The sequence below is a fragment of the Streptomyces sp. NPDC002490 genome, from assembly GCF_040296045.1.
Taxonomy (GTDB): Bacteria; Actinomycetota; Actinomycetes; order Streptomycetales; family Streptomycetaceae; genus Streptomyces.
In genome coordinates, this window is record NZ_JBEOWM010000052.1 from 1 (window position 1) to 40,935 (window position 40,935).

The window sequence follows — 40,935 nt, forward strand, 5'->3', positions numbered from 1 at the left end:
CCACCGTCCCGCGCCCCACCACCCGCCGCCCGGGCCCGTCGCCCCCGCCCGCCGCCGGCGACGGCAGGGAACCGGCCGTCGCCGGCGGCGCCCGCCGGGCTGTGGGGCGGGCCACACGGCCCCACCCCACCGGGTCGGCCGGGGCGCGATAGCCTGACCGCGGATCTCTCTTGACGCCAAGAGATCGATCATCCGAACCGATGATCGATCACCCGGCCGCTCGCACGGGGTCCCGCATCCGGGGCAGGGACGCCCCACCGCCAGCTGTCATACGGAGAACGCCATGACCCGCACTCCCGTGAACGTCACCGTCACCGGCGCGGCCGGCCAGATCGGTTACGCCCTGCTCTTCCGTATCGCCTCCGGCCAGCTCCTCGGCGCGGACGTGCCGGTCCGGCTGCGGCTCCTGGAGATCACCCCGGCGCTCAAGGCCGCCGAGGGCACCGCGATGGAACTCGACGACTGCGCCTTCCCGCTGCTCCAGGGCATCGACATCAGCGACGACCCGGGCGTCGCCTTCGACGGCGCCAACGTGGCCCTGCTGGTCGGCGCCCGCCCCCGCACCAAGGGCATGGAGCGCGGCGACCTGCTGGAGGCCAACGGCGGCATCTTCAAGCCGCAGGGCAAGGCCATCAACGACCACGCCGCCGACGACATCAAGGTCCTCGTGGTGGGCAACCCGGCCAACACCAACGCCCTGATCGCCCAGGCCGCCGCCCCGGACGTGCCGGCCGAGCGCTTCACCGCGATGACCCGCCTCGACCACAACCGCGCGCTCACCCAGCTCGCCAAGAAGACCGGCACCACGGTCGCCGACATCAAGCGCCTCACCATCTGGGGCAACCACTCGGCCACCCAGTACCCGGACGTCTTCCACGCCACCGTCGGCGGCAAGAACGCCGCCGAGGTCGTGGGCGACGAGAAGTGGCTGGCCGAGGAGTTCATCCCGACCGTCGCCAAGCGCGGCGCCGCGATCATCGAGGCCCGTGGCGCGTCCTCCGCCGCCTCCGCCGCGAACGCCGCCATCGACCACGTCCACACCTGGGTCAACGGCACCGCCGAGGGCGACTGGACCTCCATGGGCATCCCCTCGGACGGCTCCTACGGAGTCCCCGAGGGCCTCATCTCGTCCTTCCCGGTCACCACCAAGGACGGCGTCTACGAGATCGTCCAGGGCCTGGACGTCAACGAGTTCTCCCGCGCCCGCATCGACGCCTCGGTCCAGGAACTGGCCGAGGAGCGCGAGGCGGTCCGCGCCCTGGGCCTCATCTGACGCCCGCCCCGCAGCACCCCACCCGCTGCCCCCGGCCGCCCGGCCGGGGGCAGCGGCGTTCCCGGGGCTCACCCCAGGGCGTCCAACTCCGCCCGGATCAGCCCCCGTGCCTCCTCGCCGTAGACCGCGGACCGCCGGAGCCAGTCGAACGCCTTGACGTACACCGCGATCTCGGCCGGCTCAGTGACGTCGAGGGCGGAGGCGACGGTCTCCACCGAGACGAGGTCTTCGTCGTAGATGTTGAAGCCGTGCTCGGGGAGCGCAACCAGTTCCGCCCGCGAGGGAATGACCCCCAGCCGCAGACCGTCCCGCTCGGTCGCGTCCAGGAGATGCGCCAACTGCTCCCTCATCACCTCCACGCCCCCGAAACGTCGGCGGAGCGCTTGCTCGCCGAGCAGCGTGTGGTAGGTACGCCCACCCTGCCCGATGAGCGCGGCTCGGGCGGTGCGCGCCGCGACGCCCGCCTCGATGTCGTCGGGCACCTCGTGGAACTCCACGACCCGTCGTAGCACGGCTCGGGCGTAGTCGGGCGTCTGGAGATTTCCCCAGATCAGCTCGGGGCAGTAGCTCCGGGAGTCGCGGGTGCGGTGCACCAGGTCGAGTACCTCGCCCTGAACGGGGCCGGTTCCGTCTTGCAGAACTGCGGACCACGGCTCGGAGGCAGGCGTTGCAGAGGTCGTCATGCGTGAAGTCTGCCCCGACGACGTTGACTTGCGAACACCGAGCGGTCCCCGACCAGGATATGAGCACTTTTTATGACCGGCGTCAGCGTTGATGAGCAAGTCCGCCGTGCAACCGTCGCTTCACTCGCAATCACGCGCAACTGATCGGACCTGACGTGGGACTTGTCGCACTCTGGTGACCCGGCCATCGAGAAGGGAAAAACGATGACACTCAAGTTCCTCGGCACCACCTCGGATGAAGGGGATTGCCCAACCTTGTATGAAGTGGTGGGGGAGGGGACGATCGTCGTGCAGGGTGAACGCTTGCTGGACCCCGAACACCTTGCCCAGCTCCGTGACGTCAAGGAGTCCGAGACCTTCGTAGTGGTTCCCCGGGAGCTGCTGGTCAAGTTCAGTCCGAAGGAGTGACGGTGAGGGATCTGACGCCCTTCGCCTCGGTTGCCGGTCTCTTCGAGGAATTCGAACACTCGGCATGGAGGCTGGAGACGCGCAGAGGCTATGCGTCCGACCGCGGCAGTGACAAGTGGATCCGCTGGCGGAGAGGGGAGGACATCGGTAGCGATCCGGACAACTCGTGGCGTCGCAACATTCGTGCACAGGTGGCGAAGGGCAAGCGGGTCGAGCGGGTGCGCCTCGTGGACGACCCCCCTACGGAGGGTCAGAGGTTCTTGCTCGCTAGCGCGACCAGCAACGTGCGGGCGGGAGAGGACATTCGCAACATGTACCGCGGGGAGGCCGAGCGTCTGGGGCTGCCCGAGTCCGACTTCTGGTTGTTCGATTCGCGCATCCTGGTCAGGTTCCACTTCGACCAGGAGGACACCACGCTCGGGGTTGAGGTAACCGAAGAGCCGCAGCAAGTCTTGACGGCTTGTCAAATCAGGGAAGCGGCTTGGCACCATGCCGTCGCCACCGATGAGTTCGCCCGCCGGATACCTTCCAGTGCGTGAGCACTGATTATCAGAGGGCGAGGACCGTGCTCGGTGCGCGGCTCCGTGAGTTGCGCACCGAGGCGGGGTTCGATGGCAAGGGAGTGGCCGAACGTCTGGGCTGGCAGCGTTCGAAGGTCAGTCGACTGGAGAACGGCAAACAGACTCCCTCAGCGGCCGACCTGGCCGCGTGGGCCGGCGCCGTGGGGCAGCCTGGACTGGCGGATGAGCTGATCGCTCAGCTCAGGGGTCTGGAAACCCGTTACCGCTCCTGGCGGAGGCAACTGGGAGGCGGGCATCGGCCCCGCCAAGAGCTGGGCATTCTTGAGACTCAGGTCACAAGGAACACTCGTGCCATGGAAGTGGTCCGCATTCCGGGGTTGTTGCAGACAGCGGGGTACGCGCACAACGTGTTCAGTGTGGCCGCCGAGTTCCGAGAATCCCCCAAGGACACCGAAGAGGCCGTGCGCGCCAGGTTGCGCAGGCAACAGGCGCTCTACGAGCCTGGTCGAACCTTTCATTTCCTCCTGTGGGAGGGCGCGCTTCACGCTCGCACCTGCCCACCTGAAGTGATGGCCAGCCAGCTGGACAGGCTGATGAGCGTGATCGGACTGGACACGGTCACGCTCGGCATCATCCCCACGGCTGCCACGCTGAAGCGCGCGCCCTCCCACGGCTTCTGGATCTACGACCGCCGAGTGGTAGTGGTGGAGACGATTGCTGCCGAACTCTGGCTGGACGACATCGAGACCATCCGTGTGTACGAGAAGGCATGGGATTGGTTGATGGAGTCAGCAGTGCACGGAGCACAAGCCCAGAGGTTGATCACGCGGGCCAGAAGCTTGCTCGCATCGGGTTGAGCAACCCTCACCACATCCGGGCGCGGTGTGAGCAACCGCGCTCAATCGGGCAGTGGTGCTCGGCCCGTCCTCCCTAGGGTCCCAGTTGCCCCCGCCCGGCCGACGTACCCGCCAAGGACTCCGGCCGGACGCGGGGTCGCACCCGCAAGGCGGCGCGGGGACCCGCCCCGCGTCGCGTACGCGCGCTGGAGGTCACCATGCGGCACCCGTTCCGCCCGGTCAAGGCCGACCCCGAGGACGACGACGGCAAGGGCGGCAACGACGACGGCGGTTGCGGCGACGGCGACGGCTGCGGCCGTCGCTGACCGAACCGTGGTCCGGGCACGGACTCCCGGCGCGCACCGCGCGCACCGCGTACGTGCGGTCGGGAGCCGCGCCCGGACCACCCGCAGAGAGGCGAGCGTCGGCGTGCAACGACACCACCACGGCTACACCTGGCTGGGCAGCGGCTTCGAACTCCACCGGGACGGTCCCCGCAGGGACACGCACCCGACGTTCTCCGGCAATCCGCTGCCGCCCCTGGAGGTGGCCCACTGGCTGCTGAAGCCGGCCGCGCAGGTGCGCGGCACCTGGTTCGAGCCCGGGGCCGCCCTGGAGTGGTACGCAGGGCAAGTCCTGCCGCACCAGGGGGCGTTCGTCTCGGAGTGGGAGCGGGTGACCGCCCCCGTCCTGATCGGTGCGGCCCGGGAGCGGCTGCTCGCCGGGGACGACGTGGTGGGCGGCTGGTGGCTGGCCGGACAGCGGTTCCTCTCGGTGAGCCTGGTGGCCTGCTCGCCGCACCGGGCCCGTCCGGAGTTCCGCTGCCCCGCCCCGGCCGGCTGACCGGCGGCCCCGTCAGTCGGTGCCGCGCTCCGCGGCGCTGCGCTCCACGCACAGCTCGTTGCCCTCCGGGTCGGCGAGGGTGACCCAGCCCGAGCCGTCGGGGCGACGGTGGTCGCCGGTGACGGTCGCGCCGAGGGCGACCAGCCGGTCGACCTCCTGGTCCCGGGTGCGGTCCTGGGGCTGGAGGTCGAGGTGGACCCGGTTCTTGACGGTCTTGCCCTCGGGGACGCGGATGAACAGGAGCCCGACGCCGGCCGAGACGACCTGTGCCTCGGGGTCACCGGGGTGGTCGTCGTCGGCGAGGCGTCCGTCCAGCACCCGGGCCCAGAAGGAGGCGAGGGCGTGGGGGTCGGCACAGTCGAAGGTCACGTGACGCACGAGGGAAGCCATGCCGGAACCCTAGAAGGGGCGTCGGGTTCCGGCACCGGGTTTTCGGCGTGGCGTCAGTCGAGGATGCCGTCGGCGATCCGGCGGGCCCGCAGTTCGCGGATCGCCGCGCGCCGCGCGAGGCGGTGGGTGCGCCGGATCTGGGCCTCCTGGTAGCGCCGCCGGTCCCGCTCGGTCTCCGGCTCCACCGGGGGCACGATCCGCGGTTTCCCGTCCGCGTCGACGGCGGTGAAGACGAGGTACGCCGAACCGACCTGGGTGGCGGTCGTCGACTCGTTCCAGCGTTCGGCGAGCACCCGGACCCCGACCTCCATGGAGGTCCGTCCGGTCCAGTTGACCTGCGCCTTCACATGGACGAGGTCACCGACCCGGACCGGCTCCAGGAACACCATCTCGTCCATGGAGGCGGTGACGGCGGGGCCGCCGGAGTGCCGTCCGGCCACCGCGCCCGCGGCGTCGTCCACCAGTTTCATGATCACACCACCGTGCACCGTCCCCAGGAGGTTGGTGTCGTTGTGGGTCATGATGTGGCTCAGCGTCGTGCGGGAGGCCGAGGTGGGCTTGCCGGGGATGCCGGGTGCGCCGGGGCCGGGGGAGCCGCCTTCGGCGCGGGTGGCGCCGGTCGCGGTGGGGGAGCCGTGGTCGCCGGGGTCGCCGGACTCCACGACGGGGGGTTGCGCTGTCATGCCCTCCACTGTATGGCGTGCGCCGGCGTCCGGTTTCCCGCCTCTCGCGCCCCTGCGCGCCCTCTGGCGTCCCGCACGGCGCACGGCCACGCGTACGGGCGCCGGAACCCCGCCGAACGCCCCGGGCGCCGTTGAACGGCCGCAGGCGGTGCACAATGCATCAGCTCTGCAACAGGGGTGCTCCGAGACTCCCCCCGCCCTGTCAGCGGCCGGCTGTGAGCCGGCACACTTGTGCACATGAGCGAATGGCCCGAGGGGCGCAGCGGTCGAGGCCGCGGCGGTGAAGGATATGGTCGCGGCAGCGCCAACGAGCAGCCCGAGCGTGCCCGCGTGATGAGGCACGTCCAGCGAGGCCAGGGCGGTCAGGGCATTCAGTGGGGGCAAGAGGGGCAACAGGGGCAGCAAGGCCAGCGGGGCGGCCGCCCCGCACGCCCCCCGGCACCGCCGCAGGGCGTGCCCCCGCAGCACGGGTACGGGCACGACGGCCGCCAGGGCGGCGGGCCGCAGGGCTACGACAGCGGCTACAACACCGGCCAGGTCTACGGCTCGCCCCAGGGCGGCGGCGGAGCCGGCCGCGGGGGCGGCGGGGACGACGGCCACTTCCGCCCCGGCGGCGCCCCCCGTCCGGCGCCCGACTGGAAGCGGCGCATCAAGGTCGGTTCGCTGACCCTGCTCGTCGTGCTCCTCGTGGTGTCCGTCGGCACGTACTTCTGGGCCGATTCCAAGCTCAACCGCGAGGTCGACCTCTCCAAGGTCATCGAGCGCCCCGGGGGCGGCGACGGCACCACCTACCTGATCGTCGGCTCCGACAGCCGCGAGGGCATGTCCGACGAGGAGAAGGAGAAGCTGCACACCGGCTCCGCCGCCGGCAAGCGCACCGACTCCATGATGATCCTGCACGTCGGCGGCAACGGGAACACGATGATCTCGCTGCCCCGCGACTCGGACGTCGAGATCCCCTCCTTCGTGGGCTCCGACTCCGGCAAGCGCTTCGAGGGCACCGGCCGCCGGGTCAAGCTGAACGCCGCCTACGCGATGGACGGCCCCGAGCTCCTCGTCCGCACCGTCGAGCACAACACCGGACTGCGGATCGACCACTACGCGGAGATCGGCTTCGGCGGCTTCGCCAAGATCGTGGACGCGGTCGGCGGCGTCGAGATGAACATCGAGAAAGGCTTCAAGGACAAGCGGTCCGGCGCCGACTTCGAAGCCGGCAAGCAGACCCTGGACGGCCAGCAGGCGCTCGCCTTCGTCCGCACCCGCTACGCCTTCGCCGGCAGCGACCTGGACCGCACCAAGAACCAGCAGAAGTTCCTGTCCGCGCTGGCCAGCCAGACGGCGACGCCCTCCACCGTCCTCAACCCCTTCAAGCTCTACCCGACGATGGGCGCCGGCCTGGACACCCTGATCGTCGACGAGGACATGGGCCTCTTCGACCTCACCGAGATGTTCTGGGGCATGAAGGGCGTCACCGGCGGCGAGGGCGTGTCGATGAACATCCCCCTCTCCGGTTCCCGGGGCGGCAACCTGGTCTGGGACCAGGCGAAGGTCAAGACGCTGGTCCAGCAGTTGAAGAACGGCGACGAGGTCACCGTCCGCGGCAACTGACCGCGCACACCACCGCACGCGGAGGCGGGCGCCCGACCCGGGTGCCCGCCTCCGCGGCGTCGTGCCCCGGTCAGGCGCAGGTCACCTCGGAGCCGGGGACCGCCCCGAACTCGCCGGCGTCCGCCGCCCTCGCCACCCGGACCCGGGTGACGCCCTCGTGCCCGGCGCCCACCACCACCCGCATCACCGGCCCGCGCCCGGCCTCCTCCCGCAGCTCCGCGCCTGGCAGCGCCGCCGCCAGCGAGGCCGCGGAGCGGTCCCACCGGGGGTCGTAGTGGATGACGGTGCGCTCGGCGGTGCGGTCCGCGGCGTCCGCGGCCAGCCCCGTCGTCCGGAAGCCGGTGGACCGCAACTCCGCGTCGACCTCGGCGCCGAGGCCCGCCGTGCCGGTGCCGTTCTCGACCTGCACCCGGATCTGGTCCGGGGCCACCTCCACCTTCACCGCCTTGGACCGCGCGCGCACCGCGAGCGGCCGGTCGTCGCGCAACGCCCGGAAGAGCCGCTCGGCCTTCGCCCCGTCCCACTTCACGGTGGAGCCGATGCCCTTGACCGGGAACGCCACGTCGTCGATGGGCACGGTCGTGAACTCCGACGAGGAGGGCGAGAAGCCCCGCATGGCCCGCCCCAGGGTCAGCATCTCGTCGGTGCCGAAGCCCTCGGAGGCCCGCAGCGAACCCAGCGAGGCCCGGGCGAGCTCGCGGAACCGCACCGGGTTGAGCAGCACCCCCGACGAGGTGGCCTTGGCGATCAGCGCGGCCACGAACGCCTGTTGCCGCTGCATCCGCCCCAGGTCGGCGGCGCCGTCGACGTGCCGGGACCGCACGTACTGGAGCGCCTGGCCGCCGTTCAGCTCGTGCGGTCCGGCGGCCAGGTCCAGCCCGGTCGCCCGGTCCTTCAGCGGCTTCGCGGCGCAGATGCGCACCCCGCCGACCACGTCCACGGTCCGCATGAAGCTGACGAAGTCGACCTCCAGGTAGTGGTCGATCTTCACCCCGGTCACGTGCTCCACGGTGCGCACCGTCAGCGGCGGTCCGCCCTCGGCGTAGGCCGCGTTCAGCCGCACCGGGTGCGCGGCGTGCTGCTTCCCGGTCGTCCGGTCGAGGTGCTCGGGGACCTCCGCGTACGAGTCGCGGGGCAGGCTCACCACGCTGGCCCGCTCCAGGTCCTCCGACAGGTGCACGATCATGATGGTGTCGGTGCAGTGGCACGGGGCCCCGCCCAGCCGGTACTTCTCCTTCTCCTCCGGGGTGATCCGGTCGCGGCCGTCGGTGCCGACGAGCAGGAAGTTGGTGCCGTGACCGGCCCGCGGCCGGTTCTTCATGTCCTTGAACGCGTCCACCCGTTGGATCTCCGCGTCGATGCCCGTCATCAGGGCGTGCCCGATGCCCCCCGCGGCCAGCACCGTCACCGACAGGGCCGTGACCGTGCGCCGCACCCAACGGTGCCGTCCGCGCCGTCCGCGCGGGCGTGCCGCTGCGGCGGCGGGGCCGCGGCCTCCTCCCCGGGGCGCGGGGCGGACGGGACGGCGGGGCGGCTGCGGCACGGGGACGACACCTCTGCGGACGGCACGGTTCGGTGGGCGTGACCGTCGGGCCGGGGCCTCGCGGACCGGCCGGGGCCGTGCGGCCAAGGGCGACGGTACGTCCATAGGAAATGCTGCCCGCCTGATCGGGCCGGACGGCGCGCGACCGTGTCCCCCGTTCGCGGTAACGTGAAGGACGATGAACGCCACGCCCGCCCCTCAGCACCCTCCCGTCTCCGTGATCATGCCGGTCCTCAACGAGGAGCGGCACCTGCGCGGAGCCGTCCACGCGATCCTCGCCCAGCAGTACGAGGGCGAGATGGAGGTCGTGATCGCTCTCGGGCCGTCCACCGACCGCACCGACGAGATCGCCGCCGAACTCGTCCGCGAGGACCCCCGGGTGCACACCGTGCCCAACCCCACCGGCCGCACCCCCGCCGCGCTGAACGCCGCGATCAAGGCGTCCCGGCACCCGGTCGTCGTCCGCGTCGACGGGCACGGGATGCTCTCCCCGGACTACATCGCCACCGCCGTGCGGCTGCTGGACGAGACCGGCGCCCAGAACGTCGGCGGCATCATGCACGCCGAGGGCGAGAACGACTGGGAACGGGCCGTCGCCGCGGCGATGACCTCCCGGATCGGGGTCGGCAACGCGGCCTTCCACACCGGCGGGCAGGCCGGCCCCGCGGAGACCGTGTACCTCGGGGTGTTCCGTCGCGAGGCCCTGGAACAACAGGGCGGCTACAACGTGGAGTTCATCCGCGCCCAGGACTGGGAGCTGAACTTCCGCATCCGCGGGGCCGGGGGGCTGATCTGGTTCTCGCCCGAGCTGCGGGTCTCCTACCGCCCGCGGCCCAGCGTGCGGGCCCTCGCCAAGCAGTACAAGGACTACGGGCGTTGGCGGCACGTGGTCGCCCGCTACCACTCGGGCTCGATCAACCTGCGCTACCTGGCGCCGCCCGCCGCGGTCTGCGCGATCGCCGCGGGCACGGTGGCCGGGGCCCTGGTGACCCCGTTCGCCTTCGCCGTCCCGGCGGGCTACCTCGCCGCGATCGCCGCCGGCTCGGTGCCCGCCGGCCGCGGCCTGCCGCTCGCCGCACGGCTACGGATTCCGGTGGCCCTCGCCACCATGCACATGTCCTGGGGCTGGGGCTTCCTCACCAGCCCCAAGTCCCTCGCCAAGCGGGTCATCGCGTCCCGCCGCTGAGGCCCTGCGCGGGGTGCGCCGCGCGGTTGCCCGCGGGGGCCGAGCGCGGGCGGGCCCCGGAGCGGAGCAGCGCCCCCGGAGGCCACCCGGGCGAGGGGCACGGGAACCGCGGGGGGTTCCGCCGCCTCAGTAGGTGAAGGCCGGGTTGACCTCCATGCAGGTGTCCTCGTCGGCGCCGTTCAGCAGGTCCGCGGACTTCGGTGCGGCATCGTCCTCGGCCCGCTCGGGGAAGGCGTTCCCCTCGCGCCAGTCGGCGCCGACCGTCAGCGTCACCCCGGTGACGTCCGTGGACCGCTGCACCGACGACAGCGGGATGCCCATCACCTTGGCGACGCGCTGTGCGTCGCCCTCCAGCTCCGCGCTCGGGTACCTGATCACCGTGCGGTCCTCGACGACGGCCCGCTGGGTGTCGGCGGCGGACCGGGTGAAGCCCTCGGCGACCAGGAGCTGGGCCACCGTCGAGGCACGGCCCGCCGCGGGGGCGAGCGCGTCGGTGCGGGTGCCGTTGACCACGTGGACGGCGATCTCGGAGTCCACGGCGGCCGGGTCGTCGGACGCCTTCGGCTTCTTCCGCTTCTTGCCCTTGCCGTCCAGCGGGACGTCCTCCCGGACCAGCCGGAACAACTGCTCGGCCTCGCCCGGCTTGGGCACCACCCGCGGGCCGAGGTAGTCGAAGGGCATCGTGGTCATGGTGATCCGCTCCGGCGGCACCTTGCGCAGCTCGTCGCCCAGGTCGTACAGCTTCATCACGGTGTCCAGCCCGCGGTCCACGGTGAGCGACCGGGTGGCGGTCTCGGCGAGCGCCCGCAGCTTGCCGGGGTTGCTGAGCGTCGCGTTCTCCCGCAGTTCCCGGACCATGGAGCTCATGTACATGTGCTGGGCCTTGGCCCGGCCTATGTCGCTGCCGTCCCCGAACCCGTAGCGGGTGCGCAGCCACTGGAGGGCCTGCTCGCCCTGGACGGAGTGGGTGCCCTCGGGGAGCTTGAGGCCCGAGCCCTTGTCGTCGGCGGTGTGGGAGTAGATGTTCTTGTCGACGCAGACGGGGACCCCGCCGATGGCGTCGGCCATGTCGACGACGCCGGCGAAGTCGACCTGGATGAAGTGGTTGATGTGGATGTCGGTGAGCTTCTCCCAGGTGGCGACCGTGCAGCCGGCGCCGCCGCGACCCAGCGACTGGTTGGTCATCACCCGTCCCCGGCTGGCCTCGTGGACCTCGCCCTCGGGGTCGGTGCAGGTGGGGATCTCGACGAGGGTGTCCCGGGGCATGCTGATCACGGACATGTTGGAGCGGTCCGCGGAGACGTGCACCAGCATCTGGACGTCGGCGAGCGGGGCCGCGCCGACGCTGTCCCGGCCGCCGCCGAGGCGCAGGTTCTCCTCGGAGTTCCGGCTGTCGGAACCGATGAGGAGGATGTTCAGGGGGGTCTGGCCGGCGGCGTTGGGCGTGGGGGTGGGCGCCTTGTGCTCGCCGATGTTCAGCTCGCCCTTGCGGATGTTGCCGTTGAGGTGGCGGTAGTAGAGGTAACCGGCGCCGGAGGTGCCGAGTATGAGGACCGCGAGGACCATCGCCGACCAGCGGAGCAGGCGCCGCCGCCGGCGGCGGGCCGGTCGGCCGCCGCGGCCGGTGCGCCGGCCGTCGCCGGGGCCCTTGGGACCGGGGCGGGAGCCGGCGCCCCCGGCGGGCCGGGACGGGTCCCGCGGTTCGCGCGGGGCGAGCGCGGCGACGCTCTCGCCGCCGGCGCCCTCCCCGGCGTCCGGTCCGTCCGGCGCGGGGTCGCCCTCCGCGGGGTCGTCCACGAGTTCCGTCCCGCTCCGGGCGGACGCGCCGGCACGGCGGACGCGTGGACGGGATCCCTCCCCACGCATGCCACTTCGCCCCATTCGCAACCCCTCCCAGCGCGTTGCCGAAGTCGTTCGGGTCGTTCTGTGAGACGCCCGAGAGCCCCGAAGGGTTACTTCGCGCAGACCGCCTTGTCCGCCTCGATCTTCTGGACGCCCTCCGGCACCTGCTTCGGAGAACTGATCGGCACTCCCGCGCCCTTGTAGTCCGGACCGAGCGTCAGCACGATCGCGGGGAGTCCCTGCGCGTTCTGCTCGCTCTCGCCCGGCTTCATGGCGGCGGCCGGCAGACCCATGATGCTGGCCAACCGCCGGGCCTGGTCGGCCTGGTCGGGTGCGTAGGCGAGCTGGGTCCTGGGGACGTCGGCCGGTGCGTTGCCGAGCTGGCTGGATTTGAGCACGCCCTCAGTGTTCTGCAAGTAGGTGAGAGTTTCCTGAGCGGAGCCGGCCCGGGCGCCGCCGTTGTAGATGCTGACCCGGACCTCGGCGGGGTCCGCCATCGGGCCCTTCAGCAGCTTGGCCTGACTGGCCTTCTCCTCCTTCGCCTTCGCCTTCTTCTCCCGTTCGACCTCGGTCAGCGACACGTCGTCCCGGATCATCGCGAACAGCGGCAGGGCCTTGGGGGTGTCGACGACGACGGTGGCCTTGACCCGCTCGGCCGGGTTGTCGAGGACGGGCAGGGTGGCGAAGGTGATGTTCTTCGGGTCGACCTTCGACAGTTCCAGGCCCACGTCCTTCAGCTTGTTGATGCTGCCGATCCCGGTGTCCACCTCCAGGGCCTTGGTGGCGGCCTCGGCGAGGTCCATCATCCGGGTGGGACTGGTCAGCGTGTCGTTCGACTTCAGCTTGCGCATCAGCGAGCCGAGGAACTGCTGCTGCACCTGGATGCGGTCGAGGTCGCCCTTGTTGCCGAAGCTGCCCCGGGTCCGGACGAACGCGAGGGCCTGCTCGCCCTCGATGGTGTGCTTGCCCGCCTCCAGCTTGAGGTGGGACTTGGGGTCGTCGACGTCCTTGGCCACGCACACCTCCACCCCGCCCACGGCGGTGGTGAGGGTCTTCACCGCGTTGAAGTCGGCGAGCATGAAGTGGTCGACGGGGACGCCGGTCAACTCCTCGACGGTGCGCATCGCGCAGCCGGCGTCGCGCCCCCCCTGGCCGAGGCTGGTGTTGAAGCGGACGCCGCTCTCCCCGGGAACCACCTTCTCGGTGCCGTCCGGCTGCTTGGTCGGGCAGTCGGGGATGTCGGTGAGGAGGTCGCGGGGGATGCTGAGCGCCGTCGCGTTGGTGCGGTCCTTGGACACGTGCAGCAGCACGGTGGTGTCCGCGTGGCCGGGGCTGCCGGAGTCGCCGTAGCCGGCGTTCCCCTTGCCGGTGCGCTTGTCGGTGCCGATCAGCAGGATGTTGACGGCCTTGTCCTTGCTGAAGCCGCCGGCACCGGCGCTGCCCACGTCGGTGGTGGTGATGTTGCCGTTGAGGTGCTCGATGTAGAGGTAGGTGGCGGTGCCCGCCCCTATGAGGACCAGGGCGAGGACCCCGCCCGTCCAGGCCAGGGCCTTCTTCCCGCGGGACTTCTTCTTCCCGGACCGGCCCGCCGCCTTCCCGGCGCCCCGGCCGCGGCGACGACCGGCCGGCTCCGGGGGCGCACCGCGCCGCTTGCGCTGGCCGGGAACCTCGCCGCCGGTGCGTCGGGGCGCGCCGGCGCGCTCGGCGTTCCGTTCGGCGGGCGGTCGGCGCCGGGGCGGCGCGCCGTCCACGTCCTGCGCGGGGGTGCGGGGGCCCGGAGGACGCCGTCTGCGTCCTTCGGTGCTGCGCGGCGGGGGGACCGCCGACTGGTCGACGGAGGTGTCCAACCGAAGCTCGTACTCCCCGGTCTGCGGGTTGAGTACCCACTGGTCAGCGGGGTCGACCTCGTCCCCCGCCCCACGGCCTTGCGCATCCACGCTGTCTACGTCCTCCGTCAGGCCCCACGCGGCGCCACCCCCTCGAAGGCGCGCGGTAGCTCGGTCACTCAGTGCTCGGTGCACGCCGACCGTCGGCACCGGGATCGCTCACACTATCCGCCCAATTGGGCGTAGAGCGACGGCGGTGACACATTCCACGTGTTTATAAGTGGGCAAACCATGTCATTCTCCCGCTCCGTGGGGTGTCACTCGGTGCCGTGCGGCGGGCTCACCGTCCGGGGCGCGCCCACCGGGCCTCCGGGCGGGCCCGGGGCCGGACGCCGCCCGCCCGGTCAGCGGGCCGTGGCGGTCACGTGTTCGGCCTCGACCCGCCGGGCCAGCGCCTCCTCGTCGAGCGCCCCGGCGTTCCGGCACAGCACCACCGACCCCCCGGCGGCCAGCGGACCGTACAGACCGGCGGCCAGCCCGTCCCAGGTGTCGTAGCCGCGCAGCGACATCACCCGGGCGCCCGGGCCGACGATCCCGAGCCGCTCGGCGTCGGCGCCGGCCCGCTCGACGACCTCCGCCCCCGAGTGCTCCGCGCCCGCCACGATCAGCGCCGCCGCCTCCGGGTCCACGGGCGCGAACGGAACGAACCGGTCGCCCTGGGAGGGCACCTCGACCGCGTAGTCGAGGAAGCCCTCCGGCGGCACCGGGAAGCGTCCGCCCAGCGGGCGCAGCGCCAACGCCACCCGCTCCCCCCGGCAGGCCCGGGCCGCCTCCAGTGCGTCGGGGCCGGCCACCACCACGTCGGCCCGGGCCGGTTCGCCGCCCACGTCGGCGACGGCGCCCACCGAGGAGCAGGCCAGCAGCCACACGGCGGTCTGCCAGTGGGCGGGCAGCAACAGCGCCACCCGGTCGCCGGGCTCCACGGAGAGTTCGCCCTGGAGGAGGTTGGCGGTCTTGGCCACCCAATTGGCGAAGGTCGCCACGGACAATTCGACCCGTTCCCCGGTCGCATCGTCGTAGAAGGTCACCAGCGGGCGGGACGGATCGGCGGCCAGCGCGGATCGCAGCAGGTCGGCGGGGGTGCGGTCGGTGGCGTTCACCCGCGCAAGGGTACGCGTCCGCGGTGTGCGGCGGAGGCGGGCGGTGGCCGGGCCCGAGGACCGGGCGGGTGAGGGGGAGCGGGCCGCCCGGGTGAACGCGGCACCCCGCGCGGGTGCGTGTGCACCCCGGCCGATCGGACGCCCCGTCAGTTCCCGGATGGACATAGTCGTACATTCATGTTCACCATCGGGCACATGCGTGGATTCCTTGCTTCCTCCGTCGGCGTCACGTGCGCGGTCGTCCTGACCCTCCCGCTCACCCTCCCCACCGGAGCCCGGACCGTCGCCCCGCGCGCCACGGACGCCGCGCGCCCCACCGCCCCCCGCGCCCTGCTCACCGGCGACGCAGGCACCACCAGCAACACGAACGTCCCCGGACGCACCCAGTCGCTCCGCCTCTCCCCCCTCACGCCCCCGGCGACCCCGGCCGCCGCGCGAGCCCGCGCGACCCCCGCTGCCGCACAGGGGCTCATCCGTCGCAGCGTCCGCCCCTTCTCACTCCTCGGCATCGTCTGGGACGACGCCCGCGCCGTACTCCACGGCGACGTCCAGGTCCGCACCCGGGCCACCGCCACCGGCACCTGGTCCCGCTGGCGGGCCCTCGACGTCCACGCCCAGGACCACGCCGCCGACCCCGACTCCGCCGAAGCCCGCTCCGCCCGGGTGCGCGGGGCCACCGCCCCCCTCTGGGTGGGCGCCAGCGACGGCGTCGAGGTGCGCGTCACCCGCCACGGACCCGGCGGCGCCACCGAGCGGCACTCCCCGCTGCCCGCGGGGCTCCGACTGGACCTCGTCGACCCCGGCCCCGAACCGACGCGCCGCGCGCGCCCCCGGAACCGGCCCGCACCGCACGTCCCGGACCGCACCGACCCGCCCTCGGGCGTCGCACTCGCCCTCCCGGCCGTCCACGGCCGCCAACCGGTCGGCGCCCCGGCCGCCGCGGCCCGCACCGCCCCCCGCCCCGCGATCACCAGCCGCAGGACGTGGGGCGCCGGCGCCGGCCTGCCCGAAGGGGGGTACACGTACACCGGGTCCGTCAAGGCGGCGTTCGTCCACCACAGCGACACCGGCAACGACTACACCTGCGCTCAGGCCCCCTCGGTCATCCGCGGTATCCACCGCTACCACGTCACGAGCAGCGGCTGGCGGGACATCGGCTACAACTTCCTGATCGACAAGTGCGGCACCGTCTACGAGGGCCGGGCCGGCGGCGTCAACAAGGCCGTGCTCGGCGCGCACACCCTCGGCTTCAACGGCAACACCATGGGCATCGCCGTCCTCGGCTCCTACGAGGACACCGCCCCGCCGGCCGCCGTGGTCCGGGCCGTCGCACGGCTCACGGCCTGGAAACTGGGGCTGTACGGGGCCAATCCGCAGGGCAAGACATATCTGACCTCGGGCGGTGGCAATCTCTACCGAAAGGGAGAGAAGGTCCGGCTTCACCGGATCTCCGGACACCGCGACGGCTTGGCCACCGAGTGCCCCGGAGCCGGCCTCTACGAGAAGTTGGACACTGCACGCACCACCGCGGCCCGCCTCCAAGGACACTGATCGGGCAACCACCGTCACCTCGATCGCGTCTGCCGGGCGGAGCCGGTCCGCACCGAACCGGTCCACGGCAACCGGCCGGCCGACGCGTCCGGCCGGCCCCGGCAGAAGGCAGAGACGACAGGTGACAGAAGCGATCCTCCTGGTGGGCGGCAAGGGCACCAGACTCCGCCCGCTCACGGTCAACACCCCCAAACCGATGGTCCCGGCGGCCGGAGTGCCCTTCCTGACCCACCAACTGGCCCGCGCCCGGGCCGCCGGCATCGAGCACATCGTGCTCGCCACCTCCTACCTCGCGGAGGTCTTCGAGCCGTACTTCGGCGACGGCTCCGCCCTCGGGCTGCGCCTGGAGTACGTCACCGAACGCGAACCCCTGGGCACCGGCGGGGCGATCCGCAACGCCGCCGAACGCCTCCACGCCGCACCGGGCGACCCCGTCGCCGTCTTCAACGGGGACATCCTCACCGGCCTCGACATCCGCGCCCTGTTCGCCGCCCACACCGAGCACGGCGCCGACGTCTCCCTGCACCTGACGAAGGTCGCCGACCCGCGCGCCTACGGACTGGTGCCCACCGACCCCACCGGCCGGGTCACCGCCTTCCTGGAGAAGCCGCAGACCCCCGAGGAGATCGTCACCGACCAGATCAACGCCGGCGCGTACGTGTTCCGACGCTCCGTCATCGACACCATCCCCGCCGGCCGTCCGGTCTCCGTCGAACGGGAGACCTTCCCCGGCCTGCTGGCCTCCGGCGCCCACCTCCAGGGCATGGTCGACTCCACCTACTGGCTCGACCTCGGCACCCCCCGGGCCTTCGTCCGCGGCTCAGCCGACCTCGTCCTCGGCCGCGCCCCCTCGCCCGCCGTGCCCGGCCGCTGCGGCGACCGACTGGTGCTGCCCACCGCCCGGGTCGCCGCGGACGCCAAGCTCACCGGCGGCACCGTCATCGGCCACGGCGCCCGGGTCGGCGCCGGCGCCCGGATCAGCGGCAGCACCGTCCTCTCCGGCGCGGTCATCGCCCCCGGCACCGTCATCACCGACTCCCTCATCGGCGCCCGCGCCCGCATCGGCGCCCGCACCACCCTCAGGGACACCGTCGTCGGCGACGACGCCAGCATCGGCCCCGACAACGAACTGCGCGACGGCGCCCGCGTGTGGTGCGGCGCCGCCCTCCCGGCCGGCGCCGTCCGCTTCTCCTCCGACCGGTGACAGCACCACGTCGGGGCCGCGTCCACGGGGCCGTACGGGGCGCCTGACGAGGACGTGCACCTGTTCGGGAGTGCGGCAACGCCCCTGCCGGCGGGCGAGCCCGTCCCGAACAGGGGCAGCACAGGTGAACGGAGGGCCTCGGCCCGGCGCTACGAGGCCCGGCGGCTCAGGGGCGTGTGGTTCCGAGGGCGAGTGCGGTGTCTCGACCTGCACCCACAACCCGGGGCGGCGTTGCGGGCCTTGGCGCAGCGGTGTGGACTTCTGACATGACTGGTCGTGGGGTGTTGTATCTGATTGCGTGTGCTGCGGGTCCTGCGCAGTTCGTGGACGAGGGGGTGCGGGTCGCGCAGGGTGCGGGGTGGGAGGTGTGTGTGGTGTTGACGCCGTCCGCGGCGCGTTGGTGGGGGCCGCGGGTGGAGGTGCTGTTGTTGTGGCGGCACCGGTTCGTCACCGGTGCTTGGGGATGGGAGTTGCCGTCCGGTGGTGCCGAACCGGGTGAGGACCCGGTGGTGGCCGCCGCACGGGAGTTGGAGGAGGAGACCGGGTGGCGCCCGGGCCCGCTGCGGCTCCTGCTGGCGGTCGATCCCATGCCCGGTATCTCCAACTCCCACCACCGGGTCTACTGGTCGGACACCGCCGCCCATGTCGGCGAACCGGTGGACACCATCGAGTCGGCCCGCAGGGAATGGGTCCCCTTGGTGAAGGTGCCCGATCTGATCGCCGCCGGACGGATCAGGTCGGCCACCACCGTGGCCGCACTCCTCACCCTCCACCACCTTCGCACGGCGGGTCAGGACAGCGCGCCCCCCGGCCCGGCGCGCGCCTAGTAAGGGCTCGGCGCGTTCCCTTCGACCGGCGCCCCCGGGGACCGAGCCCTACAACAACCCGATGTCGGTGCGCGGCATCTTCGGCTGGCGGCGCGGCGGCGTCCGGCCGGACAGCAGCACCAGGCGGGCCGCCCGGTGCCGTTGGCCCCGGTAGGGCTCCAGCAGCCGCAGCATCTCCGCGTCGTCCGCGTCCCGGTCACCGGCCAGGGCGTAGCCGACGATCCGCGGCAGGTGCAGGTCCCCGACCGTCACCCGGTCCGCCGCCCCGTGGCTGCGCTGCACCACCTCCGCCGAGGTCCACGGCCCCACCCCGGGCACCAGCTCCAGCCGGCGGCACGCCTCGTCCGGCGACAGCTCCACCGCCTGCTCCAAGCGGGCGGCGACCCGCACCGCCCGCAGGATCGTCGCCGCCCGCTTGTCGTCGACCCCGGCCCGGTGCCACTCCCAGGACGGCACCAGCGCCCAGGTCCGCGGCGCGGGCACCACCCGCAGGTCGGGCACCCGCCGCCCGTCCGGGGCCGGGCCCGGCGCCGGCTCCCCGAAGCCGTGCACCAACCGCCGCCACGCCCGGTACGCCTCGTCGGCGGTGACCTTCTGCTCCAGCACGGACGGGATCAGCGACTCCAGGACCAGCCCGGTCCGGGTCAGCCGCAGCCCGGGCCGGCGGCGCCGGGTCTCGGCGACGATCCGGTGCCGGGGCACGAACTCCTCCGGCCGGTCCGCGCCGCCCAGCAACCCGGGCAGCCGGTCCAGCAGCCACTCGGCGCCGGGCCCCCACGCGGTGGCCGTCACGGCGCCGCCCGTCTCCGGGGCCACCCGCAGGGTGCCGGGCCCCTCGGGCGTCCGGCTGGCCCGCCACACCGAACCGTCCGGCAGCGCCCGGAACGTGGGGTCGCCGGGGCCCCGGCGCAGCGGCCCGAGCACCAGCCCCAGGTCCAGCGGCCCGTCCGGCGCCCACACCCGGGTGCGCCCGGCGGGCGCCGGGGCGGCACGCCGGGCCGCGGGCACCACGGTGTGCCCGCCCCGCACGCTCGCCCGGGTGGGCCGCTGCTCGTACCGTCCGGCCATCGTTCGTGTCCTGTGCTCCTCGTGGACCCCCGGTGCGGGGTCCCCGTTCCATGGTGCCGCGCCCCTACCGCACCCGGACGAACGCCTCCACCTCCCGGGCCGGCCGCTCGGCCGGCTCCACGGCCGGGTGCCCGATCGCCACCGCGCCCATCGGGTCCCACTCCGCGGGCAGCTCCAGCACCTCCCGGACGACGTCCCGGCAGAACATCGTGGACGACACCCAGGCCGAACCCAGCCGCTCCCCGGCCAGCGCCACCAGGAAGTTCTGCACACCGGCGCCCATCGCCACCACGAACATCTCCCGCTCGGCGGCGTCCCGCCGGGCGTGCCCGTAGTGGTGGGCGCCCTCGGTGACCAGGCACGGCACCGCGAGGTACGGCGCGTTGCGCAGCACGTCCCCGCGCCGCACCCGCCGGGCGATCGACTCCTCCGACTTGCCGTCCCGCCGTAGGTCGGCGATCCAGGCGTCCCGCATGGCGTCCAGCAGCCGCAGTCGGGCGTCGGCGCTCTCCAGCAGCACGAACCGCCAGGGCGTGGTGTGGTGCGGGGCGGGCGCGGTGACGGCCGCCGCGACCGCCCGGCGCACCGCCCCCGGGTCCACCGGCTGCTCGGTGAACGACCGGACGGTGCGCCGCCCGGTGACCGCCTCGCGGACCGCCTCCGAGGTGCCGAGCCGGAACATGTCGTCGCGGGCGCCCCGCACCAGCGCCCGCGCCCCCGGCTCCTCGGTGCCGTCGGGGGTGTCGAGGTGCAGTGCGTGCGGGAGTCCGCGGACCACGGCCACCGGCAGCCCGGCGGTCTTGCCCTTGACCAGGTCGCCGGCGGCGGCGAGTTCGTCGGCGGTGGCGACCACGGTGACGTTCAGCGGGTTGCCGTGGGTGTCGGTGCCGCCGCGCAGGTCGTCGAGGACCCGGACGCCGGCCGCGCCGATGGCGATGTCGGTGAGCCCGGAGCGCCAGGGCCGGCCGGAGGTGTCGGTGACGACGACGCCGACCCGGACGCCGAGGGCCTCGCGGAGTCCGTCGCGGATGGTCCGGGCGGAGGCGTCCGGGTCGACGGGCAGCAGCAGGACGGTTCCGGCGGGGGTGTTGGAGGCGTCGACGCCGGCGGCGGCCATCACCAGCCCCTGCCGGTTCTCCACGATCCGCAGCGTTCCGCGGCGGGCGACCACCCGGACCGTCTCGCCGTCGACGGCGGCCTCCCGGTCGGTCGCCGCGACGATCCGGCCCTCGGCCTTGGAGACGACCTTCGAGGTGACCAGGACCACGTCCCCGTCCGCCAGCCCGGGTTCGGCGGCGGCGATCAGCTTCGCCAGGTCGTCCCCGGGGACCACCTCGCCGATGCCGGGCACCGCCCACACCCGGAAGCCGGGGCCCGTTCGCGGTGCGCCGCTCATGCCCGCACCTCCGCGGCCAGGTCCAGGGCGGCCCCGGCCATCCGCGCGGTGGCGGCCAGGTCCGTCATCAGCAGCGGCACCGCCCGGCAGCGGATGCCGGCGGCCTCCACCCGGGCCACCGCCCCCGCGTCCACGGTGTCCACCAGCCAGCCGTCGAGGAGCCCGGAGCCGTAGTGCTCGGCGACCGCGGCGGCCGTGGCCTCGACGCCGACCGCGGCCAGGACCTTGTCGGCCATGCCGCGCACCGGGGCGTCCCCGACGATGGGGGAGAGGCCCACCACCGGGACCCCGGCCTCGGCGACGGCCTCCCGGATGCCGGGCACGGCGAGGATGGTGCCGATGCTGACCACCGGGTTCGAGGGCGGGAACAGCACCACGTCGGCCGCGGCGATCGCCTCCAGCACCCCCGGCGCGGGTTCGGCCCGCTCGGCGCCGACCGGGACCACGGCGTGCGCTTCGACGCCGGCCCGCAGTCGCACCCAGTACTCCTGGAAGTGGACGGCCTTGCGCTCCCCGGCGTCCGGCTCGCCCTCCGGCACCGTGATCGCCACATGGGTCTCGATCCGGTCGTCGGACATCGGCAGCAGCCGCACCCCGGGCTGCCAGCGGTCGCACAGCGCCTCGGTGACCGCGCTCAGCGGGTACCCGGCGGCGAGCATCTGGGTGCGCACGATGTGGGTGGCGAAGTCCCGGTCCCCGAGCCCGAACCAGTCGGGCCCCACCCCGTACGCCGCGAGTTCCTCCTTGACCCGGAAGCTCTCGTCCGCGCGCCCCCAGCCCTGTTCCTCGTCGATGCCGCCGCCGAGGGTGTACATCACCGTGTCCAGGTCCGGACAGACCTTCAGACCGAAGAGGTGGATGTCGTCCCCGGTGTTGCCGATGACCGTGATGTCGGTGACCCCGCGTTCCCGGGCGATCTCCCGGAGACCGCGCAGGAACCGGGCACCGCCGATGCCGCCTGCCAGAACCACAATGCGCATGGGCACAAGTCTGTCAGGCGCCACCGACACCCCTGCCCCGGCCGGGGCGCGGCGGGCGCAGGGGGTGCGGAACCGGTCAGGCGGGTGCGGTGGCGCTCGCGCCGGCGCACTGCGCCGCGTGCATCGGCATCTCGGTCAGCCCGGGGAAGTAGACGTGCAGGCTCACCGCGGGTTCGAGGGCGTCGTTGGTGACCTCGTGGACGTAGCCGGGGGCGAAGACCCGTTGCGCACCGGGGCGCAGGGTGCGGGCGGCGCGCCGGGTCCGCTCGGTGAGTTCGCCGGCGAGGACGGTGAGCACACCGCTGGACGGTCCGTGGTCGTGGAGTCCGCTGCCCTGGCCGGGCACCCAGGACAGCAGCCACATCTCGTAGCCGGGCCCGGTGCGCAGCCGGTGGTACCAGCGGCTGGTGGCGTCGTAGCGCACCAGGGGCGCCCATTGGTCGGGGTCGGCGGCGACGGCCCGGGCGAGCCCGGCGAACTCGGCCACCGTGACCGGATGTTCGCGCGGCGGCTGGAGGAGGTGCGGAACTTCGAGGATGTCGCCGGCGATCTGGAGGTCGCTGTCGCTGTTCATGGGGTGCGGGGGTGTCCTCGGCGAGAGTGTGGAGGGGCGGGAGCGGGGCCGCTACGGGCCGGTGCCGTGCCGACGGTGCCCGTCCGGATCGCGGACGGCGGGGGCTCCCGCGGGGAAGGCGCCGATCCGGGGTGCGGGCGGCACGCTGGCGCGGGGGGCGTCGGCGGGGTGGCTGGAGCGCGAGGGGCTCAACAGCAGCAGGGACAACAGCTACAGCGCGAGCGGGCAGCACCGAGGGACCCGGGGCGGGTCACGGAAAGCGCCAAGTTCGCGAGCATGCCCACCAGGCAACCGGTTCACACCTGTGATGTCAACCGAGTCCCCGGTCGGCTGGCTGGTATTCACCCGTTCCGGTGGCGCCCGTTGCCGACCGTGGGGCCGCGCGTTGACCAGGAGGCGTCGGACAACCCGGGCCGTCTTCCCCGGCGTTGCGGGGCCATACGCGGGTGTGATCAGTTTCGCTTCCGGGGCGGTATCGCAACGAAGCGCGTTTCCGGGACGTCTCTCCTGGTGAGACGCTCCGGAGGCGGTCACCCGAGAGCCTGTCACGGTTTATGTCGATTTGAGCACTTACCGTATACCCTTGGTTCCGCAGAGTGAATAAGGGGGGCATTAGCAGATCCCGGCTTGACTGGCTCGGACCGGCGCACTTGTAATTTCACTCGTGTCGTTCGCTGGTGAACAAGCCGGACGACGCCGTCACGGGGACGCAAAAACAGACGAGGGGCGCTACATGACCGAGCTGTTCCAGCACCTGCTGATCGAATCAGTGGACACCGTCGAGGGCATGGACGAAGAGGAACTCGGCTGGCAGGAGCGCGCACTGTGCGCCCAGACCGACCCCGAGTCCTTCTTCCCCGAGAAGGGCGGTTCCACCCGCGAGGCCAAGAAGGTCTGCCTCGCCTGCGAGGTCCGCTCGGAATGTCTTGAATACGCTCTCGCCAACGACGAGCGCTTCGGCATCTGGGGCGGACTCTCCGAACGCGAACGCCGCCGCCTCAAGAAGGCCGCGGTCTGACCCGACTCCCGTCGCTCCACCCACCCCCACCCGGGCCCGGCGGCCCCGCCCGCACCCCACCACCCCGCCGCCCGCACACCCCCGCCCGGTCTCCGCCACCCCGGAGCCCGCACCGCACCACCCGGCCCCCACCCCGCGCCCGGCCCGTTCCCACCCCTTCCCCGGGCAGGCCGCCACCCGTCACCGCATCGGGTGAGGCGCGGAGCGCCGGAGCCGGGGTTATCCACAGGCGGCGACCGGCCCCGCGCCCAGCCGTTAGTGTGGTCGCTCGTCCGAGACCCACGACCTCCGCGACCACCCGGCACCGAGCCCACGGCCAGCGGATTTCCGTGCGCGTCGACCACAGTCCAGCGACGGGGCCCGCACCACGATGTCCCTGCACAGCCGGCCGCCCGGCCACCACACCGCCACGGCCGCCGCGTCCGCTCCACCGCGGCCGGCCCTGTCCGACCCGACCAGCCCGCCCGAGCACCCGCGGCACGTCGTCACCGCCGTCGTCGTCGCGCACGACGGCGCACGATGGCTGCCCGAGACCCTCGCCGGACTCCTCGGTCAGACCCGCCCCGTGCAGAACGCCGTCGCCGCCGACACCGGAAGCGCCGACGACTCCGCCCGGCTGCTCACCGAAGCCCTCGGCGCCGACCGGGTCCTGAACCTCGCCCGCCGCACCGGCTTCGGGCAGGCCGTCGACGAGGCCGTGCGCACCGCGCCCGTCCTCACCCCCGACGACCTGCCCTACCTCAAGCGCCCCAGCGGCTGGGACCCCGCCACCCGCACCTGGCACGACGACGCCTACGACCTGCCCGAGCTGCCCCACGGCGAACCCGAACAGTGGCTGTGGCTGCTGCACGACGACTGCGCCCCCGAACCGGACGCCCTCGACCACCTGCTGCGTGCCGTCGAGAACGAACGCGCGCTCACGCCCACCGGCGACGGCGCCGCGGACATCGCCGTCGTCGGACCCAAGCTCCGCGGCTGGTACGACCGCCGCCAACTCCTCGAAGTCGGCGTCACCATCGCCCCCAGCGGGCGCCGCTGGACCGGACTCGACCGCCGCGAACAGGACCAGGGCCAGCACGACCAGGTCCGCCCCGTGCTCGCCGTCTCCACCGCCGGCATGCTGATCCGCCGCGAGGTCTTCGACCGACTCGGCGGTTTCGACCGCCACCTGCCGCTGATGCGCGACGACATCGACCTGTGCTGGCGCGCCCACCACGCCGGCCACCGCGTCCTGGTCGCCCCCGAAGCGGGCGTCCGGCACGCCGAAGCGGCCTCCCGCGAACGCCGCAGCGTCGACTGTGCCGGCCGCGGCACCAGCTCCCCGCACAAGGTCGACAAGGCCGGCGCCTCCTACGCGCTGCTGGCCAACACCCGCACCGCCGCCCTGCCCTGGGTCCTCGTCAGGCTCGTCCTCGGCACCGTCCTGCGCGCCCTCGCCTACCTCGTCGGCAAGGTCCCCGGGCAGGCCCTCGACGAGGTCACCGGCCTCGCCGCCACCCTGCTGCGCCCCGGCCGCGTCCTCGCCGCCCGCCGCAGCCGCGGACGCCCGCGGACCGACCGGAACGAACTGCGGCCCCTGTTCCCGCCGCCCGGCGCCACCCTCCGCGCCGCCCTCGACCACCTCACCGGCAACCTGGTCGGCGCCTCCGACACCGACACCGGCCGCGGCGGACGCCACGGCGCCGTCGAATCCGGACCCGGCGGCGACGACGCCGACTTCCTGGAAGTCGAACAGTTCGCCCGCCTCAAGCGCGTCGGCCGCAAACCCGGCCCGGTGCTCTTCGCGCTCCTGCTGCTGTGCACCCTGGTCGCCACCCGCGCCCTGCTCGGCCCCGGCGCCCTCACCGGCGGCGCCCTGCTGCCCGCCCCCGCCGACGCCGCCGACCTCTGGGCCCGCTACACCGCCGCCTGGCACCCGGTGGGCACCGGCGGCACCCAGACCGCGCCGCCCCACCTCGCCCTCCTCGCCCTGCTCGGCAACCTCCTCTTCGGCTCCGCCGGCCTCGCGGTCAGCGTCCTCCTCCTGGGCGCCGTACCGCTCGCCGGCGTCACCGCCTACCTCGCCTCCCGCCCGCTGGTCATGTCGCGCGTGCTGCGCGCCTGGGCCGCGGTCGCCTACGCCTTCCTGCCCGCCGTCACCGGCGCCGTCGCCGGCGGCCGGATCGGCACCGCCGTCCTCGCCGTGCTGCTGCCGCTGCTGGCCCGCGCGGGCGTCGCCGCCAGCGGCCTGGCCCGCCCCGGCACCCGCGGAAGCTGGCGGGCCACCTGGGCCTTCGCCCTGCTGCTGACCGTCACCACCGCGTTCACTCCGGTGGTCTGGCCCATCGCGCTGGCCCTCGGCCTCGTGCTGCTCGCCGTGCGCCGCCGCGACCTCCTGGCGCACGGCGCCCGGGCCCTCGCCGCCCTCGCCACCCCGCTGCTGGTCCTCGCGCCCTGGTCGCTGACGCTGCTGCCCACCGGCTTCCTCACCGAAGCCGGACTCGACCACGCCGGCCCCGCCTCCGACGCCCTCGACCTGCTGGGCGCCTCCCCGGGCGGCTCCGGCACCGTGGGCGGACTCCTGCTGACCGGGGTGGTCCTCGCCGCGCTCGCCGCCCTGCTGCGCACCGAACGCCGCACCGGCGTCCTCGCGGCCTGGACCACCGCCCTGGTCGCCCTCGTCCTCGCCGCCCTCTCCAACGGCGCCACCTGGGCCGGCCCCGCCACCCTCGTGTACGGGCTCGCCCTGCTGGGCGCCGCGATCCTGGGCGCCGACGGGGCCCGCCACCGGGTGGCCGAGCAGAGCTTCGGCTGGCGCCAGCCGGTCGCCGCGCTCATCGCCTTCGCCGCCGCCGCGGGCACCTTCCTCGCCGCCGCCGGCTGGATGATCGGCGGCGCCCACGGCCCCCTCGAACGGCGCGACCCCGTCCAGGTCCCCGCGTTCGTCGCCGAGGAGAGCCGCACCCAGGACCAGGCCCGCACCCTCGTCCTCGACGGCGAGGGCCCCGACCGGGTGGCCTACACCCTGGTCCGCGGCTCCGGCGCCCGCCTCGGCGACGCCGAACTCGCCGCCGCCGCACCCGCCGACCCCCGGCTCGACCGGGTCGTCGCCCACCTGGTCGCCGGCTCCGGCGCCGACCAGGCCGACGAACTCGGCGGCTACGCGGTGCGCTACGTCCTCGTCCGCGACGGCGCCCCCCGCACCATGAGCCGCGTCCTCGACACCACCCCCGGCCTGTCCCGGCTCAGCGAACAGGACGGCGACTCCCTCTGGCGCGTCGACCGGCAGGTCTCCCGCGCCGCCGTCGTCCCCGCCTCCGGCGACCCCCAACCCGTCGCCGCCGGACCCGTGGAGATCCACACCGAGCTCCGCCCCGGACCGGAGGGCCGCGTGCTGCGCCTCGCCGACTCCGCCGCCCCCGGCTGGACGGCCACCCTGGACGGCGAGCCCCTCACCAAGGTCACCGTCGACGGCTGGGCCCAGGGCTTCCGGCTCCCCGCCTCCGGCGGACGCCTGGACGTCACCTACGCCACGCCGTTGACCCACACCGCCTGGCAGTGGACGCAGGCCGCCCTCCTCCTCGTCCTCGTCGTCCTCGCCCTGCCCGGCCGCCGCCGTCAGGTGGACGACGACCTCCCCGAGGAGACGCCGCCCCCGCCCCCGCCCGCCGAGGGCCGCCGCGCCCGCCGACTGCGCGAGGAGCAGCCCGCCCCCGCCGAGCCGCCCCCGCCGGCGCCCGTCGCCCTGCCCGTCCCCCACCAGGCCGAACCCCCGGTCTGGGACCCCCCGCCGCCGGACCCCTCCGTCCACCCGGGCACCGTCCCCCCGCAAGCCGACCACGGCGGCGGGTACGCCGGATACGGGTACGACGGACACGGCGGGTACGACGCGGCCTACCACCCCGGGCCCGCCCCGCAGGACGGCTACGCCCCCTACGACCAGCCCGTGCACCCGCCGCAGACCTACGGTCAGGACGGCTACGGCTCCGACGCGTTCGGCGCGGGCGGCTACGACCCGCCCGCGCCGCAGCCCTACGACCCGTACGCCTACGGCACCGACCCCGGCCACCCGCCGGGCGGCCACGACCACGGCCCGCACGGCACCGACCGCGAGCGCCCCGAGGGGAGCCAGCAGTGAAGCGCACCACCCTGTCCCTGTTCGCCACCACGGCCGCGCTGGCCGCCGTCACCGGGCTCGCCGTGGTGACGATGCCCGGGGCGGACGGCGACGACGCGGCCCCGTCCGCCGCCCGGCTGCCCGTGGAGCGCTCCGGCCTGCTCTGCCCGGCCCCCTCGGACTCGGACCTCGCGGACACCACCTACACCTCGTACACCCCGAAGTCCCCGGGCGCCTCCGACTCCGGCCGGGCCGTGCTCGACCCCGCCGCCCGGGCGAAGAAGAAGGCCGGCGCGCCCGCGCTCCGCCCGGCGGAGCCCGGCACCCCGGTCACCGCCGAGGAATCGGGCGCGGACGTCCCCGCCCTGATCGGCGCCGCCGAGGGACGGCTCGCCCCCGGCTGGACCGTCCAGCAGACCACCACCGTCACCGCGGGCGAGGGCCGCGGCGTCCTCGGGCTCGCCTGTGCCGCCCCGGACACCGAGTTCTGGCTGCCGGGCGCCAGCACCGCCGAGGGCCGCACCGACTACGTCCACCTCACCAATCCGGACGACGCGGCGGCCGTCGTCGACATCGAGCTGCACGGGAAGGACGGCGCCCTCGCGTCCTCCCTGGGCGAGGACATCCAGGTGCAGCCGCGGGCCACCGTGCCGGTGCTGCTGTCCACCCTCACCGACGAGCCGCAGGGCGACCTCACGGTGCACGTCACGGTGCGCAGCGGGCGGGTCGCGGCGGCGATCCGGGCCGTCGACGCCGAGCGGGGCGCTGACTGGCTGGCGCCCGCCGCCGACCCGGCGCCCGCGGTGGTGCTCCCGGGCGTCCCCGAGGACGTCACCGCGGCCCGTCTGGTCGTCTTCGCACCCGGCGACCAGGACGCGGAGCTGACCCTCCAGGTGGCCTCGCCGAACGGTCCGATCGTCCCGGCCGGCAACGAGGAGCTGCACGTCAAGGCGGGGATGACCACGGCCGTCGACCTCGGTGAGATCACCCGGGGCGAACCCGGCTCCCTGCTGCTCGCGCCCAAGGACGGCTCCTCCGCCCCGGTCGTGGCCGCCCTCCAGGTGGTCCGCGGCAAGGGCGACCGCCGGGAGACCGCCTACCTGCCCGCGAGCACCGGGATCGGCGCCCGGGCGACGGTCGCCGACAACCGGGCCGAGGGCGGCGCGCTGGCCCTGACGTCCACCGGGCGGGGCGCGAAGGTGCGGGTCACCGCCTCGGCGGGCAGCGGGGGCGGCGCGCCGGTGAGCCGGACGTACCCGGTGCCGGAGGGCACCACCGTACGGGTCGACGACCTCGTCCCGAAGGGCCTCGAAGGCGCCTACGCGCTCACCGTCGAGACCCTGTCGGGCGGCCCGGTGCACGCGTCCCGGATGCTGGAGCTGCCCGAGGACGGCATCCCCATGTTCACCGTCCAGACCCTCGCCGACGACCGGGGCACCGTCGCCGTGCCGAAGGCGGAGGAGGACCTGTCCGTGCTCCAGGACTGAGGCGCCGTCACTCCTCGTCGTAGTGCGGGTCGACGGTCTCCGGGGTCAGCCCCAACAACTCGGCGACCTGCTCCACCACGACCTCGTGCACCAGGGCGGCGCGTTCGTCGCGCCCCTTGGTGCGGATCTCCACCGGCCGCCGGTAGACCACCACCCGCGCCCGCCGGCCCTCCCGCGCCGGGACGATCCCGCCCAGCGGCACCGGGTCCTCGCCCCAGCCCCCGTCCGCGGCCTCCAGCCGGGGCACCTCCAGCACCATGAAGTCGAACTCGGAGAGCTGGGGCCACCGCCGCTCCAGCCGCTCGACCGAGTCCTGCACCAGGTCCGTGAAGAGCTCGGCCCGGCTGGCGGCGAGCGGCACCTGCGGCGGGGCGACGGGGCCGCGCATCCCGCGGCCGTGCCGGTCACGACGCCGGGGGCCGCGGTTCGCGGCAGGGGGAGAAACGGGGTCGTCCATCACCGGGGAAGCGTAGTCCTCCGGCGGCCTCCCCGCCGCGTCGTCCCCCAGGTTCCGTCACGTTCCGTGTCAGTGCGGCTCCGTACCGCGGGAAGTCCGACCCGTTCGCCCCTCGCGTCACCCCGATGTAGGGCATGTCACTTGTTGACCATTCCAGCCACGCTTGTGATCGCTATTGATCATTTCAAGGAGGGTGGGTCGCGTCCCGTCTGAGGTGAAAGCCCCCACTAGTCCCGATTCGCCCCCCGTTTCGTCCTTCCGACCGCCCCCGCCGCGCACCGCCCGGGATCCACAACCGGAAACCCCCGGGGGCGGGTTCACGCCACGACACGGCGGGGTGACGTGCGGGGGAGTCGTCGCGGCCCGCTCAAGAGTGCGGTACCGTCCAACATCGTGAGCCCTGTACGTCGCTGTTCGCGCACCGCGTGCGGCCGTCCCGCCGTCGCGACGCTGACGTACGTCTACGCCGACTCGACCGCGGTCCTCGGCCCCCTCGCCACCTACGCCGAACCCCACTGCTACGACCTGTGCGCCGAGCACTCCGAGCGCCTCACCGCCCCCCGCGGCTGGGAGGTCGTCCGCCTCGCCGAGGCCAGCGGCCCCGCCCGGCCCAGCGGCGACGACCTCGAAGCCCTCGCCAACGCCGTGCGCGAGGCGGCCCGCCCCCACGACCGCGCCGCCGAGGCCGGCGGACGCACCGGCGCCGACCCCAGGGAAGTGGCCCGCCGCGGCCATCTGCGCGTCCTGCGCTCCCCGGACTCCTGAACCCCGCGCCGCCCCCGCCACCAGCGACGACGTCGCCCGGCCGAAAAGCGGCCGCCCGCCCGCACCGGCCCCGTGCCGCCCTGCCCACCGCCACCCCCTGCGGGTAGTTTGGGGGGCCTCAGAGGACCTCCAGGAGGGTGTGGCCGTGACGGTTGACCTGTCGCAGATCGTGAAGGCGTACGACGTCCGCGGGGTGGTCCCCGACCAATGGGACGAGTCCCTCGCCGAACTCTTCGGCGCGGCCTTCGCCCAGGTGACCGACGCCCGGGCGATCGTGATCGGGCACGACATGCGGCCCTCCTCCCCGGGACTCTCCCGCGCCTTCGCCCGCGGCGCCGCCGCCCGCGGCGTCGACGTCACCGAGATCGGGCTGTGCTCCACCGACCAGCTCTACTACGCCTCCGGCGCCCTCGACCTGCCCGGCGCCATGTTCACCGCCTCCCACAACCCGGCCCAGTACAACGGCATCAAGATGTGCCGCGCCGGAGCCGCCCCCGTCGGGCAGGACACCGGCCTCGCCGAGATCCGCGCCCTGGTCGAGGGCTGGGCCGCCGGCGACGGCGCCCCCGCACCCGCCGCCGGGCCCGGAACGGTCGACCAGCGCGACACCCTGGACGACTACGCGGCCCACCTGAGGTCCCTCGTCGACCTGCGCACCATCCGCCCGCTCAAGGTCGTCGTCGACGCGGGCAACGGCATGGGCGGCCACACCGTCCCCACCGTCTTCGCCGGGCTGCCCCTGGACCTGGTGCCCATGTACTTCGAACTCGACGGCACCTTCCCGAACCACGAGGCCAACCCGCTCGACCCGAAGAACATCGTCGACCTCCAGGCCCGGGTCCGCGCCGAGGGCGCCGACCTCGGCATCGCCTTCGACGGCGACGCCGACCGCTGCTTCGTCGTCGACGAGAACGGCGACCCCGTCTCCCCGTCCGCGATCACCGCCCTGGTCGCCGCCCGCGAACTCGCCAAGCACGGCGGCAGCGGCACCGTCATCCACAACCTCATCACCTCCTGGTCCGTCCCCGAGGTCGTCCGCGAACACGGCGGCACCCCGGTGCGCACCCGCGTCGGCCACTCCTTCATCAAGCAGGAGATGGCGAACACCGGCGCCATCTTCGGCGGCGAGCACTCCGCCCACTACTACTTCCGCGACTTCTGGAACGCCGACACCGGCATGCTCGCCGCCCTCCACGTCCTCGCCGCCCTCGGCGAACAGGACGGCCCGCTCTCCGGGCTGGTCGGGCAGTACGACCGCTACGTCGGCTCCGGCGAGATCAACTCCACCGTCGACGACCAGGCCGCCCGGCTCGCCGCCGTGAAGGACGCCTACCGGGAACGCCAGGACGTCACCCTCGACGAGCTCGACGGCCTCACCGTCACCGCTGCCGACTGGTGGTTCAACGTCCGCCCCTCCAACACCGAGCCGCTGCTCCGCCTCAACGCCGAAGGCCGCGACGAGGCCACCATGGCCAAGACCCGGGACGAGGTCCTCGCCCTGATCCGCGGCTGACCCCGCCGCACCCCGGGTACCGGACGACGACCGTCCGGTACCCGGGGGTGCGCACCACCCCCCACCAGGACCGTCGACCCGGCACCCGCCCGACCGCGGCGGTACGCTGACCAGGCCGCGGACCCATCCCGCGCGCCCCCCGCCGGAAGGAACCCCGCCATGCCGATCGAAGCCGGACTCCTGGAGATCCTGGCCTGCCCCGCCTGCCACGCCCCCCTCACGGAGACCGACGCCGAACTGCTCTGCACCGGGCAGGACTGCGGCCTCGCCTACCCGATCCGCGACGGCATCCCCGTCCTCCTCGTGGACGAGGCCCGCCGCCCCGCGTAACGGCCGCCCGCCGCCCCGCCCCACAGCGAATCGACCGGAGAGGCCGCCCCATGCTCGACGAATCGCTGCTGGACGAGCCCGAAGCGCTCGCCCGGGCCGACCGGCGCCGCCTGCTGCGGGGCGCCGCCGAGGCGGGCGCCCGCGTCCGCACCGCCGCCCGACACGCCACCGAGGCCGGCGTGGGCGACCTGCGGCCGGACGGGCGCCCCCGCGCCGTCCTGATGGCCGGCCCCGGCGCCGCCGCCAACGCCGCCGCCGACATCCTCGGCACCCTCGCCGGCGCCAGCAGCCCCGTCGTCCGCCTCGACGCCACCGGCGTCGCCGCCGCCCCCGGCGCCCTGCGCTGGGCCCTGCCCGGCTGGGCCGGCCCCGTCGACCTGCTGCTGATCGCCACCCCGGACGGCACCGAACCCGGCCTCGCCCTCCTCGCCGAACAGGCGTACCGGCGCGGCTGCACCGTCGTCGCCGTCGCCCCCGACCGCACCCCCCTCGGCGAGGCCGTCGACGGCGTCCACGGACTCACCCTGCCCATGGCCACCGCCCCCTACGAGCAGGACGAACCCGACGCGGCCTCCGCCCCCGGCGCCCTGTGGGCCCTGCTCACCCCCCTGCTGATGCTCCTCGACCGCACCGGACTCATCAGCGCCCCCGCCGAAACCCTGGAACGGGTCGCCGACCGCCTCGACCGCACCGCCGAACGCTGCGGCCCGGCCATCGCCACCTACGCCAACCCCGCCAAGACCCTCGCCGCCGAACTCGCCGAAGCCCTCCCGCTGATCTGGACCGAAGGCCCCTCCGCCGGCCCCGCCGGCCGCCGCTTCGCCGCCGCCATCGGCGAACTCGCCGGCCGCCCCGCCCTCGCCGCCCAGCTCCCCGAGGCCCTCCCCGCCCACGGCGCGCTCCTCACCAGCGGCCTCGCCGCCGGCGCCGACCCCGACGACTTCTTCCGCGACCGCGTCGAAGAGGCCCAGGCCCTCCGCGCCCGCGTCGTCCTGCTGCGGGAGGGGCCCACCGGCCCGCTCAGCGCCGCCCCGGCCGCCCGCGCCCTCGCCCTCGGCCAGGACACCGCCGTCAGCGAACTCGAAGCCGGACTCGACGACGGCCGCGACAACGGCGACCGGGACAACGGCGACCGGGACGACCGCACCGACGCCCCGGCGCCCGACGGCGCGCCCGCCACCCGCGGCGACGACCCCGGCGACACACTCGAAGCACTCGCCGAACTGATCGCCGTCACGGATTTCGCCGCCGTTTACCTGGCGCTCGCTTCCGGGGCATGACCTGGAGCCGGAGCCCGCCCCGGCCGCCGCACCGGCGCCGCCGCCCACGGCTCCGGAGCACGTCGCACCCTGCATCACGGAGGAACCCATGCACCGTCTCGCCAACCCCGTCCGCCCCTATGCCTGGGGTTCCCCCACCGCCCTGCCCGCCCTCCTCGGCACCACCCCCACCGGCGAACCCCAAGCCGAGATGTGGATGGGCACCCACCCCGGCGCCCCCTCCCGCACCCCCCGCGGCACCCTCGCCGACCTCATCGACACCGACCCCCGGGGCACCCTCGGCGCCCCCGCCGTCACCCGCTTCGGCCCCCGCCTCCCCTTCCTGCTGAAACTCCTCGCCGCCGGCGCCCCCCTCTCCCTCCAGGTCCACCCCGACCTCGACCAGGCCCGCGAGGGCTACGCCCGCGAACAGCGCCGGGGCATCGACCCCACCGCCGCCCACCGCAACTACAAGGACCCCAACCACAAACCCGAGCTGATCTGCGCGCTCACCCCCTTCGAGGGCCTGTGCGGATTCCGCGCCCCGCACGCCACCGCCGACCTGCTCGCCGCCCTGGAGGTCGACTCCCTCAAGCCCTACGTCGACCTGCTGCGCGCCACCCCCGAAGCCGCCGCCCTGCGCGAGGTGCTCACCGCCGTCCTCACCGGCGACCGCACCGAGACCGCCGCCACCGTCACCGAGGCCGCCGAAGCCTGCGCCCGACTCGCCGCCGCCGGCCCGCCCGCCCCCGCCCCGCACGAGGACCCGGCCACCGAGGACCCGGCCACCGCCCGCAGAGCCGCCTACGCCGCCTACGCCGCACTGGCCCACCACCACCCCGGCGACCCGGGCGTCCTCGCCGCGATGCTGCTCCACCACGTACGGCTCCAGCCGGGCGAAGCCCTGTACCTCGGCGCCGGCGTCCCCCACGCCTATCTGCACGGCCTCGGCGTCGAGATCATGGCCACCTCCGACAACGTCCTGCGCTGCGGCCTCACCCCGAAGCACGTCGACGTCCCCGAACTGCTCCGCATCGTCCGCTTCGACGCCGCCGACCCCGCCGTCCTGCGCCCCGAAGCCTCCCCCACCGGGGAGGAGGTCTACGACACGCCCATCGACGAGTTCCGGCTCTCCCGCTTCGTCCGCCCCGACACCGCCCCGCCCGGCGACCTCACCGCGGGCACCCCGCAGATCCTGCTCGGCACCGCCGGCACCCTCACCCTCCGCGGCCCCGGAGCCGCCGAGACCCTGACCCCCGGCACCTCCGTCTTCGTCCCCGCCGGCGAGGCCGCCGAAGTCACCGGCACCGGCACCCTCTTCCGCGCCACCGTCGCGGTCTGACCCGACGGACCGCCCGCCCGGACCCGTCCCCCGGACGGGCGACACTCCGCGCGAACCCCGTGCGCCGGCGCACCCCACCCCGTACGATCCCGCATCTGCGCCCCCGCGCCCGCCACCACCGGGCACGGGAACACCACCAGCAGCCGGCACCCACGGGGCACCGCCCCGGGCGGAAGGGACACCCCACGGATGAGCGCCTCAGGCGGGACCAAGGCCATCGTCGCGGCACTCGCCGCCAACCTGTCCATCGCCGTCGCCAAGTTCGTCGCCTTCCTCTTCAGCGGCTCCTCGTCCATGCTCGCCGAGAGCGTCCACTCCCTCGCCGACTCCGGCAACCAGGGCCTGCTCCTCCTCGGCGGCAAACGCGCCCGCCGCGAAGCCACCCCGCAACACCCCTTCGGCTACGGCCGCGAGCGCTACATCTACGCCTTCCTCGTCTCCATCGTGCTCTTCTCCCTCGGCGGCATGTTCGCCCTCTACGAGGGCTACGAGAAGATCAAGGCACCGCACCCCGTCGAACACTGGTACTGGCCCGTGGGCGTCCTCGTCTTCGCGATCGTCGCCGAGGTCTTCTCGTTCCGCACCGCCATCAAGGAGTCCAACCAGGTCCGCGGCACCCTCTCCTGGAAGGAGTTCGTCCGCCGCTCCAAGGCCCCCGAACTCCCCGTCGTCCTCCTGGAGGACCTCGGCGCCCTCGTCGGCCTGGTCCTCGCCCTCGGCGGCGTCGGCCTCGCCCTCGCCACCGGCGACGGCCTCTGGGACGGCATCGGCACCCTGTGCATCGGCGTCCTGCTCATCCTCATCGCCCTCGTCCTCGCCGTGGAGACCAAGTCCCTCCTGCTCGGCGAAGCCGCCGGCACCGACGACATCCGCGCCATCGAGGCCGCCCTCGTCGACGGCACCACCGTCACCCGCGTCATCCACATGCGCACCCTCCACCTGGGCCCCGAGGAACTCCTCGTCGCCGCCAAGATCGCGGTGCCCCGCAACAGCACCGCCGGCCGGATCGCGACCGCCATCGACGCCGCCGAGGCCCGCGTCCGCACCGCCTGCCCCATCGCCCGCGTGATCTACCTCGAACCCGACGTCCACCGCGACGACCGCACCGAAGGGGACCCCACCCCCGCACACTGAGCCGTTCGCCCCGGGCAATCCGGCCGAACGCGATCGCGCCCTGTGGCCCGCCCGCCCCGCGGTGTTAGATTCGTGACCAGTGCCAGACGTCGCTGCTGATGGCGGTCGGGCGGCCCGCACCCCGGGCCGACCGAGGGAGAGAGGGCCTCCGACGGACTGCGCTGCGCAACGCGCGGGCTCCACCCTGCCCGCCGCGCAGACCAGCCGTACCCACCTCGACCCAACCCGAGGAGCAGCCCTCCATGACCGCCGTCGACAACCGACAGGACTTCAAGGTCGCCGACCTCTCCCTCGCCGCCTACGGGCGCAAGGAGATCACCCTCGCCGAGCACGAGATGCCCGGCCTCATGGCCATCCGCAAGGAGTACGCCGCCCAGCAGCCGCTCGCCGGCGCCCGGGTCACCGGCTCCCTGCACATGACCGTGCAGACCGCCGTCCTCATCGAGACCCTCGTCGCCCTCGGCGCCGAGGTCCGCTGGGCCTCCTGCAACATCTTCTCCACCCAGGACCACGCCGCCGCGGCCATCGCCGTCGGCCCCGACGGCACCCCCGACGCCCCCCGGGGCGTCCCCGTCTTCGCCTGGAAGGGCGAGACCCTCGACGAGTACTGGTGGTGCACCGAGCAGGCCCTGACCTGGCCGAACAGCCCCACCGGCGGCCCCAACATGATCCTCGACGACGGAGGCGACGCCACCCTCCTCGTCCACAAGGGCGTCGAGTACGAGAAGGACGGCAAGGTCCCCGCCCTCGACACCGCCGAGTCCGACGAACACCGCGTCATCCTCGAACTCCTGCACCGCACCATCACGGACGGCTCGCAGAAGTGGACCCGGCTCGCCTCCGAGATCCGCGGCGTCACCGAGGAGACCACCACCGGCGTCCACCGCCTCTACGAGATGCACCGCGACGGCGCCCTCCTCTTCCCGGCGATCAACGTCAACGACGCCGTCACCAAGTCGAAGTTCGACAACAAGTACGGCTGCCGCCACTCCCTCATCGACGGCATCAACCGCGCCACCGACGTCCTCATCGGCGGCAAGACCGCCGTCGTCTGCGGCTACGGCGACGTCGGCAAGGGCTGCGCCGAGTCCCTGCGCGGCCAGGGCGCCCGGGTCATCGTCACCGAGATCGACCCCATCTGCGCCCTCCAGGCCGCCATGGACGGCTACCAGGTCACCACCCTCGACGAGGTCGTCGCCACCGCCGACATCTTCGTGACCACCACCGGCAACAAGGACATCATCATGGCCGCGGACATGGCCAAGATGAAGCACCAGGCCATCGTCGGCAACATCGGCCACTTCGACAACGAGATCGACATGGCCGGCCTCGCCAAGACCCCCGGCATCGTCAAGGACGAGGTCAAGCCCCAGGTGCACACCTGGACCTACCCCGACGGCAAGGTCCTCATCGTGCTCTCCGAGGGCCGCCTGCTCAACCTCGGCAACGCCACCGGGCACCCGTCGTTCGTGATGTCCAACTCCTTCGCGGACCAGACCCTGGCCCAGATCGAGCTGTTCACCAAGCCCGACGCCTACCCGACCGACGTCTACACGCTCCCCAAGCACCTCGACGAGAAGGTCGCCCGCCTCCACCTCGACGCGCTCGGCGTGAAGCTCACGACCCTCCGCCCCGAACAGGCCGCCTACATCGGCGTCGAGGTCGAGGGCCCCTACAAGTCGGACCACTACCGCTACTGACCCGCCCCGCCGCCACCCGGCGAACGGACCCGTCACGCGCGTACCCGGCAGGCCCCCCGCACCCCGGTGCCGGGGGCCTGCCCCGTACCCACCGGCCGCCGAGGAACACCAGCACCACGACCACCAGGACCCCCATGCCCCGCGGCCACTACACCCTCCACGACCCCTACGACCGCACCCCCCTCGGCGAAGAGCACTTCCACTGCGCCCCCGGCCCCTCCGGCTGGCGCTACGTCGCGCAGACCCGCACCCCCACCGGCGACCACGCCGGCTCCGTGGACCTCACCCTCGACGGCCTCGGCCGCCCCCTCCGCCTCGAACTGCACGCCGCGAGCTGGCGCGTGCGCGGCGGCGCACTCGACGGGGTCACCTGGGTGCGCACCGACCCCACCGGGGAACACGCCGACGAGGGCAACGCCCCCGCGCACGCCTTCACCGGCACCTCACCGGCCTTCCTCGTCGCCACCGCCCGGCTGCTGCGCCTCGCCCCCGGCGCCCCCGCCGTCCGGGTCCGCCTGCTCGCCCTCACCCCACCGGTCCTGGCCCCCCGCACCGTCGACCAGTCCTGGGCCCTGGTGAGCCGCGAGACCCACGCCGCCGAGGACGCCGACCCCACCCCCCTGACCGTGGACGCCTACCGGGTCACCGCACTCGACACGGGCGAACAGCACACCGTCCACCTCGCCGGCGACGTCGTCCTGTCGGCCCCCGGCATCGAGCTGGAGGACCTGGAGTCACCCCCCTCGACCTTCCCCTGACCCACCGGCCCGCGGACCCCCGCCACCGACTCACCCCGGCGGAGCGAACCCGGTGCCCGACCCGCCCGCCGCACCCGGCGACGACGACGGCGACGACGGAGGCGCCGCAGCCGGAGCGGCCGGGGCCGGGGGAGCTGCCGGAGGCACCGCCGCCCCACCGCCGACCCCGCCCGGCGCCGCGAAACCGCCACCCGCCCCGGTTCCGGGGCCGTACCCCGCCCCCGCCCACGCACCGGCCCCGCCGCCCGGCCCCCCACCGGCCGCCATCCGCGAGGCGTCCCGCGACCGCCGCTCATGGACCACCGCGGCCAGGAACGCCGCCGCCGGAACTCCCTCGGGCACCGCCGCCCCGGTCAGCCGGGCCACCTCCCACGCCAGCCGCTGACCCATGGCCGCACCCGCCTGCGGATCGAACTGCGACATCCGGCTCAGGTACTGCCGCACCGCCAACCACACCTCGTCCGGCACCCCCGAGAGGTCCACCCCCGCGAACCGCCCCACCAGCCACGGCGGCGGAGGCGGCAACTGCCCGCCGACCGCCTTCGGCACCCGCTCCCGCACCACCAGCGTCCCGGCCAGCACGTCTCCCACCCGCCGGCCCCGCGCCGACACCAACGACGCGATCATCGCCACCACCCCGAACGTCCCGAGGATCTCCACCGCCCCCACCGCGCCCCGCACCAAGGCGTGCCGGAACCGGATCGGCCCCCCGTCGTCCCGCACCACCCGCAACCCGCACACCAGCTTCCCGAGCGACCGCCCCCGGCTCAGGGTCTCCACCGCGATCGGCACCCCCACCAGCAACAGCAGGAAACTCGCCACGGTGACCGCCGCGAACGCCGCCTCGTCCAAGGACGAGGTCGCCGCCACCAGCCCCGCGGTCACTCCCAGATAGACACCGAGCGCCACCGTGAGGTCGATCGCCAAGGCCAGACCGCGGCTCGGCAGCCTCGCCGGCCGCAACTCCAGCGTGACCGCCTCGCCCGTCACGAGATCACTCATGCTCCTGCACCCTCCGCAGCCCTGGTCCGCCCCACGAACGGCCAGTCTGCCAAGCTGAGGCCCGTTGCCGCAGTACGAGAAGCCGAGGAGCAGACGATCCGATGGACCTCGACGTCTTCGTGTCCGCCCACCGGGCCGAATGGGACCGCCTCGACGGTTTGCTGCGCCGCCCGGGCCGTCTCACCGGCGCCGAGGCCGACGAACTCATCACCCTCTACCAACGCGCCGCCACCCACCTCTCCCTGATCCAGTCCAGCGCACCCGACCCCCAGCTCGTCGGGCGCCTCACCCAGCTGGTCGCCCGCGCCCGCAACGCCGCCACCGGCACCCGCCGCGCCTCCTGGCGCGACGTGACCCGCTTCCTCACCCACGGCTTCCCGGCGGCCCTCTACCGCACCCGCCGCTGGTGGGTGCCCACCGCCGTCCTCTCCACGCTGGTCGCCGTGCTCATCGGCTGGTGGATCGCGACCCACCCCGAGGTGCAGGCCAGCATCGGGGCCCCGGCCGACCTGCGCGCCCTCACCGACCCCGGCGGCGAGTACGAGACCTACTACTCCAGCAACCCGGCGGCCTCCTTCGCCGCCCAGGTGTGGACCAACAACGCCCGTGCCGCCGCGCTCTGCCTGGTCCTCGGCGCCTTCCTCTGCGTACCGGTGCTCTGGATCCTGCTGCTCAACATGGCGAACGTGGGCGTCGGCATCGGCCTGATGGCCTCGGCGGGACGGCTCGACGTCTTCCTCGGCCTGATCCTCCCGCACGGCCTGCTCGAACTGACCGCCGTCTTCGTGGCCGCCGGCACCGGACTGCGCCTCGGCTGGACGCTCATCGACCCCGGCCCCCGCCCCCGCCGCACGGCGCTCGCCGAAGAGGGCCGCGCCGCGCTGGGGATGGCGATCGGCCTCGCCCTGGTGCTGTTCGTCTCGGGCGTCATCGAAGGCTTCGTCACCCCCTCGGGGCTCCCGACCTGGGCTCGCATCGCCATCGGCATCGCCGCCGAGCTCCTCTTCCTCGCCTACGTGTACGTGCTGGGCCGCCGGGCGGTGCGGGAGGGCGCCACCGGGGACCTCGACAGCGAGGAACGCAGCGCCTCCGTGCCCCTGGCCGCCTGATGTGCACAGGCCCCCGCAGACCTGCTACTGTCCTCCTCGTCCCCAGAAAAGCTGTTGACACGGCCTGCCTGGGGAGGTAGATTCGAACAGTTGCCTAGGAACGAGCTCGAAGCTCGTGAGGCAGTTTGAGAAAATCTACGGCTTCCCGATCCTCATCCATCTCAGGGTGACGTACTGAGGAAGCCTTTCTGACTCACATCGGAACGCATTCGGTGGTGCAAGCCACTGGAAAACCTCTGATAAAGTCGGAACCGCTGGAAAGGAAAGCAAGCGAATCGCTTTCCTGGAAAGCACCGAGGAAATCGGATCGGGAAACGGTCTGATAGAGTCGGAAACACCGAAGGGAAGCGCCCGGAGGAAAGCCTGCACCGAATGGTGGGGGTGAGTACGAAGGAAGCGTCCGTTCCTTGAGAACTCAACAGCGTGCCAAAAGTCAACGCCAGATATGTTGATACCCTGTCACTGTGGCCGTCATGGTCTGGTGATGAGGTTCCTTTGAAATACACACAGCGAGGACGCTGTGAACGCACTCGGGACTATTCCTCCTGGGTGTTGTTCCGCTC

General features: G+C 73.7%; 36 protein-coding genes. 22 read left to right on the forward strand and 14 right to left on the reverse strand.

The window, feature by feature from the left end:
- Positions 1-283 precede the first annotated feature (283 nt).
- The gene (locus ABT092_RS25875) at positions 284-1,273 is read left to right on the forward strand and encodes a malate dehydrogenase (RefSeq protein ID WP_351247894.1); all 990 of its coding nucleotides are present in this window, start codon (positions 284-286) and stop codon (positions 1,271-1,273) included.
- A 68-nt stretch (positions 1,274-1,341) separates the two neighbouring features.
- Here the strand turns inward: ABT092_RS25875 and ABT092_RS25880 are convergent, their stop codons facing one another.
- Positions 1,342-1,956, reverse strand: a complete 615-nt coding sequence (locus tag ABT092_RS25880) for a DUF5753 domain-containing protein (protein WP_351247896.1) — start codon at positions 1,954-1,956, stop codon at positions 1,342-1,344.
- A 204-nt stretch (positions 1,957-2,160) separates the two neighbouring features.
- Between ABT092_RS25880 and ABT092_RS25885 the strand changes: the two genes are divergently transcribed.
- From ABT092_RS25885 to ABT092_RS25900, 4 genes are all read left to right on the forward strand, one after another.
- Positions 2,161-2,364, forward strand: a complete 204-nt coding sequence (locus ABT092_RS25885) for a hypothetical protein (protein WP_351247898.1) — start codon at positions 2,161-2,163, stop codon at positions 2,362-2,364.
- Positions 2,365-2,366: 2 nt separating this feature from the next.
- Positions 2,367-2,903, forward strand: a complete 537-nt coding sequence (locus ABT092_RS25890) for a DUF6879 family protein (protein WP_351247900.1) — start codon at positions 2,367-2,369, stop codon at positions 2,901-2,903.
- Positions 2,900-3,742 (forward strand): helix-turn-helix domain-containing protein, encoded by an 843-nt coding sequence (locus ABT092_RS25895; protein ID WP_351247902.1) that lies wholly within the window; start codon positions 2,900-2,902, stop codon positions 3,740-3,742. The genes ABT092_RS25890 and ABT092_RS25895 overlap by 4 nt, the downstream gene beginning before the upstream one ends.
- A gap of 408 nt (positions 3,743-4,150) precedes the next feature.
- Entirely contained in the window at positions 4,151-4,564 is a 414-nt protein-coding gene (locus tag ABT092_RS25900) for a hypothetical protein (RefSeq protein ID WP_351247904.1), read from the forward strand.
- A 12-nt stretch (positions 4,565-4,576) separates the two neighbouring features.
- On the opposite strand, the gene ABT092_RS25905 is transcribed toward ABT092_RS25900, so the two are convergent.
- Together ABT092_RS25905 and ABT092_RS25910 are read right to left on the reverse strand one after the other, a co-directional pair.
- On the reverse strand, positions 4,577-4,954 hold the full coding sequence (locus ABT092_RS25905) for a VOC family protein (protein WP_351247906.1): 378 nt from the start codon (positions 4,952-4,954) through the stop codon (positions 4,577-4,579).
- Between the two features lie 53 nt (positions 4,955-5,007).
- Positions 5,008-5,637 carry an acyl-CoA thioesterase gene (locus ABT092_RS25910; RefSeq protein WP_351247908.1) on the reverse strand — a complete coding sequence of 210 codons (630 nt, stop codon included), beginning with the start codon at positions 5,635-5,637 and terminating at the stop codon, positions 5,008-5,010.
- A gap of 237 nt (positions 5,638-5,874) precedes the next feature.
- Here ABT092_RS25910 and ABT092_RS25915 point away from each other — a divergent pair, with 237 nt between their 5' ends.
- Positions 5,875-7,245, forward strand: coding sequence for an LCP family protein (locus ABT092_RS25915; protein ID WP_351247910.1), 1,371 nt, complete (start codon positions 5,875-5,877; stop codon positions 7,243-7,245).
- 70 nt (positions 7,246-7,315) lie between these two features.
- Here the strand turns inward: ABT092_RS25915 and ABT092_RS25920 are convergent, their stop codons facing one another.
- On the reverse strand, positions 7,316-8,788 hold the full coding sequence (locus ABT092_RS25920) for an LCP family protein (protein ID WP_451361919.1): 1,473 nt from the start codon (positions 8,786-8,788) through the stop codon (positions 7,316-7,318).
- Between the two features lie 178 nt (positions 8,789-8,966).
- Between ABT092_RS25920 and ABT092_RS25925 the strand changes: the two genes are divergently transcribed.
- Entirely contained in the window at positions 8,967-9,974 is a 1,008-nt protein-coding gene (locus ABT092_RS25925; RefSeq protein ID WP_351247914.1) for a glycosyltransferase family 2 protein, read from the forward strand.
- Positions 9,975-10,100: 126 nt separating this feature from the next.
- Here the strand turns inward: ABT092_RS25925 and ABT092_RS25930 are convergent, their stop codons facing one another.
- From ABT092_RS25930 to ABT092_RS25940, 3 genes are all read right to left on the reverse strand, one after another.
- Positions 10,101-11,855: an LCP family protein gene (locus ABT092_RS25930; protein WP_351247916.1), complete on the reverse strand. Its 1,755-nt coding sequence runs from the start codon at positions 11,853-11,855 to the stop codon at positions 10,101-10,103.
- 71 nt (positions 11,856-11,926) lie between these two features.
- Positions 11,927-13,753 carry an LCP family protein gene (locus ABT092_RS25935; RefSeq protein ID WP_351247918.1) on the reverse strand — a complete coding sequence of 609 codons (1,827 nt, stop codon included), beginning with the start codon at positions 13,751-13,753 and terminating at the stop codon, positions 11,927-11,929.
- A gap of 293 nt (positions 13,754-14,046) precedes the next feature.
- Complete coding sequence (locus ABT092_RS25940; RefSeq protein WP_351247921.1) at positions 14,047-14,802, reverse strand: TIGR03089 family protein; 756 nt, start codon at positions 14,800-14,802, stop codon at positions 14,047-14,049.
- A 195-nt stretch (positions 14,803-14,997) separates the two neighbouring features.
- On the opposite strand from ABT092_RS25940, the gene ABT092_RS25945 reads away from it, so the two are divergent.
- From ABT092_RS25945 to ABT092_RS25955, 3 genes are all read left to right on the forward strand, one after another.
- Positions 14,998-16,353, forward strand: coding sequence for a peptidoglycan recognition protein family protein (locus ABT092_RS25945; protein ID WP_351247922.1), 1,356 nt, complete (start codon positions 14,998-15,000; stop codon positions 16,351-16,353).
- Positions 16,354-16,474: 121 nt separating this feature from the next.
- Positions 16,475-17,557: a mannose-1-phosphate guanylyltransferase gene (manB, locus tag ABT092_RS25950; RefSeq protein WP_351247923.1), complete on the forward strand. Its 1,083-nt coding sequence runs from the start codon at positions 16,475-16,477 to the stop codon at positions 17,555-17,557.
- A 374-nt stretch (positions 17,558-17,931) separates the two neighbouring features.
- Positions 17,932-18,384, forward strand: coding sequence for an NUDIX domain-containing protein (locus tag ABT092_RS25955; RefSeq protein WP_351247925.1), 453 nt, complete (start codon positions 17,932-17,934; stop codon positions 18,382-18,384).
- A 48-nt stretch (positions 18,385-18,432) separates the two neighbouring features.
- Here the strand turns inward: ABT092_RS25955 and ABT092_RS25960 are convergent, their stop codons facing one another.
- The 5 genes from ABT092_RS25960 to ABT092_RS25980 form a co-directional block, all read right to left on the reverse strand.
- Positions 18,433-19,452 (reverse strand): DNA-3-methyladenine glycosylase family protein, encoded by a 1,020-nt coding sequence (locus tag ABT092_RS25960; protein ID WP_351247927.1) that lies wholly within the window; start codon positions 19,450-19,452, stop codon positions 18,433-18,435.
- 64 nt (positions 19,453-19,516) lie between these two features.
- Positions 19,517-20,848, reverse strand: coding sequence for a coenzyme F420-0:L-glutamate ligase (locus ABT092_RS25965; protein ID WP_351247928.1), 1,332 nt, complete (start codon positions 20,846-20,848; stop codon positions 19,517-19,519).
- A complete protein-coding gene (gene cofD / locus ABT092_RS25970; RefSeq protein WP_351247930.1) occupies positions 20,845-21,828 on the reverse strand; it encodes a 2-phospho-L-lactate transferase in 984 nt (327 codons plus the stop codon). Before cofD ends, ABT092_RS25965 begins: the two co-directional genes overlap by 4 nt.
- 76 nt (positions 21,829-21,904) lie before the next feature.
- The gene (locus ABT092_RS25975; RefSeq protein ID WP_351247932.1) at positions 21,905-22,402 is read right to left on the reverse strand and encodes a cysteine dioxygenase; all 498 of its coding nucleotides are present in this window, start codon (positions 22,400-22,402) and stop codon (positions 21,905-21,907) included.
- Between the two features lie 51 nt (positions 22,403-22,453).
- The gene (locus tag ABT092_RS25980) at positions 22,454-22,609 is read right to left on the reverse strand and encodes a hypothetical protein (RefSeq protein WP_351247934.1); all 156 of its coding nucleotides are present in this window, start codon (positions 22,607-22,609) and stop codon (positions 22,454-22,456) included.
- A 526-nt stretch (positions 22,610-23,135) separates the two neighbouring features.
- On the opposite strand from ABT092_RS25980, the gene ABT092_RS25985 reads away from it, so the two are divergent.
- The 3 genes from ABT092_RS25985 (at position 23,136) to ABT092_RS25995 (ending at position 29,003) form a co-directional block, all read left to right on the forward strand.
- Positions 23,136-23,420 carry a WhiB family transcriptional regulator gene (locus ABT092_RS25985; RefSeq protein ID WP_351247936.1) on the forward strand — a complete coding sequence of 95 codons (285 nt, stop codon included), beginning with the start codon at positions 23,136-23,138 and terminating at the stop codon, positions 23,418-23,420.
- Between the two features lie 370 nt (positions 23,421-23,790).
- Positions 23,791-27,537: a glycosyltransferase family 2 protein gene (locus ABT092_RS25990; protein ID WP_351247938.1), complete on the forward strand. Its 3,747-nt coding sequence runs from the start codon at positions 23,791-23,793 to the stop codon at positions 27,535-27,537.
- Complete coding sequence (locus ABT092_RS25995; protein WP_351247940.1) at positions 27,534-29,003, forward strand: DUF5719 family protein; 1,470 nt, start codon at positions 27,534-27,536, stop codon at positions 29,001-29,003. The genes ABT092_RS25990 and ABT092_RS25995 overlap by 4 nt, the downstream gene beginning before the upstream one ends.
- 7 nt (positions 29,004-29,010) lie before the next feature.
- Here ABT092_RS25995 and ABT092_RS26000 read toward each other — a convergent pair whose 3' ends face one another.
- Entirely contained in the window at positions 29,011-29,460 is a 450-nt protein-coding gene (locus tag ABT092_RS26000; RefSeq protein ID WP_351247942.1) for a metallopeptidase family protein, read from the reverse strand.
- Positions 29,461-29,802: 342 nt separating this feature from the next.
- On the opposite strand from ABT092_RS26000, the gene ABT092_RS26005 reads away from it, so the two are divergent.
- The 8 genes from ABT092_RS26005 to ABT092_RS26040 all read left to right on the forward strand — a co-directional run bounded on the left by ABT092_RS26005 (position 29,803) and on the right by ABT092_RS26040 (position 38,261).
- Positions 29,803-30,225 carry a DUF3499 domain-containing protein gene (locus ABT092_RS26005; RefSeq protein ID WP_351247944.1) on the forward strand — a complete coding sequence of 141 codons (423 nt, stop codon included), beginning with the start codon at positions 29,803-29,805 and terminating at the stop codon, positions 30,223-30,225.
- Positions 30,226-30,370: 145 nt separating this feature from the next.
- Entirely contained in the window at positions 30,371-31,738 is a 1,368-nt protein-coding gene (locus tag ABT092_RS26010; protein ID WP_351247948.1) for a phosphomannomutase/phosphoglucomutase, read from the forward strand.
- A 159-nt stretch (positions 31,739-31,897) separates the two neighbouring features.
- A complete protein-coding gene (locus ABT092_RS26015; protein ID WP_351247950.1) occupies positions 31,898-32,068 on the forward strand; it encodes a Trm112 family protein in 171 nt (56 codons plus the stop codon).
- Positions 32,069-32,118: 50 nt separating this feature from the next.
- Positions 32,119-33,348, forward strand: coding sequence for an SIS domain-containing protein (locus ABT092_RS26020; RefSeq protein ID WP_351247952.1), 1,230 nt, complete (start codon positions 32,119-32,121; stop codon positions 33,346-33,348).
- Between the two features lie 88 nt (positions 33,349-33,436).
- A complete protein-coding gene (gene manA / locus ABT092_RS26025; protein ID WP_351247954.1) occupies positions 33,437-34,669 on the forward strand; it encodes a mannose-6-phosphate isomerase, class I in 1,233 nt (410 codons plus the stop codon).
- Positions 34,670-34,858: 189 nt separating this feature from the next.
- The gene (locus ABT092_RS26030) at positions 34,859-35,803 is read left to right on the forward strand and encodes a cation diffusion facilitator family transporter (RefSeq protein WP_351247956.1); all 945 of its coding nucleotides are present in this window, start codon (positions 34,859-34,861) and stop codon (positions 35,801-35,803) included.
- Between the two features lie 242 nt (positions 35,804-36,045).
- Complete coding sequence (ahcY, locus tag ABT092_RS26035; RefSeq protein WP_351247958.1) at positions 36,046-37,503, forward strand: adenosylhomocysteinase; 1,458 nt, start codon at positions 36,046-36,048, stop codon at positions 37,501-37,503.
- Between the two features lie 134 nt (positions 37,504-37,637).
- Positions 37,638-38,261 carry a hypothetical protein gene (locus ABT092_RS26040; RefSeq protein ID WP_351247960.1) on the forward strand — a complete coding sequence of 208 codons (624 nt, stop codon included), beginning with the start codon at positions 37,638-37,640 and terminating at the stop codon, positions 38,259-38,261.
- Positions 38,262-38,291: 30 nt separating this feature from the next.
- Here ABT092_RS26040 and ABT092_RS26045 read toward each other — a convergent pair whose 3' ends face one another.
- Positions 38,292-39,263, reverse strand: coding sequence for an RDD family protein (locus ABT092_RS26045; protein ID WP_351247962.1), 972 nt, complete (start codon positions 39,261-39,263; stop codon positions 38,292-38,294).
- Between the two features lie 101 nt (positions 39,264-39,364).
- Here ABT092_RS26045 and ABT092_RS26050 point away from each other — a divergent pair, with 101 nt between their 5' ends.
- Entirely contained in the window at positions 39,365-40,372 is a 1,008-nt protein-coding gene (locus tag ABT092_RS26050; protein ID WP_351247964.1) for a stage II sporulation protein M, read from the forward strand.
- Positions 40,373-40,935 lie beyond the last annotated feature (563 nt).

Excerpts from the sequence above, each read along its gene's own strand:
- ABT092_RS25875 (WP_351247894.1), top strand. The coding sequence starts at position 284 with ATGACCCGCACTCCCGTGAACGTCACCGTCACCGGCGCGGCCGGCCAG.
- ahcY (WP_351247958.1), top strand. The coding sequence starts at position 36,046 with ATGACCGCCGTCGACAACCGACAGGACTTCAAGGTCGCCGACCTCTCC.
- ABT092_RS25965 (WP_351247928.1), bottom strand. The coding sequence starts at position 20,848 with ATGAGCGGCGCACCGCGAACGGGCCCCGGCTTCCGGGTGTGGGCGGTG.
- ABT092_RS26040 (WP_351247960.1), top strand. The coding sequence starts at position 37,638 with ATGCCCCGCGGCCACTACACCCTCCACGACCCCTACGACCGCACCCCC.
- ABT092_RS25915 (WP_351247910.1), top strand. The coding sequence starts at position 5,875 with ATGAGCGAATGGCCCGAGGGGCGCAGCGGTCGAGGCCGCGGCGGTGAA.
- ABT092_RS26000 (WP_351247942.1), bottom strand. The coding sequence starts at position 29,460 with ATGGACGACCCCGTTTCTCCCCCTGCCGCGAACCGCGGCCCCCGGCGT.
- cofD (WP_351247930.1), bottom strand. The coding sequence starts at position 21,828 with ATGCGCATTGTGGTTCTGGCAGGCGGCATCGGCGGTGCCCGGTTCCTG.
- ABT092_RS25975 (WP_351247932.1), bottom strand. The coding sequence starts at position 22,402 with ATGAACAGCGACAGCGACCTCCAGATCGCCGGCGACATCCTCGAAGTT.
- ABT092_RS25985 (WP_351247936.1), top strand. The coding sequence starts at position 23,136 with ATGACCGAGCTGTTCCAGCACCTGCTGATCGAATCAGTGGACACCGTC.
- ABT092_RS26015 (WP_351247950.1), top strand. The coding sequence starts at position 31,898 with ATGCCGATCGAAGCCGGACTCCTGGAGATCCTGGCCTGCCCCGCCTGC.
- ABT092_RS25880 (WP_351247896.1), bottom strand. The coding sequence starts at position 1,956 with ATGACGACCTCTGCAACGCCTGCCTCCGAGCCGTGGTCCGCAGTTCTG.
- ABT092_RS26020 (WP_351247952.1), top strand. The coding sequence starts at position 32,119 with ATGCTCGACGAATCGCTGCTGGACGAGCCCGAAGCGCTCGCCCGGGCC.
- ABT092_RS25990 (WP_351247938.1), top strand. The coding sequence starts at position 23,791 with ATGTCCCTGCACAGCCGGCCGCCCGGCCACCACACCGCCACGGCCGCC.
- ABT092_RS26030 (WP_351247956.1), top strand. The coding sequence starts at position 34,859 with ATGAGCGCCTCAGGCGGGACCAAGGCCATCGTCGCGGCACTCGCCGCC.
- ABT092_RS25910 (WP_351247908.1), bottom strand. The coding sequence starts at position 5,637 with ATGACAGCGCAACCCCCCGTCGTGGAGTCCGGCGACCCCGGCGACCAC.
- ABT092_RS25960 (WP_351247927.1), bottom strand. The coding sequence starts at position 19,452 with ATGGCCGGACGGTACGAGCAGCGGCCCACCCGGGCGAGCGTGCGGGGC.
- ABT092_RS25925 (WP_351247914.1), top strand. The coding sequence starts at position 8,967 with ATGAACGCCACGCCCGCCCCTCAGCACCCTCCCGTCTCCGTGATCATG.
- ABT092_RS25885 (WP_351247898.1), top strand. The coding sequence starts at position 2,161 with ATGACACTCAAGTTCCTCGGCACCACCTCGGATGAAGGGGATTGCCCA.
- manA (WP_351247954.1), top strand. The coding sequence starts at position 33,437 with ATGCACCGTCTCGCCAACCCCGTCCGCCCCTATGCCTGGGGTTCCCCC.
- ABT092_RS25945 (WP_351247922.1), top strand. The coding sequence starts at position 14,998 with ATGCGTGGATTCCTTGCTTCCTCCGTCGGCGTCACGTGCGCGGTCGTC.
- ABT092_RS26050 (WP_351247964.1), top strand. The coding sequence starts at position 39,365 with ATGGACCTCGACGTCTTCGTGTCCGCCCACCGGGCCGAATGGGACCGC.
- ABT092_RS26045 (WP_351247962.1), bottom strand. The coding sequence starts at position 39,263 with ATGAGTGATCTCGTGACGGGCGAGGCGGTCACGCTGGAGTTGCGGCCG.
- ABT092_RS25905 (WP_351247906.1), bottom strand. The coding sequence starts at position 4,954 with ATGGCTTCCCTCGTGCGTCACGTGACCTTCGACTGTGCCGACCCCCAC.
- ABT092_RS25930 (WP_351247916.1), bottom strand. The coding sequence starts at position 11,855 with ATGGGGCGAAGTGGCATGCGTGGGGAGGGATCCCGTCCACGCGTCCGC.